Source organism: Enterococcus sp. AZ095b (assembly GCF_051714725.1).
Lineage (GTDB): Bacteria > Bacillota > Bacilli > Lactobacillales > Enterococcaceae > Enterococcus_B > Enterococcus_B pernyi.
In genome coordinates this window covers 2,685,001-2,742,671 of record NZ_JBIOSL010000001.1, presented here as the reverse complement: position 1 = coordinate 2,742,671, position 57,671 = coordinate 2,685,001, and the positions used below count along the sequence as shown (strand labels likewise).

The following is a 57,671-nucleotide window of genomic DNA, read 5'->3' as shown; positions in this document are numbered from 1 at the left end:
GAAACAGCGAAAAAATCAGATCTTAAACGAACAGATCTTGCCAAAGAAAAAACCGGCGTATTTACAGGGGCGTATGCGATCAACCCAGTAAATGGCAAGGAAATCCCTATCTGGATCGCTGATTATGTGTTAGCTTCTTATGGCACAGGTGCGATCATGGCAGTACCGGCACATGATGAACGTGATTACGAGTTTGCACAAACGTTTGATCTAGAAATCTTACCAGTCATCGAAGGTGGCGATACTTCAACAGCTGCCTACACAGAAGATGGTGTGCATATCAATTCTGATTTCTTGAACGGATTGAACAAAGAAGAAGCCATCGAGGCGATGAATCAATGGTTGGAAGAACATGGCGTTGGGAAAAAAGAAGTCAGCTATCGCTTGCGTGATTGGTTATTTTCTCGTCAACGTTATTGGGGAGAACCAATCCCAATCATCCATTGGGAAGACGGCACAGTGACAACAGTAGCAGAAGAAGAATTACCACTACGTTTACCAAAAACAAGCAATATCCAACCAAGTGGCACAGGGGAGTCACCATTAGCAAACATTGACGAGTGGGTCAATGTCGTTGATCCTGAAACAGGTAAAAAAGGCCGTCGTGAAACGAATACGATGCCACAATGGGCAGGAAGCTCATGGTATTACCTACGCTATATCGATCCACATAATAAAAAAGAATTAGCTAACTATGAAAAACTAGAACGATGGTTACCAGTAGATATTTATATCGGTGGGGCAGAACATGCGGTACTTCACCTATTGTATGCTCGCTTCTGGCATAAATTCCTTTACGATATTGGCGTGGTACCAACAAAAGAGCCTTTTGAAAAATTGTTCAATCAAGGAATGATCCTTGGAGAAAACAACGAAAAAATGTCTAAATCTCGTGGCAATGTCGTCAATCCTGACGATGTCGTAGAAGCATATGGTGCGGATACGTTACGTCTCTACGAAATGTTCATGGGCCCATTAGACGCATCGATTGCTTGGAGTGAAAATGGCTTAGAAGGTAGCCGTAAATTCTTAGATCGTGTTTGGCGCTTGATCGTGGACGAAAACAATAAAATGCGTGATCGCATCACGACACTGAATGACGGTAAACTTGACAAAGTATATCACCAAACAGTTAAAAAAGTCACAGAAGATTACGAAAATCTACATTTCAATACAGCGATTTCTCAATTGATGGTCTTTGTCAATGAAGCATATAAAGTCGATGCCTTACCTTATGAATATATCGAAGGATTCGTACAATTACTTGCGCCGATCGCGCCACATATCGGCGAAGAGCTATGGGCGATCCTAGGCAATGAACAAGATCTTTCTTATGCACCATGGCCGACTTATGATGAAACTGCTTTGATTGAAGATGAAGTAGAAGTCGTCTTCCAAATCAATGGAAAAGTTCGTGCAAAAGCCAGTGTCGCACGTGACTTATCAAAAGAAGAACTAGAAAAAACAGCGATGGACGATGAGAGTATCAAAGAACAACTAGAAGGAAAAACAATCAGAAAAGTGATCGTGGTTCCAAATAAATTAGTCAACATCGTCGCAAATTAATAAGTAAGCACCAATAGAAAAAAAGTAAAAACGAGATGCCACATTCTCATGGAAATCATTTGGATTTCATGAGAATGTGGTTTTTTTTATAAATTTCCATCGGAGGGAAATTTTATTATCAGTGATGATTTCATATTTTTACTCTATATAATAGTTATCCCTTTTTGTTCAAGGAATAGTAATTAATCTAGTGTAGACAAGTAAAAGGTAAAGTCGAAAAAAATAGTTATCAACTGGGGTTCACGTCTTGGGTGTTTTTTTACCTTGCTAACGGTAAAAAAAGATTTTATTAGTATTTTGAAATTATAGATAATATCTATAGGATGTGTATATTTTTTTACTTTGTAGAGAGGAGTGGATGATTGATTTCATATAAATGATCTTACTTTTGCTAGCAATATTTTTTGTGAAGGGGCCTGAGCTAACTACATATCTTTTTCTACAGCTGTACTTTGCAGAGAATTTATAATCAAGTAGTTTGTTTTAGACGATTATTTATAACGTTCTTTTTATCCAAAAAGATCGATGATGAAATGTATTGTCAAAAAATAAGAGAGAGGAGAGAAACTTTGAAAGCAAAAAAAATAAGGATTATCGCTGCATCGTTTCTGTTGTTTCAACATGTGTTGATGCCTTCAGTAGTAATGGCTATAGAAAATGAACCGACAGCTAGTGCAGAGATTACACAAGAACAACCAGAAAGCGACTTGTCTGGAGCAACAACCGAAATGGTCGAAGAACAAGAATCAATGATTCACGAAGAGCTACCAGAAGTACCGAAGGAACCTGAACCACAAGCAGAAGTAACAGAGGAGTCCCTAGAGACAGTGGAACCACAAGCAGTGCCTCCACTTGATGAAAGTCTTTTATCTGGCTATTTAGGGCGATTGAATTTGTCTACAGAAAATGTTAGAGAGTTGACTAATCACGGTAGAAGTTCATATCTAGAAAATATCTTACAAAATGCAATTAATCGAACAATCGATTTAAATACAGCTGCAGGTTCATCCACAACATTCGCAGTTACTGTACCGACTCACTCTTTAGTTGAAAGAATCAATGGCAGTAATGGATGGATTTCGTCAATTGCGACTGACAGTCCTGCAGGAATGCCGGACGAATTTTACACACAGATGTACTACGGCAATCATTCGACCCACCAAAATACTTATAATTTGAATAATATAGTATCAAGTAATTCAGCTATTGAGGTTTCTGCAACAGTGACAAAGAATGCTAACTATACTGCAACCATCAATTTCACAGTTACACGAACACAAACAGGGAATACAGCGATATCATTAGATATTCGTGGAAATGTAGTGCTAGGTTCAACGGTTGTCGCAACGCAGTTTCCGAATATTGCTACACCAAGGAAAGTGATGGAGCTCAATTATACAGGGGAAACAATTGCACACTTGACTATCAATCCGGTTGCTTCAGTGGGTGTTTATGAAAATGTGACTGTTCAGGCGACGAGAAGTCAGAGTCTTCCTCAATCAGTCATTCAAGGCTGGTTCCATACATTACCGAGTACAGGTAGTTGGAGTTATTCCACGGTTAGTTTGGGAGACGGCTGGTATCCTGGTTACAGTAATAGAATACCAGTGTATCTTCAGGATAACAATTCGACCGCAGGTCCTACACAATTTTGGACAAACGCAACAGTCGTAGATACCGAAGCTCCTACTGGAACAGCAAAAACGACGTGGACGTCCATTCAAGCGAATCGACATCGCGATTTCACTCAAGAAGAGCTCCGATCCGCAATAAATACACTTAGTGATAATTGGACATATTCAGAAAACATAAAGGTGACTTATGAACGGAACTTATCCGAGTTAAGACCAGGTACATCTTATCAAGATGGCTTTACCATTACGGATGAATCGTTAAATGCTGGCTATGTTTCACCAATAAGAATCGCTATTGTTGATACATTAGCCCCAACAGGAACAGTACAAACAGAGACAATCGATCTTTCTGAAGTGACAACAGAGATTCCTTCGCGAACAGATCTCATGCAGTTTTTAAATGATGATCTTGATGATAACTGGACCTTACCAGAAAATATCATCATTCAACTCGTTGACGAAAATGGTACAGTGATAAACTTACAAAATTTAGAATCATCAGATGCTATCCAGACAGGTTATATTCGTTTAGAAGATGAGCGAGGAAATCAGTCAAACTTACAAGAAGTCAAATTTACACTAGATAACGAAGGACCGACAGGAAATGTCGTAACCCAACCTGTCGATTTCCAAGCACGAAGAAAAGATGAATTGACGAGAGACGATCTATTACAGTTCTTTACTGAAGACCCATTGGATAATACGACGGCCTCAGATCAAATCGATCTTTCTTTGCGGAATGATTTAGGAGAAATTGTGAGTATCGTCAATGTTGCACCTTCGATGACCGTCTATGATGCAAAAGTCCGTTTACAAGATATCCGAGGCAATCAGACAGAATATCCTGTGAACTATCGAGTGATTGATACGCAAGCGCCGACAGGAAGCGTCAAAGGAACTTGGACCGTTTTTGAGGCCGATCGTTATCGAGATTTTACTCAAGAAGAGTTGCGTTCCTTGATCAATGATTTAGCGGATAATTGGTCAGAGTTAGAAAATATTCAGTTAGAAAATCACCGACACTTGTTTGATTTATCTCCTAATTCAACGAATTCATATCATCCGACGGACATCACTGCAACCGATGAAGCGGGGAATAAGTATACCTTTAGTAGAACAATGCCGAAGATAGTCGATACGACCGCTCCAACAGCCAATTTTAAAAATGAAGTCATCGACTTTTCGAGTCATACAGCTAATACTTTTTCACGAACAGACTTGTTGCAGTTCTTAAATGGAGATCCTAGTGATAACTGGACATTGCCACAGAATATTGTCATTGAATTAGTGGATAGTGAAGGCAACGAGTTTGAGTTAGATGATTTAGAATTCAAGGAATATACCGGTTACATCCGGTTGACGGATGGACATGGGAATCAGTCAAGTCCTCACGAAGTTAAATTCAAAGCAGGAGACAACGAAGGACCGACAGGAAATGTCGTAACCCAACCTGTCGATTTCCAAGCACGAAGAAAAGATGAATTGACGAGAGACGATCTATTACAGTTCTTTACTGAAGATCCATTGGATAATACGACGGCCTCAGATCAAATCGATCTTTCTTTGCGGAATGATTTAGGAGAAATTGTGAGTATCGTCAATGTTGCACCTTCGATGACCGTCTATGATGCAAAAGTCCGTTTACAAGATATCCGAGGCAATCAGACAGAATATCCTGTGAACTATCGAGTGATCGATACGCAAGCGCCGACAGGAAGCGTCAAAGGAACTTGGACCGTTTTTGAGGCCGATCGTTATCGAGATTTTACTCAAGAAGAGTTGCGTTCCTTGATCAATGATTTAGCGGATAATTGGTCAGAGTTAGAAAATATTCAGTTAGAAAATCACCGACACTTGTTTGATTTATCTCCTAATTCAACGAATTCATATCATCCGACGGACATCACTGCAACCGATGAAGCTGGGAATGAATATGTCTTTAAAAATACCATGACACGGATAGTAGATACCACAGCACCCGACGGAACATTAAAAGATCCATTGGTGTTCACAAAAGGACAAACAGCACCAGATGCTCGTGAATTTCTAGATGGGGATCCAACGGATAATTGGTCATTGTCACCAGGTATTCAAGTCGAAGTTGCGTATGAAAATAATGCCGCATTTGCAGATTTAGCGGTAGGCGATCATGGTGTAACGATCACCTTAACAGACCAAGCGGGCAATGTTCGGACACTGAACAGTCAAGTCACGATTCTAGAAGATACGTCCGAGTACATTGATGTGACGATTCCTGTGAACGTATCCTTTGCAGAAAGTAAAGAAAGCAATGGTATCGTCTCACCAACATATCAGATCCAAAACAATGCGGAACGTGCGGTCCAAGTGTCAGTGAGTTCGGTCGTTAGTCAATCCGCTACGGAAAAACTAACAGAAATCGATCTTGGGGTAAAAAACAATTTGAATGACAATCAAGTCATGTTGATCTCATCAGGAAAAAACCTCAATAACCGCAGAGAATTAGGAACGATCGAAGGGCATAGTGCTTCTTTCTCCTTCTCATTATTTGGCACAGTTGGTGAAAACTTTGATTTTGAAGGCTTGGATGATCCCTTGAATCCAATCTACAGTATGCGTTTGAATTTCCATGCGCAGTAATTGATAAGAAGAAGTTGCACAACTGTGTGACTTCTTTTTTGTACGTAATCTTATAACTATTTTCCTAAGCGATACGGAAAAATCTATTTTGAAAAGAAAGCGATTTCATTTTATAGTGAATATAAGAAATCCAATTAAAAAATTAGAGGAGTGATCGTAATGAAAAAAGCATTGATTATTTGTGCCGCAGGAATGTCTTCTTCGATGATGGCATCAAAAACAACAGAATATTTTAAAGGAAAAGGGGAAGAAGTATTTGTTGATGCGGTTTCTGCAACTGAAGGGGACAACCAAATCAAGACAAGTGATTTCGATTTGTTCTTGATCAGTCCTCAAACCACAATGTACTTGGATAAATTTGTTAAACTAGGAAAAACAGTAGGGAAACCGGTCGTAAGTATACCATTCCAAGCGTATGTTCCTATCCCTACAGGTATCCAAAAATTAGCGGAGCTGATTGAGGAAAATATATAGACGAATAGGGGAAGATAATAATGAAACAAACAGAAAAAGAGTTATTGCGGCAATTGATTGATCATCAAGGAGAATACCTCACGAGCCAGTACCTCGCTTCTGAATTATTATTATCTGACCGTACGATTCGCAACTATTTAAAAACATTGAATGAAGTGATCGAAAACAATGGCGGAAGACTCATCGCCAAGCAAGGGCAAGGGTATCAACTAGAGATCAACAACAAGCTTGCTTTTGCCCTGTTTTTAAAGCAACGAGAAGTAACTGTCGAATATGGTGATCAGGTGACTGAGTTTTATGATTCAGAAGATCGAAAAAAGTACATTTTAAATAAACTACTTTTGGAAGATCGCGCAATTGTGATCGATGATTTGGCAGAAGAGTTATATATCAGCCGTTCGAGTTTAGTGAATGATATCCAAGAAATCAAAGAGAAGATCGCCGAATATTCGTTGAAAATTGTGTCGAAACATAAGCAGGGAATGTGGATCGAGGGTCAAGAACAGGACAAGCGACATGTGATCATGGATACCTTTTTTGGAAATAAGTATACCAATTCTTTAAAAGAATATCTCGGTAACAGTCAATTTTTCAAGGAAATCAATTTTGAAGAATTAGTGATCGTCATCTTGGACGAGATTCGTGAATCCAAATTGAAGGTGTCCGATTTTGTGATACAAAATTTAGCGTTACATTTAGCATTGGCAATCAAGCGAATGCGAGCTGGTTTTGAGATACAAGTACCTGAAATCACTGGAGAAGAAATCCATGAGACCGAATATCAAGCAGCTAAGAAGATAACCAGACGGATCGAGTCTATAATGAATGTTCGTTTCCCAAAAGATGAAATTGCTTATTTAGCGTTACATTTGATGGCTAAATCGAATCAAAACCATAAAAGGGAGAATCAGAAGTTAGTGACAGAGTTAATGTCAGTTCTTAAAGAGTTAGCTCAGGTTCTGGGGCAGTCCATCGTCGAGGATTATCAATTCAGGAATGGCTTACTCAATCATTTAGAACCGATGCTGGTTCGCTTAGAGCGAGGAATCGCTCTGGAAAATCCTTTAACAAAAGAAATCAAAAAAGAAGATCCGAGAGCATTTGAATTAACCAAATACTATTTTGGTCAAATGCCTTCGCTGAAAGGTTATAAAATCAATGAGGATGAATGGGCGTATTTAGCGCTTCATTTAATGGCAGCAATTGAAAAAAATAAGGTAGATTGTAAACTACAGGCATTGATCATTTGTGCGACTGGCTATGGAAGTGCGCAATTGCTAAAGAATCGAGTATTGAGTGAATTTGGAAAAAATATTGCAGTGAATCAAGTGAAAGGCTATTACGAAATCGATGAACAGTCGTTAAAAAATGTTGATTTGATCATTTCTTCCATTGATTTATCAACGATGTTTTTCAAAGTCCCTGTTCTTCATGTCAGTGTTTTCTTGAATGATCAAGATGTTCAAAAAATCCGTAAAGTGATTGAAGAACATCGCCCAAGTTGTTTCGTGAAGCCCCAAGAAACTGTCTCACTCATGAAAGAAAAGAGGGCATTTTACGAAGAGCAGATTTCAAAAAAATGGTTTAAAGTCTATTCTTCAGCACCAACAAAAGATCAAGTGATCGCTGAATTGTTGGCACTTTTACAAGAAGATGAAACGGAGAATTATACGTCTGAGATGTCTCACCAAATCGAACGTCGTGAGAAAATGGGGCAAATCATTTTCAGTGAACAAGTAGTTGTCCCGCATCCAGCGATCCCAGTGGGGGTTACTGCTAAAATTGCAGTGGGGATCATTCCTGATGGGATGGCATGGGATGAACAAGGGGCGCTCCATTTTGTCTTTCTAGTCTCTCCTTCTTGTATCGAGAATGAAGGAATCACTGTTGTAACGAAGGCAATCGTAAAATTTATTGATCGATTGGATCTACAGCAGCTGATTTTAGCTGAACCAACGTTTGAAAACTTTAATCAACAATTTATGAAAATGATTTACTAAGGAGGCGTCTTGATGACGGAGAAAATGACGAGTGAAGAGCTCCAAGTGACCGCATTTGATATTATTTTTCACAGTGGCAATGCACGAACATTGATCCACGAGGCATTTGCTTTGTTACGAGCAGAAAGCTTCACAGAAGCTGAAGAAAAGCTAAATGAAGCGAATCAGGAGATTTTGGAAGCCCATAGGTCACAAACGCATTTATTGAAAGAATATGCAAGTGGGCAAAAGATCGAAATGGAAATCATCATGGTCCATGCGCAAGATCATCTGATGACGACGATGACTTTGTTGGAAGTGGCAAAAGAGATGAGTTACTTATATCAAAAATAAACAAGAACGGAGGTGGGAAAATGAGTGAAGCTGAGAAAAAACAACGGGAGTTAGAGAAAAAAGCATTTAGTTTGAAAGTCTTATATTTTAATCGCTATTTGATCATTCGCTATTTGACAGCTGGTTTCTTTTTTACCAATCTTTACTGGCTGGTTTCCTTACTCCTTGCGAGTAGCAAGATGTTTTGGTTACCATTAGGGCTATTATTCTTTCTTTTACCAGTCGTCGCAGAACAAGTGGCACTCTATCGTACACATAAAAATAATGCAACGGTTACTCGAACTTATTTCCGATTGCAAGCGGTAACCAATGTATTTCTCCTATTAGCAGTATTTTCACCAGGATATTCTCAATTGTTTCCTTTTATGGCGGATGGTTCAAATGGACAAGCATTGATTCTGTTTGTGATTGCTAGTGGGCTACTGATCTGTCTGTTTTGTCAGCGACGCTTGAATAAAATCCATGCAAATACGGATCGTCACTATCAACGAATCAAAGAGTATGAACGTGTAGTACATTTTGGAAAGGGGAGTAAATAGATGTTTGATTTTCTACAGAAATATTTGATGGGACCGATGGGGAAAGTGGCACAATTCAAGATCGTACGCGCAGTAATGGCTGCTGGGATGGCGTCGATTCCCTTTACGATCGTAGGTTCGATGTTTTTAGTTTTGAATATTTTACCGTTACCATTTCCGTTTTTAGAAGGATTTTTCAATGCAACTTTCTTTAAAGTCAGCGACTTGTATATGATCGTCAATACGATGACGATGGGGATATTATCTATTTATTTTGCTATTGTATTTGCTTATGAATTAACGTCGATCGAAAGAGATGAACAAGCACTGAACGTCAATCCTTTAACTGGCGCGCTATTATCTGTTTTTGCTTTCTTCATGTGTATTCCAGAGTTGATCATTTCAGACGGAAAAATCAGCTTGATCTCTAGTATGACCGATGCAGAAACTGTGGTTAGTGGGGTACGTATGGGCGCATTTGTCGAACGTCTGGGTACGTCAGGCATTTTTACCGCCATCATCATGTCTTACATTGCAGTTGAGTTGTATTGTATGTGTGTGAAACGTAACTGGGTCATCAAGATGCCAGATGTTGTACCACCTGGGGTTTCACGTTCCTTTACCGCATTGATCCCAACGTTTGTGATTGCCTTTGTGGTGATGCTTGTCAACGGCACATTAGTTGCGTTAGGAACAGATATTTTCAAAATGATCGCTATTCCATTTGGATTTGTAACAGAATTGACGAATACGTGGATAGGGATCATGATCATTTATTTCTTGATCCACGCATTATGGATCGTAGGGATTCATGGGGCGAACATTATTACCTCATTCTTGACACCAATCGTTTTAGCGAACATGGCAGCGAATGCCCAAGGTGCAAATTATCCTTTAGCCGGCGAATTTAATAACTCTTATGTAACAGTTGGTGGTTCTGGGGCGACATTAGGATTAATTATCTTTATTGCTTTTATGGCAAAATCCGATCAGTTAAAAGTATTAGGAAAAGCTTCATTAGTACCAGGGATTTTCAATATCAATGAACCAATCATTTTCGGGATGCCGATCGTTTATAATCCTTACCTGGCAGTACCGTTTTTCTTAGCACCGATGGCATCCGCATCATTAGCATACTTTGCCATCAAACTAGAAATTGTTCGACCAATGTTAGCCCAAATGCCTTGGCCTTCACCGGTAGGGATCGGCGCCTTTGTTGGTAGTGGAGGTGACTGGAAAGCCGCTGTCTTAGCCGTCTTATGTGCGATTCTCGGCTTTATCATCTGGTTGCCATTCATCAAGTTTTATGACAATAAATTATTGACTGAAGAACAAGAAAAAGCCGCAGAATTAGCAAGAGAAGGTTCAGTGGCGTAGTGATTCAAAAGAAAACTCAGTTGCCATTCGTTAGAGATGGTAACTGAGTTTTTTAGTGAGTTGTTATGAAAAAAGAAAAGCCTATATATGTTGAATAATGAGAAAATTGGGGGAAGCTTGTAAAAAATAACCTTGTATACAAAAAAATAGATATCTATTAGTCAATAGAACCTACGAAGTTACTTCTAGAGGGAGAACACTATCAAAGTAAGGCAAGGGAATATTAGAAAACAGTTGCTCCCCCTCTTAAAGAAAGCCACGATATTTCAATTGCCAGTAGAGTCAAAAGCGTAACATTATAAAAATAAGGAGAATAGCCTGGTTCATATATGGACAGTCATAAAAAGATGTAAAAATGGTCGATGGCAACTCAATGATGCTTGATATTTATATCAAATAACAGAAAAAAAAGAACAAATATGTGGGAAATCCTCCGTATACTAGACACAAGTATGAAATAAAGAGGTTTAGAAAAAGGAGGACAAGTAAAAGAAATGAAAGAAACAAATCCAATAAACAAAAAAACTTGATTATCTATACAAGCAAAGCCGATGATTCGAAATGACAGTCTCTCGATAATTTAAAAGCAAAGGCTCATACAAAAATATTGAAAGACAAGAATCCACAGAAAAAATCATTCACTTCCCCTCACGTCAAAAATCATGGAACTAACCAACTAAAAAAGCCAACTCATCATAAAAAAGGAAAGCTCATGATGAGTTGGTTTTTTAGTTGTTGTTAAGTGTCTAAATTAGAAAATCTGCTTTTTCTGTAAATCAATCATTGTTCAATCAAGCGTTTTGCTATGTCATAGTCACCTTCATAAGGTTCATCTACGCCACCGACTTTTTGATAGGCATCCACGCCTTTACCAGCAATCACAACAGAGTCTTCTGGCTGGCTTTCTGCTAATGCTAGTTGGATCGCAGTCGGACGGTCCATTTCATAATGAACAGCAAGTGCTGTATTTGTGATCGCTGCATGGATTTCTTCTGCAATTTTTTGTGGATCTTCAAAAGCAGGATCATCTGCGGTCAAGAAAACGACATCGGCTGTTTCTGACAAGACTTCTCCAAAGTCTTGTCTGCGGGAAATCGCTTTGTTTCCTGGACTTCCTAGAACGACGATCACACGGCCATTAGGATGCTCACTCTTAGCAAATGCTAATAATGTTTTTAAACTTAAATAGTTATGGGCATAGTCAACATATATATGGGAGCCGTTTTTATGGGTCAACTGATCCATGCGTCCGGGAACCCTAGCTTCTCTTAGTCCTTGTTGGGCATCTGAAATCGAAGCACCCGCTAATGTCGCTGCAATGATTGCGCTAGCTGCATTTTCTTGATTAAAGCCACCAGCTAATTTGATCGTATATTCTGCTTCAACAGGTAATTCAGAACCATGTGTGATCAATTCGAACGCTTGCGTTTGATTTTCTAAACTTTTCACTTGAACGTCTGTAGTATCTGCTCGTCCGTAAGTGATGGCAGGAATACCGTGGACTTGTCCTGTTTCCACTAATAAATCAAAGTAATCACTTTCACGATTTAAAATCACTTTTTTTGAATTTAAGATCAACTGACGTTTGCAATAAAAGTAATCATCAAACGTCGGGTGTTCGATCGGACTGATATGATCGGGTGAAATATTTAGGAAAATCCCGACATCTAAAGTGAGTCCATAAACACGTTGCGTTTTGTAGGCTTGAGAAGAAACCTCCATGACAAGATGTGTCATACCGTTTTCTACTGCTTCAGCCATCATGCGATACAAGTCGAGTGATTCCGGTGTTGTCAGATTAGATTTGAAAAAAGACTTGCCGTCTAATGTGGTATTCATTGTTGAAAACAGGGCAGTTTTATAGTTAGTCGTATGGTCTAGAATGGCCTTGGTAAAGTATGCAGCGGTGGTTTTACCTTTAGTCCCAGTAAATCCGATGACTAGCATCTTGTTTTGTGGATAATCATAAAAAGCCATGGAAAGAATTGCCATTGCTTTGCGAATATCGGTCACGATTATGCCACAAGCTTCGTTCTCATAAGGTTCTTCAGCCACGTAGTAATTAAGCCCTTGAGCAATTGCGGCAGTTAAATACTCTTCTTTAAAATTTAATCCTTTACAAAAAAATAATGTCTCAGCATCGACCTGACGTGAGTCATAACTTAATTTCTTGAATACTCTATTTTCTGGAGCATACAGATGCCACCCCTGTGGTGATACAAATTCTTTTAACAGATTTTCTTTTAACAATAAGTTGCGGATATCTTCTAAGGAGAAGCTCATTGAATCATCCCTCACTTTGTATTTATTTGGTTTATTATAGCATATTTTTTGTTACGTATTTTCGTGAACAGACGATTTAAGTAAAAATGAAAATTAGTTGACAAGATCAAAAAAATAGGCAGGCCGAAAAATAGGAAAGGACCTAAAAATAGATGGAGATAATTCATTACAGAAATCCCAATATATTAAAAATAATAAAATAAATAGAAAGCAACTGAGAAATTAAGCGATCTTTTTCACATTTTAATTTCGTTCGGTGAATGAAGATGTTAAAACAGAAAATACTCCCTTGGTAAAAAAATAAGCCAGTTTCCAAAGAATGAGGATAGAGAACAAGAGCATTCTGTAATCAAAATAAAACAGTTATTATGTAAAGACTTTAACTGATATAAAATAAAAAAAGCCGATAAAAAGATTGCTACTTTGTGGATTTACACTTAAAATATGAGTAATGTTTTGAAGAAAGTTGGAATCTGATCAATGACTAATCAAAGAAAACCAGCAGTAGAAAATTTGACAGTTCAAGAGAAAATGGCTAGAGGTTCTGCTTGGATGACTGCAAGTAATATGATCTCTCGATTACTGGGCGCAGTCTATATTATTCCTTGGTATGCTTGGATGGGCGAAAATGCAAAGGCTGCCAATGGATTATTCAATATGGGGTACAATATTTATGCGTTATTCTTAATGATTTCAACTGCGGGGATTCCAGCTGCCATTGCGAAACAAACCGCACGTTACAATTCATTGAATGAATACGGGACGTCTCACCGGTTGTTTCTACGAGCAATGCAAATGATGGCTGTTTTAGGGGTGTTTTTTGCAGGATTTATGTATTTTGCTTCGCCTTGGTTAGCTCGTGCCTCTGGTGGTGGGGAAGAATTGATTCCAATCATGCGCTCATTAAGTGCAGCACTATTAGTATTTCCTTGTATGAGTGTTATTCGAGGATACTTCCAAGGGAATCAGGAAATGATGCCTTATGCACTTTCGCAAATCGTTGAGCAGATTGCGCGCGTATTTTATCTGTTGCTTTCTACATTCATCATCATGAAAGTCCTGTCAGGGGACTACGTAACTGCGGTGACCCAATCGACTTTTGCAGCATTTATTGGGATGATCGTCAGCTTGGCTGTCTTATTATATTTTTTGAAGAAACATCAAGCGTATACAGCAGCTCGTGTGCAGTACAGTGAAAACCAAGTGACCATTGCCACGAAAGAATTATTGTTGGATACGATCAAAGAAGCGATTCCTTTTATCATCGTAGGATCAGGGATCACGATTTTTAAATTAGTCGATCAATTTACATTTATTAAAATCATGTCGGATACCACTGAATATTCCAATGCCCAATTATTGGATCTTTTTTCAATTTTCAGTGCGAATCCTGACAAGTTGACAATGGTCGTCATTGCTTTAGCGACGTCGATTGCTGCGACAGGTTTACCTTTGATCACGGAAGCGGTAACGATCAAGGATCGTCGTGGACTAGCAAAATTAACAAGCAGTAATTTACAGTTGTTTTCCTTTATTATGTTTCCTGCAACGTGTGGTGTGATGCTCTTGGCATACCCTTTGAATACTTTATTTTATACACCAGATCAATTAGGAAGCCAAGTATTGATCCAAGCAAGTTTTGTCGGTCTTTTTCTAGGACTTTATATGCTTGTATCGAATATGCTTCAAGGGATGTTTGAAAACAAAGCGGCGATCCAATACTTACTGGTTGGGTTTCTCGTAAAATTAGTCTTGCAGTATCCAGCAATCCGTATTTTTGAAGTATATGGACCATTGCTCGCAACGATGATTGGTTTTATCGTTTCTTGTTCACTGATACTAAAGAAAATCCATCAAGTGGCTCGCTTCAATCGGAAATTTGTATGGCGCCGCACCTTATTGATTTTTATTCTTACTCTGTTGATGCTCCTTGCAGCAGGGCTGACGAAAATGATTTTCGGGATGTTCTTGAGCCAAGACAGTAAGTTCCAATCACTAATATTAATTGTTTTAGTCGCCGGAGTGGGTGGTTTGGTTTATACGTATCTGGCACTGAAGCTTCGTCTCGCAGATAAGTTATTAGGACGTCAAGGGATGATTCGTTTACGCCGACGGTTACGTATCAAATAAGACAGGCATTGCTTGAAAAGGGGACAATCACATGCGTTTAGATAAATTTTTAGCTGACATCGGTCTTGGCAGCCGCAAAGAAGTCAAAGGGCTGATCAAAAAAGGCTTGATCACCGTCAATGGAAACTGTATTAAAAGTGATAAATATCAAGTGAAAGAAACCGAAGACACGGTGATGTATCTAGATGAATCCTTACATTATCAAAAAGATTTTTATTATATCTTGAATAAACCAGCTGGCGTAGTTTCAGCAACTCAAGATAATCATGATCAAACCGTCATCGACTTACTTTCTGATGAAGATTTTCGGGAAGATCTATTTCCAGTCGGTCGGTTAGATAAAGATACAGAAGGATTGTTGATCCTGACCAATGATGGACAGTTTTCACATCAATTACTCTCTCCTAAAAAACACGTAGAAAAAGAATACTTGGCAGAGGTCAAAGGTGTGATGACGAAAGCAGATGTGTCAGCATTTGCAGAAGGATTACTCATTGATGGAGATGAACAGACACTGCCTGCAAAACTGTTCATTGACTCAGTCGATGAAGAAACAATCACTTCTCGTATCCGCTTGATCTTACATGAAGGGAAATTCCATCAAGTCAAACGGATGGTAAAAGCCGTTGGCAAAGAAGTCACTTACTTGAAACGGATACGTATGGGGAATTTTCTTCTGCCAGAAGATTTAGCTTTAGGAGAGTATCGCCAAATGACACCAGATGAATTGGCACAAGTAAGAAGTAAATAGAGCCTGAAAACACAGCTTATAGGATTGGGGTATACTACTCAATCCTGTAAGTTTTTTTGTTTATTTATTGAAATCATGATAGATGGCAACCTAAAACAGCTATTTTTCGTTTTTCTGTCTCACACCTCAGATCAAAATGATTCTTTTACAATCTTCTCTATAATTTGTTTCATTTTCCCTATGATTTGTTCATTTATTATATCTTTTGAAAGCGCTATAATGACAGTGCGAATGAGGTGAAAGGAGTTTTTATATGAGAAAAAGGAAGGGGTTAAAAGGTTTTTTTGGGAATTTATGGCGCTATAAGGCGCTTGTTTTAATGGCGATCCCTGGGATGATCTGGATGATTTTTTTCTTTTACATCCCGGTATTAGCGAATGTCGTTGCGTTTAAAAATTTCCATATTTCTGCGGATGGCTTTCTTGCCAGTTTAAGAGAGAGTCCATGGGTTGGATTGGAGAATTTCAAGTTTTTATTTTCTTCTGATCAAGCGTTTCTGATTACCAAAAATACGATTTTATATAATGTGACATTTATTTTACTGAATCTTTTGATATCTGTCGTGTTTGCAATCATTATGAGTGAATTGCGAAATAAACGATTGGTAAAAGTATACCAGACCATGTCATTGCTTCCCTATTTCCTTTCTTGGGTCATCATTAGTTACTTTGTCTATGCGTTTTTAAGTCCAGATAAAGGGATCTTCAATCAATGGTTGGCAGCAAGTGGGAGAGAAACAATCAATTGGTATAATGATCCTAAATATTGGCCATTTATTCTAGTCTTTATTGGAACATGGAAAGGGATCGGCTATAACAGTATCATTTATTTTGCCTCAGTTATGGGAATCGATCCGACGTATTACGAGGCAGCGATGGTGGATGGCGCAAGCAAGTGGCAACAAATCAAACATGTGACGATTCCACAATTGGTCCCTCTGATGACGATCTTGACGATATTAGCAGTTGGAAATATTTTCCGAGCGGACTTTGGTTTGTTCTATAATATCCCAAGAAATTCCGGAGCGCTTTATGAAGTGACACAAGTTTTAGATACTTATATCTATAATGGGCTGACATCCACTGGCGACTTTGGTATGACGGCCGCAGCTGGGCTGTATCAATCAGTCGTCGGCTTTGTTTTATTAATGATCACCAATACGATTGCTCGTCGTTTTGACAGCGAATCGGCATTGTTCTAAGGAGGAGAAAAATGAATAAAAAGAAAGTTCAACGAGTAGAGATCCGCTCGTTTAGTCAAACCACCAACTTTTTCTCCAATATTTTGATTGCACTTTTTGCTTTTTCTTGTGTGTTACCATTTATTTTTGTAATTGCGATCTCTTTTACAGATGAATCCATTTTGTCCACACAAGGGTATAGTTTCTGGCCTAAAACATTTAGTACATTTGGGTATACTTTTTTGTTTGACCAGATGCAAAACAAAATTTTTCAGGCTCTTTTCGTCACTGTTCTTGTGACAGTAGTAGGAACGTTGATCAATAGTACAGCAACTTCTTTATATGCTTATGCTATTTCTCGATCCAACTTTCCATTTCGTCGTTTCTTTACAGTCTTTTGTTTGATCACGATGTTGTTCTCACCAGGGATGGTTGCGAACTACTTAGTGATGACGAATTTATTACAACTGAAAGATACGATTTGGGCATTGATTTTACCGATGGCAGTCAGTCCGTTCAATATTATCGTGATGCGAACATTCTTTAAACGTTCGGTGTCTGATTCGATCATTGAATCTGCTAGGATAGATGGGGCGAGTGAACTTCGGATTTTTGTACAAATCGTCTTACCTTTAGCGATTCCAGGAATTGCGACAATCAGTTTATTTGCAGCTTTAGGTTATTGGAATGACTGGTTCAATGCGTTACTGTATATTCAAAACGATAATCTCGTTCCATTGCAATATTTATTGATGAAGATTCAAAGCAATATCCAATATCTTACTCAAAATGCTGGAGCAGGTAGTCAGTTAGCCGGCGGTCTTGCTTCTGTTCCTGGAGAGTCTGCTCGTATGGCAATCGTTGTTATCTCAACATTACCGATTGCGATCAGCTATCCATTTTTCCAAAAACATTTTGTTAAAGGGTTAACGATTGGCGGCGTCAAAGAATAAAGCACTAAAATAGGAGGAAAAAGATATGAAGTTATGGAAAAAATTAGCTTTTACAGGATTCTCAGCACTAACAGCAATCAGTTTAGCAGCTTGTGGGGGCGGTTCAGGTGACAAGGACGATGCAGCGGCCAGTGATACGACGACATTACAAATGTACCAGATCGGTGACAAACCAGATAACCTTGATCAGCTGATGGAAGTCGCAAATAAACGTATTGAAGAAAAAATTGGTGTAAAAGTCAATATCAACTATATTGGTTGGGGCGACTATGAGAAGAAAATGAACGTCATCATCTCATCCGGTGAAAATTACGATATCGCTTTTGCCAACAATTACGTATCAAATGCACAAAAAGGCGCGTTTGCAGACTTGACTGAATTAGCGCCTAAATATGGAAAAGAAGCGTATGATTCTTTGGATGAAGCATATATCAAAGGCAATCTGGTCAACGGGAAATTATATGCCTTCCCTGTAAACGCCAATGTCTTTGCACAACAAGTGTTGACTTTCAATAAGCCATTATTAGATAAATACAATTTATCGATTGATGGTATTGAAACGTATGCAGATGCAGAAAAAGTTTTACAAGAATTCCATAAAAAAGAACCGAATACAGCGGCTTTTGCCATTGGGCAAGGATTTAAAGTACAAGGGGATTTCGATTATCCATTAGGAAATACTTTGCCATTTGCGGTTGATTTGAATGGCGACAAAACAAAGATCATTAATCAATATGACAACGAAAATTACATCGAACTGTTACGGACGATGCATAGTTGGTATGATCAAGGATTGATCCCTAGTGATGCAGCGACTAGTAACAAAGATTATCCGTTAGAAGGTAATACATGGTTGATGCGTGGAGAAACACAAGGACCATACGATTACGGCGATACGATTTTAACAAATGCTGCAAATCAAGAATTAGTATCGAAACCAATTACTGTTCCTTTGAAATCAACAGGACAAGCGCAAATGGCAAATTTTGTTGTCTCTAATACATCAAAAAACAAAGAGAAATCAGTAGAGTTCTTAGCGTTATTGAATAGCGATCCTGAATTGCTTAACGGCTTGGTTTGGGGAATCGAAGGAGAGGCATGGGAAAAAGTTGGCGATGACAAAGTAAAATTATTAGACGGCTATCAGCCAAAAACACACATGTCTGCTTGGAATACCGGTAATAATAAAATTCTTTACACACAAGATACGATTACCGATGAAATGATTGCTAAAAGAGATCAATCGATTGCAGAAGCTGAAACTTCTCCAATCTTAGGCTTCAGTTTTAATACAGACAGCGTAAAAACTGAATTGAGTAATATCTCAAATGTCATGAATCAATACCTTGATGGATTGAACACTGGAACTGTCGATCCAGATGAAACCTTACCAAAACTAATGGATGCCTTAGATAAAGCTGGATACGACAAAGTACTGACAGAAATGCAAAAACAATATGATACATTCCGACAAGAGAACAATTAATCAATACTGAAGTTATGATGGAAGTATCTAGCTCCGAGAAATAAGGCGGAATCCACGGAAATTGCTCTTGCATTTTTGTGGATTCCGCCTTATTTACGAAGAAGCTACTTCTGGACTATCGGTTATCTAGCTGATAACCGAAGTATTGCTCCTCGAAGACCATTTATTTGGTTTTAAAGGTTCCAATATGCTCAATGTTACAGTATGTTTTTGTATAATAGGATAAGATCAAGAATAAAGGGGGGAAGTCCTGTGTTAGGTAGAGCATTGGAAACAGTATTCATACGCGTATGGGTCATCATGAAATTGACATTGTATTTTTGGGGCTTAGCTGTGTGTGGCGGCGTCGTTTTAGGAATCGGGCCAGCTTGGAAAGTTGTCAATGAACAGTTTTATCTCCATGGTTTCGAATATAAAGACATCACGATCAGCGAAAGTTGGCAGATGTTCAAACAGTCCTTCGTGCGAGGAAATCAATTGTTTGGTCTTTTTTCGGCTTGTCTTTTTTTGCTTAGTTATAACTTGTATTTATCTGTACAGATTCAAGGGATTCTTTTCTTAGTGGTTGATTTTATTATACTGTTCAGCATGTTGTACGCCTATGCGACGTATCAATATAGTATGATTTTAGATAGTGGCTATCAAATGACTTTAAGAAATCTGCTGAAGTTGAGCTTGATTTCCAGTTTCGCAAGTTTTTCAACTTTCTTAAAAATCATCCTTGGCAGTGGTCTGATTCTTTGGGTGACGTGGAATTATAAAGGGTTGATTTTATTTGGTTTGATTGGGTTACTTACAGTTTGGAACGGAACGATCACCAAACAATGGCGGGAAAATCTGGACTTGCAGTTGGAAACATATGAATAGGTTAGATTTTATCTTTTCAAAAGGAACGTTGTTAAACCGTTTATTGCGTAAATATGCGATCATGATGATTGCTTTGACGATGATTGCAACGATCATCATCAGTGTGCATACATTCATCCAAAGACAAATTCAAGCACAACAAGTAGTGAATGACGCAGTTCAAAGTACGTTGCGAACGCTTAGTGATAAAACAACGTTAAGTAAAGTGATCAAAGATCAATTTGTAGGGGATTCAGATAAAATCGAGAATACCACCACTTATTTAACTAAACCGATCGATCAATATTTGATGTATGCGTACGACCGACAACGACAATCTGCTGATTTTCTTTCATTCCCTAACGTAGTTCGTGATATGTATGTCAATTATGAAGAGGTAAGTAGTGTGTACCTTGTGTTCAACCAATTACCAGAATATTTTGAGTCCACTAGAGAGAACAAAGGCGGGATAGTCAAGAAGGGAACGCCACAATTAAAACAGGCTTTTTATATCAAAATGACGATTACACAAGGTGGCGCAGAAATTGGCAGTATGTTTGTAGGGTTTGATAAAGATGAACTTGATGCAGCGCTGACGAATTTAAATACGTTTAATGGATTATCTCTTTACATGATTTCCGGAACGAGTAATCGGTTGTATACATTTCATGATCGAGCACTGGGCAAAGAACGAATCTTTAAGCAGGAAAAGTTGATCAATCAGACCCTACAAGCGGATTCTACATTACCAGTGGAGAAATTAGAAAAATCGAATTTTATCCAATCGCAAGAGGTGTCCGACGATTATCGTATTTTAGCCACATTAGATAAGCGTACGGTTCGCCAAGTAACAGAAAAAAGCTTAGCACCGTTAATTATTGGCGTCATTTTATTGGATGGTTTATTGCTTTTATATTTATACAAGACGTTCAAACGTTATTCTCAACAAATCGATCGTGTCATGGAAGCCATGGATGAAGTGGCTAGAGGGAATTTAGATACTCGTGTGGATACTAGTATCACTGAATACGAGCTAAAAGACCTATCAGTCGGAATCAATGAGATGCTAGGCAGTATCAATCAATATGTGGAAGATATCTACAAATTAGAAATCAAACAACAAGATGCGCACATGCGCGCATTACAAGCACAAATCAATCCGCATTTTCTATACAATACATTGGAATATATTCGAATGTATGCCATCAGTGAAGGTAGTGAAGAACTAGCAGATGTTGTCTATGCTTTCTCTGCATTATTACGTAATAACACCAACCAGGAAAAGACGATTCATTTAAAAGAAGAATTGGATTTTTGTGAGAAGTATGTGTACCTCTATCAAATGCGTTATCCTAGCCGTATCGCCTATCATTTCACGATTGAATCATCATTGGAAGAGATTGAAGTACCGAAATTTATCATCCAACCATTAGTAGAAAATTATTTTAAACATGGCGTTGATTTTACTCGTTTTGATAACGCATTGAGTGTAAAAGTATTTGAAGAAAATGGACTTGTTCATCTTTTGATTCGTGATAATGGCAAAGGAATCACGGAAGAGCGATTAGCTGAAATCAGCGCACAGTTGGCGCAAAACAAAGTAGAACTCAGTGGATCGATCGGCTTACAAAATGTCAATGAACGGTTGCGTGCTAGTTTTGGACCGAGTTATCAGATGATCCTAGCTAGAAATGCAACTGGTGGATTAACGATCCATATTACTTTTAAAATAAAAAGGGGAGCTGCTGATGACTTATAATGTACTACTAGTTGATGATGAATATATGATCTTAGCTGGCTTACAAAAAATCATCAATTGGCAAAATTTAGGATTTAACGTTGTTGCTACTGCAGAAAATGCTATGCAGGGACTATCGATTTTAGAGACGCAGCCAATTGATCTAGTTGTCACAGACGTAACGATGCCTGAGATGAATGGATTAGAATTTATTGAAGCTGCTCAAAAAGAACATTTTTTTGAATTTATGATCTTATCGGGCTATCAAGAATTTGATTATCTAAAAAGCGGGATGCAGTTAGGCGCCGTTAATTATTTGATGAAACCAGTCAATAAAGCAGAACTGATTACTAGTCTTGAAACCGTCAAGAAACGCTTGGATCATCGAAGACAACAAAAAAATCAACAAGAAGTGTACCAAGAAATTCTATTTAGCCAATGGTTGAATGATGAATTGGATGAACCTAGTGAAGAAGAACTTTTAGAAAAACTAGGCAAGCGTCAGCGACGTGTCTTACTTGCACAAGTACCTAGGCAGGCTGAAACGACAATCAGTCAGTGGCTGACAAAAAGAAAAGAACCTTTTTATTACCAACGGAATTATGGAGAACTTGTTTTATTTGTTTTGTTGCTTCAGGAGGAGGCAGTAGAATTGTTTAGCCATTTTGTTGAACAGTCGCTGATGTGTGAGAATTGGCTGATCAGTATTGGGGATGAATCTTGTGATCCGGAAATGATACCGCAAAGCTTCCAGCATGCTAAAGATAATTTACAACTACATCAATTCTATGGGGATCAAAATCAACGTATTTTCTATGCCGAACAAGCAGAAATTAAACAATCAATTGATTTTGTATCATTTAGTCGTGTGTTGAAAAGTGGTCAATTAGCGTTCGCACAACAAATGATCTCTGACTTTTTCGAGCAATTCCAACAGGCGGTCATGTCGCCTGAAGATATCCGTCATTTCAGTTTTTTATTATTTATGGATATCTATCGTGAGCTGATCCGTTTAGAAGATGATGAATACTTAACAGGCATCCAAATAATCAATCAAGCAAAATCTGTCCAAGAGTTGCATCAACTCCTACTATCTTTATTGGAAAATCAGCATAATCAAAAATATAGTCAAAATGTCGAAAAAGTTCTTCAAATCTTACATGAGAAATATAAAGAACCTTTAACCTTGAAAGAAGTCGCAGAACATTTGCATCTGAATGTCATGTATCTAGGACAACTGTTTAAAAAAGAAACTAAAAAAAGCTTCTCTGCGTACTTGAATCACTTAAGAATGGAACAAGCAAAATGGTTGCTGATCCATAGTAATCAAAATATCAATGAGATCTCTAATGAAATCGGCTATAATAATACGACCTATTTTTCAAAATTATTCAAAAAAATCGTTGGACAGTCGCCTTCAGAATACCGAGAAAATCAAAGTCAAACAGCAGGAAGTTTCATCTGAAAAAAACAGAGATCGTGAGATTTGACATCTCATTATCTCTGTTTTTATATGATTGAATAAGTGAAAACAATCATATAAAAAAACAAAAAATATAAAATATTTGATGGTTTCTATGTTAAAATGGACCATGTAGATTGTTTATGATGGTAGCTACTCAGGGGGTGATGCTTATGAGCATTTTCCTACTTCAACGAAGGGAGTAGCCTTTTGTCTGTTGCGGAAGCACTGGCATTGATGATCCAGTTCGGATCGTTGATGCTTGCGCTTGTTGGCATGATGCTGACAATAAGCAAAAAAGATAAAAAATAAACCCGTCATAAACTTTTAGCAGAAGTTGACGGGTTTATTTTAGCTCAAAACATGCTACCACAAAACGGCTACATTGGAGCGATGTTAGCGCATCGCTTCTTTTCTTTAGTATAGCATCTCAACGAGTCATCTGTAAACAACGAGTCATGAGTGAAATCAATCATTCAATAAAGTCCTAATGGAGTCGCACATTCTCTAAAATTAGTGCTGAAGACGATGGCAAATGGAATTAACTAAAGAGTAAGCTTCCTTAACCACGCTTCTTTTCTAGCTGAACCACTGATATTATTCTTGGCGACTTAAAGAATAAGGCAAACTATCCTCTGAATAAGTTTTAGTATGAGGAACAATGCCTAAATGGTAGTTGATCGTGCCACCGTTTAGTAAATCTTTATGAGTAAAATATAGCTTTTCATAAGTGTAGCCATCTCGACTTACATGGTGAATAAACTGTTGTTGGGGCTGGTTAGGCGTAGCATGGATAGTCAATTGATTGCCGTTTGAAAGTGTTAAGATCACTTGATCAAACAGTGGGATACCAATGACATACTCACCGGTTCCAGGTGTAACTGGGTAAAAACCTAAACTGTTAAAGATATACCAAGCGGCCATACTGCCATTATCCTCGTCGCCAGGATAGCCAGTAGGTGATGCATCGAAAAGTTGCGTAAGCAACTGTTTGATCAAAGGTTGTGCCATTTCGGGTTTCCCAAGGTAATGGAAAAGATAAGGGTAGTGAAAACTTGGTTGATTAGAGATGGCTAATTGTCCAAATTCAGTTGCTGCCATCTCACTCATTTCATGGATTTCAAACCCATAACCACCGACTTCAAACTTAGGCGGTTGATTACATAATTCAACTAATTTGTTCTCAAAAGCTTGTTTTCCACCATGCGCTTCGATCAGACCTGCAAAGTCATGGAAAACAGCAAAACTGCTTTGCCATGCACTTCCTTCTGCGTAATCTGTGCCCCAAGAGATAGAGGAGAAATCAGGACGGAATTTTCCTGAGCAGTCTTTTGAACGCATAAAACCAGTTTCTGTATCAAAAACATTGCGATAGTTCATGGATTGTTGCTGATAGTGATGAGTTGTTTCAACATCAGCTAGTGTTTGAGCAACTTGACTGATACAAAAATCACTGTAGGCATAATCAAGTGTGTGATTGATCGATTCATGGTAATGGTTTGGCACGTAGCCATACTTTAAATAATCGATTGTCCCTTGGCGACCATAATTTTGTTGATCACTTTGAACTGTCGCTCCTTTTTTCATGGCTTCTAAAAATTCCGGCATATTCTGACTGCCGATACCTTTGATGGCAGCATCAGCGATCACTGCATCGATCAATGTTCCAGGCATGAGACCTCGTTCATCTGGAGAAAGCCATTTAGGTAAGAAGCCATTTTCTCGATAACTGTTTAAAAAACCTTCCAACATCTCTTCATATTTTTCGACCGCAATCAATGAAAAGAGTGGGTAAACCGTTTTGTACGTATCCCAAAACCCATTATTTGTATAAAGAATCCCATTTTTTACTGTACAACTAGTGGTATCATAATGGATTTTTTTTCCTTCTGGATCAATTTCGTAAAAAGTTTGTGGGAATAGGAATGTCCGATATAAATTGTGATAGAACGTTTGCATTTGTTTTTGATCATGATGGTTGATTTTGATTCGATCAAAGTAGTTTTGCCATTGCTCCTGACTGTCTAAAAGATAGTCTTTTTCTTGTTTTTCTTGCTCTTGTTTCAAATTGTGGTGAGCTTGTTCATTACTAATGAATGACGTCCCTAGCCGAATCGTCTGTTGCTTGATATGACCAAAATAAAGAGCTACGGTGTCTGCTTGTTCGCTAGAATACTCGAGTTCACTAGTTGTCAGAGGCTGTTCGAAGCCCAAAACAAAATAAAAAGTGAAATTCGGATCTTCTGCGCCCGCAAAATGAGTGACTTGGCCTTCTAGTGTGTAGGCATCTTTTGCAGTAAGACGGAAACGGCCAGGAAACGCTAGTAATAAACCGCTATCATTTTGTTGGTAAGTGATGGAAAGGATGCCACCATACATACTAGGGATCAATGTCGATTGAATACCGTAACGCAATTGGTCAATGGAAAGGTGGGTGGGACAAAAAGTACATTCTTCTGGGCGATACGAACTTTGGGCATGGAACACCGTGGGTTCTTGTAATACTCCACTGAACGGAGTCATCAAAAAGTGGCTGAAATCCCCCATCCAAGGACTAGGTTGATGAGTCAAACGATAACCTTGGAAAATCCGGTCATCGGGGTGAAACCACCAACTACCTCTTTGTTCATTTGTCTGTGGGGCAAAATAGTTCATACCAAAAGGAACGCCTGTATAAGGCAGGCAATTCCCATTAGAAAAGTTGGCTTGATTCGCAGTGCCATGACGTGTATCAATTTGTTGAATGTCCATGTGTATACTCCTTTGTCGATAGTCGTTGGATCAAAGTAACAGGATGTTTGATGTCAGCCGGTTTTTCTTTTGTTTGTAACCACTGGATCATCGCTTTGCCCGCCAATTCGCCTAATTGGAGAAAATCTTGGGCAATCGTTGTTAAAGGCGGATCAACCAAAGCAGCAGCTTGGATATCATCGAACCCGATGACGGAAAAATCATTGGGAATGGTGTAACCCAATTGTTTTAACGTAGTCATTGCTTGAATTGCAACTAAGTCATTCTCACAAACAAATGCTGTAACGTTATGTGTATGAATATAGTTAGCTAATTCATTAGTGGTCGCCATTGGATCATTTAATGCAGTATGGAACGATAACTCTGCTTTATTCAGTGCTTCAAGATAACCGAGATAGCGTTGTCTCACGGATTGTGGATGGGATAAATCACCAAAAAGATAAGCGATTTTTTTGTGACCTTGTTCAATCAATTGATTGGTTGCTAAAGAACCACCTTGAAAGTTATCCGATAAGACAGTTGGAAAAGGTAACTCATATATTTTTTTATCTAGCATGAGTACTGGAAAGTCTTTTAAGGAAAGCTCAAAAAGCAAGTCAAGATGTTGATCTATTTCAAAAGCATAATAAATCAAGCCATCAAATTCTTGCATCAAATCATTGGCTGTCTTTGTTTCTAAAAAATCTAAAGTCGTCATCATGACCTCGAATTGATGTTCTTGCATGATTGGATTCAAGCCCTGAGTAAAGTCACCCACGGATAAATCAGACAAGTAAGGCAAAAGAAATAAGATTCTTTTATGAGTAGAGAGACTACGTGAAGGAACACCTTTTTTGGGAGCTTTAACAAAACTTCCTTTTCCGCGTACACGATAAATCAATCCTAGTTGTTCTAATTCTGTCAATGCCCGTTTGGACGTGATCCGACTAACATTGTATTGTTGGGATAGTTCTTTTTCAGTGGGAACTTGACTGTCGACAGGTAAAGTTCCATCATGTATTGCTTTTTCTAGCGCTAAAAATATTGTTTTATATAATGGTTGCTCCATAATTACACCTCTTAATGATATATCATAATTAAATCATAGCATAATACTTGAAAAAGTAAATAGAAAAAAGTTCATTGAAAGCGTAGACATTTATAGTACGAGCAGGTATAATTCATAATGACATATCAAATAAAAGGGAGTTTATATAATATGGCTTATAAGAATATACCTAATTCAGTGAAGCAATTTATGGATGACATCATACAAAAATGTGGAGAAGAGCATGCAGATTGGGCTAAGAATTTTTCTTCGGCTTTTGCGAATACGTTGTTGACCACAGTCAAACGGCAAGAGGATGGGACAACTTTTCTACTCACAGGAGATATCCCTGCAATGTGGTTACGTGATTCCACCGCGCAGGTTCGTCCTTATTTAGTAATTGCGAAAGAGGATGAAGATTTAGCTGACATGATCAGTGGGTTAGTCAAAAAGCAATTTTACTATATCACGATCGATCCATATGCAAATGCGTTCAATGAACAAGCAAATGGCGCAGGGCATCAAACCGATCACACTCAAATGAACGATTGGATCTGGGAAAGAAAATATGAAATCGATTCTTTATGCTACCCTGTTCAACTAGCTTATTTACTTTACAAGAATACCGGACGTACAGATCAATTTGACCACTCATTTATTGAGGGGATTCAAAAAATCTTAGAAGTTTTTCAAGTAGAACAAGACCATCGACAATCGCCTTACACCTTTACAAGAGACACCACAAGAAAAGAAGATACGTTAGTCAACGAGGGACGTGGATCGGCGATTGCGCCCACGGGTATGTCTTGGTCAGGATTTCGTCCGAGCGATGATGCCTGTCAATATGGCTATCTTGTCCCATCCAATATGTTTGCTGTAGTTATTCTAGGATATGTGGAAGAGATTTTCACCTCAATTCTTGAAGACCAAGAAATCGTTACAAAAGCAAACGACTTAAAAACAGCCATCCAAGAGGGGATTGCCACCTATGGAAAAATCGAAAATCAACAAGGTGAAACGATTTATGCGTATGAAGTAGACGGCTTAGGGAATGCCTCATTAATGGACGATAGCAATGTGCCTAATTTGATTTCAGCACCTTATTTGGGTTATTGCTCCAGTACAGATGAACACTATATAAATACGCGAAACACTTTGTTAAGTAAAGAGAACCCTTACTTTTATGAAGGGAAGTATGCAAAAGGAATTGGTTCTTCGCATACGCCCGAGAATTATATTTGGCCAATCGCCCTAGCGATGGAAGGAATGACGACAGAAGACAAACAAGAAAAAGAACGAATCCTTGATTTACTAGTAGCGACCGATGCAGGGACACACTTGATGCATGAAGGTTTTGATGTGAACAATCCGCAAAAATACACAAGAGAATGGTTTTCTTGGGCAAACATGATGTTTTGTGAATTAGTCATGGATTACTTTGATATCCGAGTGGAAAAATAAGGAGGAGAATAGATATGAAGAAAAAAGTGTATATCATTTCTCATAGCCATTGGGATCGTGAGTGGTACATGGCATATGAGCAACATCACATGCGATTAGTGGAGTTAATGGATGATTTGTTGGAGCTGTTTGAAACCGATCCAGACTTCAACAGCTTTCATTTAGATGGACAGACCATTATTTTAGATGACTATCTACAAGTACGTCCTGAAAAAAGAGAAGCAATCCAACAAGCCATCGATGTAGGAAAATTACGGATTGGACCATTTTATATTTTACAGGATGATTTTTTAATTAGCTCAGAGTCAAATGTTCGGAATACGTTGATCGGTATGGAAGAAAGTCGCAAATGGGGAACGCCGGTCATGCTAGGTTATTTCCCTGATACTTTTGGCAATATGGGACAAACGCCACAAATGATGAAGCAAGTAGGACTAGAAGCTGCTGCGTTTGGTCGTGGGGTGAAACCGATAGGCTTTGATAATCAAGTACTAGAAGCTGAGAACTATTCGTCACAATATTCTGAGATGTGGTGGAAAGGCCCTGATCAAACGGAGATCTTTGGGTTATTGTTTGCCAACTGGTACAGTAACGGGAATGAGATTCCAGCTGAGAAAGAAGCTGCGATTCGTTTTTGGGATCAGAAGTTAGCAGATGCCGAGCAATATGCGTCAACCAACCATTTATTGATGATGAATGGAGTGGATCATCAACCTGTACAAAAAGATATATCAAAGGCAATTCGATTAGCCAATGAATTGTATCCTGACTATGAATTCATTCATTCCAATTTTACTGATTATCTAGAAACGGTACAACAGGATCTTCCTCAGGATCTTGGCTCAGTTGAAGGAGAATTGACGAGTCAAGAAACCGATGGCTGGTATACGTTAGCCAATACAGCTTCTGCGAGAGTTTACCTCAAACAGTGGAACACAAAAGTACAACGTCAACTTGAAAATGTCACAGAACCTTTAGCAACGATGGCATATGAAGTGACAGGAAGGTATCCGCACGATCAATTAGATTACGCTTGGAAAACACTGATGCAAAATCATCCTCATGATAGCATTTGCGGATGCTCAGTTGACTCCGTTCATCGAGAAATGATTCCGCGTTTTGAAAAAGCCAATGAAGTGGGGAGATTTTTAGCACAAGAAGCATTGGATCAACTGGCAACAGCTATTGATACCAGTGGATTTTCGAAGCAAAGCTATCCTTTTGTTATTTTCAATACAGCAGGAATGCCCAAAACAGGGTCAGCCGTAATCACTTTAGAGTTGGAACGAAAACGATTTGCAGAAGGTATTCCAGAGGAGCTATATCAAGAATTGGCGGAACAACCTAAGAAATACTACCATGTTGAAACGTCTGAAAAAAAACAGATCCCAGCTTTGGTTTCTGAAGAAGTTGTATCATTTGGCTATGATTTACCGAAAGATCGCTTTAGAGTGCCATATATGGCAAGATATGTCACGATTGAGCTACCAATTGATGAAATGCCTGCATTTTCATGGGAAACATTCGCTTTAGTTGAAGGAGCAACGGATGAAAAACAAGAGTCGATGATTACTCAAGCAGGACGCTGTATTGAAAATCAATTCGTGCATGTATCCATTGAGCAAAATGGGACATTGACCTTATTGGATAAAACGAGCGGGCAAGAATTTGAAGAGTTATTGACATTTGAAGACGTCGGTGACATCGGTAACGAATATATCTTCAAGCAACCAGAGAATGAACAAGCGATTCTTTCAAAAGACCAACCGAGAAGTACTGTTGAGATCATCAAGGATACATCTAAAATCGCTCAAATCAAACTAACTCAAACCATTGACATCCCTATTTCTGCAGATGATCGGTTAGAAAAAGAGCAACAAATGGTACGAGAGTTCCGCTTTAGGCAAGCCCAACGCTCAAAAGAAACAAAGCCACTGACAATCACAACACTGATTACGTTGCGTGCAGAGAGCAAAAAGATCGATTTTACAACAACCATCGACAATCAGATGAAAGATCATCGCTTACGTGTCTTATTCCCAACGAAGTTACATGTGGAACAACACGAAGCAGATAGTATTTTTGAAGTTGTAGCTCGTCCAAACCAAGTCTCTGCAAGTTGGGAGAACCCGACCAATCCCCAGCATCAACATGCCTTTGTCCAATTAGGCGATGCAACCCAAGGGATAACGATTGGTAATTTTGGTTTGAATGAATATGAAATCTTGGATGGAAAAACCATTGCGGTGACATTACTGCGTTGCGTCGGTGAGATGGGCGACTGGGGTTATTTCCCAACACCGGAAGCACAGTGTTTAGGTGTTCACCAATTCGATTACAGTTTAGAGGTCCATACAGGAGAAGATAAATTCGCCACCTACAAGCATGCTTATGCAGCTCAAATTCCATTTTCGACAAAGCAATTGTCCAATCAAGTAGGCAAACTATCACCGAAAAACCAATATTTATCAATTGAAGGGGAAACGTTTGCAATTACTGCTTTGAAACGAAGCAAACTTAATGATAAACTAGTAGCGAGAGGATTCAATATGTCTAGTCATTTAGAATCGTTGCATTTGACGAAAAATGGCAAAAAAGGCAAACGGTTGAATCTCCTTGAAGAAGAATGTCAAGAGACGATTGACGAAATGCTCCAGCCTTATGAGATTCGGACAGTCGGCTTTGAGGAGGAATAATTGATGTATGGTGGAATAGAAGCAGGTGGAACAAAATTTATTTGTGCAGTATCAGATCAGGGAGAAATCATTGAAAAAATCAGTGTACCGACAACTTTACCGGAGGAAACATTGGCGTTAGTGTTTGATTTCTTTGATCGCTTTGAATTAGAAGCAATTGGAATCGGTTCCTTTGGTCCAATCGGTATTGATCCAACGAATGATCGCTATGGCTATGTCTTAGCTACGCCTAAACAAGGATGGCGAGATTTTGATTTCTTAGGAAGCATCAAACAACGATACGACGTTCCTTTGGCATGGACAACCGACGTCAATGCTGCGGCATATGGTGAATTGTTAAAAGGGGCGGCGCAAGGGAAAAACAGTTGCATCTACTTGACTGTCGGCACAGGTATTGGTGGCGGTGTTGTGTTGAATAGCGATATTCTTTCTGGAAGTGCGCATCCGGAAATGGGGCACATCATGGTCAAACGTCATCCAGAAGACGACTACGAAGGAACTTGTCCTTTCCATAAAGACTGTTTAGAAGGATTAGCGGCTGGACCATCGATCGAAGCACGTACAGGAATCAAGGGACAAAATTTACCTGAGGATCATCCTGTCTGGGATATCCAAGCATATTATCTTGCACAAGCATTAGTCAATTATACATTGACATTAGCGCCAGAAAAAATCATTTTAGGTGGTGGTGTCATGAATCAAGCACACTTACTACAAAAAGTGAGAGAACAATTTATGACATTGATGGCTGGTTACATGGAAACGCCGCCAGTAGAGGAGTATATTGTTCAATGGGGCATGCCAAATGAAAGTGGGATCATCGGCAGTTTATTATTGGCGGAAAAGGCACATCGAGAAGGAAATGAATTTGCATAAATCTAAGAAGAAAATAGCGACTTTTAATTTTTAGATGGAAACTTGAATAAAAATAGGTATAGAGAACGACTGTCATTATTGGTAGCCGTTCTTTTTTATTCTATATATTACGTACTAAAGTTGTATTGACAAAAGAATGTATTTTTTATTACGATGTTGTTACAAATTAGAGCGGAGGGGTAGATTATGGGGCAATCCACAATTACCTTTAGAATTCCAGATGATGAAAACAAACTAGTAGCAGAATATGCTAAAGTACATAACTCATCATTAAAGGAACTTTACAGGACGTCAGTACTTGATAAAATCGAAGATGAGATTGATTTAAAATTATTAAAAGATGCAATGGCACTTTCTAAAAAGAAAAAAGAGAAGGGAATTTCTCAGTCTGGCATGGAGAAGTTCTTAGCTGAAGTATAAAGTTATCTATATGCCTCAAGCGCAGAAACAGTTAAGAAAGATGGATCGAAATCAGGCAAGAATAATCGTTGCTTGGATTAGAAAAAATTTGGAAGGAACCAGCACCCCTCGACAACACGGTAAAGGATTGACTGGAAATCAAGGTGGTGAGTGGCGGTACCGCATTGGGAATTATCGCATACTAACAAATATAATTGACTCTGAAATTATAATTAAACTATTTTCTATTGGTCATAGAAGCATTATGTACAAGAAATAATTGTTGCAAATGAGACTGGTTTGGAGCAACATGAATCCGAACTTAATTGATTGGAAAAACAACTTGTGTCAATAATTGGTTTTCCGGTGTATCAAGCGGATTACTTAGATAGTAATCATAATAAACGCCTGTACTTTCCAAATGATTTTCTTGGAGATAAACCAGCATTGCCTCGTATGTTGCCTCAAGTGTGGCGTAAGAACCTTGATGTGTGGCGATAACGGCTTTTCCACCATACGTTTGACTCATATACACCTCATCACTTGCAGAAATAGCTGTATTGATAGGAATCCCTAACTCAATGTCAAAGATGGTAAAGTCTTCGTTGCTATTCAGATAAGCGCAGTAGGGGGCGCCAATCAGTTGGGCACCTTGTTCAGCAACAGCGTTCATCAATTTTTCATAGCCAGTATCTATTGCAACGGTCATGTTCTCCATAGTAACAGCAGTCGCTTTGGTTGCTACAGCAATTTGTGACGAAAGGTTAGTTATTTCAATATTCATATGAATGATCTCCTTGATATTTTTTATATACATACTAATGTAAGTCTAGCATGTATGCGCTTACTTTCAATTCATATTTTTGATAGAAACAGAAAAAAACTGAGAATTGGGCTCGTATTAAGTTCCCAATTCTCAGTTTTTTGTTTATGACTATTTTCAAGTGTTTACCATAGTCCCGGCAATGCTTGTGCAATGATTTTTTCTTGTGTAAATGGATGGGGCATATGGAGTTCTAACGCATGGAGCATCAAACGTTTCGCTGACTTCGTTTGATAGAGCGGGTCACCAACAATGGGGTGGCCTTGATTTGCTAAATGTACACGGATTTGGTGGGTTCGTCCTGTATCCAAGACACAATAGACCTTTGTTTTATCTGCCGAAAATTCGGCGACTTGGACATGTGTGATGGCTGGTTGCCCATTTCTTGGATCAACCACTCGTTTGCGACGATCATGACGATCTCTGCCGATTTTGTCTGTAATTGTTACATCTTGAGAAAGTTTACCCCAAACAACGGCTTGATAACGGCGGTAGATTTTTTTCTGTTCCAACATTCTACCTAAAATAGGTAAAATAAAAGGATTTTTAGCAAATAGAACAGCTCCACTCGTTTCCTTGTCTAATCGATGAACGACATATGGACGTTGCTTTTTTTGATTTAAGTAAGCAGCCAGATGATTCAATAACGTATTCGTTTCTGTTGGTTCATTCGGATGCGTTTTGATACCGACTGGTTTGTTGACGATGATCAAGTGCTCATCCTCATACAACACGCTGACTTTTGTTGCTTCCCCCAATTGGATCTCTTGGTAACTATAGTCAGTTTCCTCAAAGTGCAAAGTGATTTGATCTCCAGCTTTTGCTTCGTGATGGAATAAAACAGGTTCGCGATTCAATAAGACGTTTTTACGTATACGTAAAAAATGTCGGACTTTTCTTGGTACAAGCCACTCATTTTCTAATAATTCTCGAATCGTCATGGTTGGATGAGATTCAGGTAACGTGATTGTGATGTCCACATGCTCACACCTTTCATTGAAATTCAGATTCATTGTAACATTTTTAACAGATATTTAAGAAAAAAATGGAAAAATTCCTTCACTTCATATGCTAAACTATCCACATTGTGAATAAACAAAGCGTACACCTACATCTCAAGCAGGACGTCACGCATAATTAGTTATGTTAAAATGAGAAGAATGAGATCAATAGACAGGAGAAGAAGTGAATGGATTTTCAGAGCATGTTAAGAAGAATAAAAACTGCGCTCATCAGTTTTTGGCGATGGATTAAGCCTTACCTCGGACAATTCCATCGATGGCGTAAGCGCATTTGGAAAAAATATCATATCAACAAGTTGATTTTACTGATCGGACTGATCTTCGTATTGATCACGAGTATTTATCTATTTGTATTAGCAAAACAAGCGAATGTTGAAACACTGAAATCTGGTTTGAGTCAGTCGACCGTGATTTATGATAAAAACAACGAAGAGGCGGGGACGTTGTATGCACAAAAAGGGTCTTATGTGGAGTTAGATGCGATTTCTCCACTGATCCAAGATGCCGTTATCTCGACCGAAGACCGGAATTTTTATCAACATCCTGGTTTTGATATCAAAGGGATTGCCAGAGCAGCAGTAAGGATGATCACATCTGGTGGTACAGGCGGGGGTGGCGGAAGTACCATTACCCAACAGTTAGCCAAAAATGCGTATCTTACACTAGATCAAACGTTTGACAGAAAAGCGAAAGAACTTTTTCTAGCGATTGAGATCGAGAAGAAGTACAGCAAAGAAGAAATTTTAACGATGTATCTGAACAATGCCTATTTTGGTAATGGGGTTTGGGGTGTACAAGATGCATCAAGACGCTATTTTGGAGTGGATGCTAACAATGTCACGCTGTCTGAAGCTGCTACGTTAGCGGGGATGTTGAAGGGTCCTGGTATCTACAACCCAATCGATCATCCAGAAAATGCCAATAATCGGAAAAATACGGTGTTAAGCGTGATGGCAGACAATGGTAAAATCAGTGAAGAACAAGCAACTGCTGAGTCTCAGACGGACATCACACACTATTTGAATGATACGTATACTGGTTCGGAGTCTGGTTATCGTTATCCTTATTATTTTGATGCAGTGATTGATGAAGCTGTTAGTGAATATGGCTTAGATGAAGCAGATGTCATGAACAAAGGCTATAAAATCTATACGTCATTGAATCAGAATTATCAGCAACAACTAGAAGCGACTTATCAAAATGATGCGTTATTCCCTCCAAATGCGACAGATGGTGCCATGGTCCAATCAGGTTCAGTTGCACTAGATCCGAAAACAGGAGGGGTTGCAGCGCTCGTTGGTCGACGTGGGGAACATGTCTTTAGAGGATTCAACTTTGCAACGCAGATGAAACGCTCACCTGGTTCATCAATCAAACCACTCAGTGTGTTTGCACCTGCGTTAGAAGCTGGCTATACACCGTCAAGTATTCTTGAAGATAAACCACAATCTTATTATGATGCACACAACTTTGATGGGACCTATCAAGGGGAAGTACCGATGTATCAAGCAGTTGCTCAAAGCTTGAATTTACCAGCTGTGTGGCTACTTCATGAGATCGGTCTTCAAAAAGGCTTTGATAAGACAAAAGAATTTGGCTTACCTTTAGCTGATTCAGACAAGTATTATGGGTTAGCGTTAGGTGGTTTGAAAAATGGGGTATCTCCTATGACTATGGCGGGGGCTTATGGTTCATTTGCCAATAATGGGAAGATGTATACACCGCATTTGATCACCAAGATCGTTGACTCTACTGGAGCAGTCATCGTTGATAATACCAATAGTAAACCAAAGCAGGTCATTTCCGAAGAAACGGCGAATCAAATGACCAGCATGTTACTAGGTACGTTCTCTAATGGAACGGGTGTTGCAGCGAATCCATATGGTTATACGGTGGCAGGGAAAACAGGAACGACAGAAACGAATTTTGATGCTACAAAAGCGAATGACCAATGGATCGTTGGATATACACCAGATGTAGTCATATCTACTTGGTTGGGATTTGAAGAAACGAGTGAACTTCACTATTTAGAAGGTACAAGTGGCAATGTGGTGGGGAAAGTCTTCAAATCAGCAGCAGAAGGCATCTTGCCTTACACCGAGCAAACAAGATTCAATGTTGCGGATGCCTATGCTACCGGCGGTCAAGTCGTCCCAGCAGATCAAGTACCAGATAATTCACAAACCAATGAAGAGAATCAGGGGAACTGGCAAGACAATTTAGATCGTTATGGCGAACAAGCAAAAGATGGCCTAAGGAATTTTGGCGATATGCTGAGAGAAGGCGTACAAGGTATCGGTGATGCAACACGAGATCTATGGCGTCGATTCCAAGGAGAGTAGGCACTTTGAAAACAAATCACCTCATGTTACAATAGAGTTTATTAAATAGAAGAAAAGAGGCCGTCGTATGTCAAATATTTATGATAGTGCAAATCAAATCGAACGTGAGATTCGTGAACTAAAAGAATTCAAAGAGCTAGAAGAAGCTTATGCAAAAGTAAAAGCGAATGAAGAAGCACACCAACTGTTCAAAGATTTCCAAGCGATGCAGATCGAATTACAAGAAAAACAAATGAGCGGACAAGAATTCAGCGATGAAGATGCTGCCAGAGCGCAAGAAATGGCAATGAAAATCCAAACAGAAGAAGTCATCAATGACTTGATGCAAAAAGAACAAGGGTTCAGCACGATCATCAACGATTTAAACCGTATCATCATGACACCAGTACGCGACTTGTACAGCGAATAGTCACCAACAAAATAACTTTCTGGCATGAAATCTCTAAAGGATTTCATGCCAGTTTTTTTATGAAAAACAATTTTTTCTTTCAGAAGAAAAAGTGATGGACAGGCAAGGATCATCCTTTGTTATCATTAAGTTGCAGAAAGGCACCGATAAACAAACGAGAGGATGTGAACCTATGCCAAAGAAAATGACGATCGAAATTACCGCACCTATTAAAGAATTGAATGTTACGAAACCTTTTGACTTAGCCCTTTTCAATCAATTTATCCTACATAAACGAACAAAAGAGTTACTACAGACACTAAAAAAATTGAAACATCAGCTTGTCGAAGATTCATGGGCCTATGATAAAAATTTTCGTTGGGTATCCACAAAAACGCATTTCGAGCATTATCAAAACAGTTTGATCTGGGCAGAAAAACTGGATCGAGTCATATATCAGCGGTTAACAGAAAAACAAAAGAATCACACGCCTTTTGCTCTTCTTTCATTTATGGTAACTCATCGCTATATTCACGAATATGCACGTTATACAGTGAAAGACCAACGAATGATCTTCCAAGAAATCCGCCAAAGTCTACAAGTAGAAAACAAAGATCTTTTTATGTTTGAAAAATTAAAAGAGGGCGTCAGCTTGGCAATTACGGCTAGAAGACCTTCATTAGCGGAAAAACAAAAGAATAATGATCGAACACAAAGCCTTTGATCGTATCATTGAGTCCTAATTTAATAGACAAAACAAAAACTTAAAGCATATTGTATGCTTTAAGTTTTTGCTTTGTCTGGGTAAAATTGTAAATCCTTTGAATCAAGTTTTAGATATGAGGAGTATCAAGATAATTTACTAATGGAAGATCAGTTTCTTTTAGTAGTTCAACGACGAGTTGAGCGACTAAAGCAGCGCCTTCTGGACTAAAATGGGTGTTGTCACAAAGTCCTGAGGGATAATTTTCATAAGTATCAACTGGTAAATGCAAGTAGAACTTTTTTGTTTCTTCTTGCGTATACTGTTGAAGAGTTGCTTGTGAACGAGTGAAAACATCCAAAATGGGGTAGTTATTTTTTTCTGCGAATTGCCTCATTGCTTTTGGATATTCTCCTAAGCAGTTCGGATCTAATTGCCCATTTTTCAAGTAAAGGCGTCGTGTGACAGGGGTCAAGAAAATTGGCTGTACATTTGAGGATAAGGCTGTTTGTGCATAGATAGCAAGTGCATCTATATACCCACCATATGGTTCTGTTCCTTTTGCTTCAGTGATTTTTTGGTCGTTGTGGCCAAACTGGATCAGCAAAAAGTCCCCCGCTTGAAATTCTTCTTTCAAGCGAGTGAATCGTCCTTCTTCAATGAATGATTTTGAACTACGGCCATTTTTTGCTTGATTGTTTACCCGAATCTTAGGCTGGAAGTATTTACCAAGAACTTCTCCCCAGCCGGTTTCTGGTCGAGCAGTCATGTTTTTGATCGAAGCAGTGGAGTCGCCTGCGATATGGATCGTTTGCATAGTCATTCTTCTTCCTCAAAAAAACCGAAATAGTTTCGCGCATTTGTATAACAGATATCTTCCACTAAGGTTCCTAAAAGATGGATGTCTTCGGGCGCTTCACCTCGTTCCACGATTTCACCGATCAGCTCACAGAGAACGCGTCGGAAATACTCGTGTCGTGTATAAGAGAGAAAGCTGCGAGAATCCGTCAACATACCGACGAAATTTCCTAAAACACCGCCATCAGCAAGTTGTGTCATCTGTTCACGCATGCCTGCTCGGGTATCGTTATACCACCAACCAGAACCGAGTTGAAGTTTTCCGGCGGTTTCCTTTTGAAAGCAACCCATCAGAGCAAGAAGTAAGGGATAATCATTTGGATTGAGTGAATAAAGGATCGTCTTTGGTAATTGACTGGTTTGATCGGCATGATCCAATAACTGTTGCAGGTGGCTGGTTAGTGGTTGATCGTTGATTCCGTCATAACCAGTATCTGGCCCTAAGCGTGTGAATGCTTGGGTATTGCAGTTACGATAAGCATGGAGATGCAACTGCATCGTCCAACCATGCGCATGATATAAAGTGATCAGCCGGTTGAGTGTTTCCGTTCGATAAGCATCAATTTCTGTTTGTGTCAGTGTTTCTTTCGTCAATGCTTTCTGGAAAATCTGTTCAAGCTCATTTTCCGAAGCTGTATGATAGGACAAGCGATCTAATCCATGATCCGATAGGCGACAGCCATGCTGATGGAAATAGTCGATCCTTTGACTCAATGCGGTGATCAAAGAAGTGTAATCAGCGATTGGTTTGCCAATTACGTGAGACAATTTTGACAACCATTCAGAAAACCCCTCGTGGGTGAGATTTAACGCAGCATCAGGACGGAATGCTGGTAATACTTTGAGATCAGGTTCTTCTTTTGCCAATAATTCGTGATAAACTAATTCGTCGATGGGGTCATCTGTTGTGCAAATGACAGTCACCTTCGCATTTTTCGCCATCTCTCGTCGCCGAAACGCTGGTTCAGCTAAACGTTTATTTGCTTGTTCCCAAATGTTAAGGGCATTTTCTTCATTGATCAGTAAATCGATTTGGAAGAAACGTTTCAATTCAAGATGTGTCCAAGTATACAAAGGATTGCCTATGATTTTCGGCACCGTTTGACACCAAGCATAAAATTTTTCGTAATCTGAGGCGTGACCAGTGATTTTTTCTTCAGGAACCCCGCAAGCTCGCATCAAACGCCATTTGTAATGATCGCCACTCAACCAGGCTTCTGTCAAATTAGTGAAAGGTTTGTTCTCATAAATTTCTTTTGGTGATAGATGACAGTGATAGTCGATGATCGGCATTTTTTCAGCAGATGAATGGTACAGTTTTTTTGACCATTGATTGGTTAATAAAAAATCATCAGATAAAAACATTTACTTCACTTCTTTCAATTTCAGATTAGGTAGTGATAAGAAAAATCAAAGTGTGACACCATTTTTAAAAATAGCTAGTTCTCTTACGTCGTTGGCTTCATTTTTTGTCTCTTCTCCGCTCGCAACACGGATGATCTTATCGATAAATAAAGGTAAGACCTCTGCCATGGATTGAGTCAATAATTCACCAGCATCAAAGTCCATCCAATGTTGTTTTCGTTCGAATAAAGGTGTGTTAGTTGATACTTTCAGCGTGGGAACATAAGAACCAAAAGGTGTTCCTCTACCTGTGGTGAACAAGACGAGTTGACAATCAGCAGAAGCTAACGCAGATGCGGCAACAAGGTCATTACCGGGTGCCTCCAGTAAACTCAGCCCAGTTTTACGTACTTTATCACCATAGGCTAACACATCGACTACCGTTGAATTTCCTGCTTTTTGGGTGCAACCAAGTGACTTGTCTTCTAAGGTAGAGATACCGCCTGCTTTGTTTCCAGGAGAAGGATTTTCATAGACTGGTTCATTATAAGAGAGAAAATATTGTTTGAAATCATTGATCAAACGAACGATCGATTCAAAGACTTCTTGATTTTCTGCTCGTGCCATCAGTACTTGTTCGGCACCAAACATTTCAGGCACTTCCGTCAAGATCGTGCTACCTCCTTGTGAAATCAAATAGTCAGAAAAGGCACTTAGCAATGGATTGGCAGTAATCCCTGACAATCCATCCGAACCACCACATTTCAAACCGATCGTTAGTTTATCCAGAGGAACAGGAACACGGAAATCTCTTCGTGCGATTTCTGCTAATTCTTCAAGTAATGATACGCCATGTGCTATTTCATCAGTGACATCTTGGGCAGTTAAAAATTTTACTCGTTGTTTGTTATATTTATTTAAACTAGCTTTTAATTCTTGTATCGTATTATTTTCACAACCTAATCCAAATACAAGCACACCGCCAGCATTCGGGTGATGGATGGCATCAGCTAAGATCTTTTTCGTATTCTCATGGTCCTTACCTAGTTGAGAACAACCATAAGGATGTTTTAAAATCGTGAGATGATCGAAAGGATTGTCAGCTGCATGCCGTTTTTTAAACTCTTGGATGATCAATTCAGCAATTCCATTGACACAGCCAACGGTTGGAACGATAAAGAGATCATTGCGAATCCCAGCTTGTCCGTCTTCACGAAGATAGCCTTGAAAGGTGCGATTTTCTTGTGGATAGACGATGGGGCGTGATTTTGGTTGGTATTGGTAGCTTTCCTCACCAGAAAGATTTGTTTTGATATTATGCGTATGTATCCATTGCCCCGCTTTGACATCCGTCAAGAGATGACCAATCGGATAGCCATACTTGATCACATCAGTCCCTGCGCTCAAATCAGACAAAGCAATTTTATGGCCTAAGGGGATTTCTTCAAAGGTAGTTAACGTAACATCATCGAAGCGAAGTGTTGTATTCGTTGGAATCGTGGTAGTAGCTACGACAACGCTGTCCTGTGGGTGTAATTGGATGATTCGAGTGGAGAAATCTGGATCAGTCATTTTTTTCATCCTTTCAATTCATGTAATACGTTACGAATGCCTTTTTGATCGATCTCTTTCACGTAAAGTGAAACTGTTTCTGTTAAATCAGGAAGTACGGATAGATCTTCGCCCCAAAGCGTTGGATTTTTCAATAGTTGAAGGACAGCAGTCTCTGGCTCAGCCCAAGCTTCAGCGAAGCTAGCGAGTACCATAGGGTCATCGTTTACCTGGATTTTCGAATGATCGGAACGATAAAGCAAGATCAAGGCAGCAAATGAGACAGTCAGGTAGGAAGGGAGCGCTTCCCTTTTTTCAATGTATTTTTTTAGAATAGGTAGTAATCGTGTTTGAAATTTGGCAACACTGTTCAAAGCAATCGCATGTAATTGATGATGTGCAAAAGGATTTAAGAACCGTTCGTTGATTTGTCTAGCGTACGCCAGCAATTCTTCTTCGGGTAAGCGTAACATTGGGATCAATTCACTAGTCACTAATGTGTTGATGTAATCGGATAGCAGAGGATCTTTCATGACTTCTTCGACTGTTGAGACGTTTGACAGTAGACCAATCGGCACCATTGCAGTATGAGGACCATTGAGTAGATGGACTTTCCGCTCACGATAAGGCGTCAAATCATCAGTCAAAACAACATTCAGACCTGCTTTTTTCAATGGTAAGCGTTCATTCAATTCCTCTGGTGCTTCGATCACCCACAACATAAATGGTTCAGCTTTGACCAACAGTTGATCGTCATATCCCAATCGTTGGTGCAATTCATCGATTTCATCTCTCGGGAATCCAGGAACGATCCGATCCACCAAACTGCAATAAAAATGATTTTCTTGGTGTAGCCAATTGACAAATTTTGTTTCAAGCTGCCAATTTTTTGCATACTGTAAAACGAATTTTTTTAAAAGCTCTGCATTGCGATCAATCAATTCGCATGGGATGATCGTAAGTCCGTTTTTATTCATTTTGAATCGATGATACAAAAAGGCAGTCAATTTTGCGGGGAAGCTTGTTGGAGGGATATCATTTCGAGTATCGGCTTCATGATAACTAATACCAGCTTCTGTCGTATTAGAAAAAACAAAGGCTAATTCATCGATTTCTGCCAATGCGAGGAATTTTTGCCATTGCTCGTAAGGGTTGAGCGTACGGTCGATCACAGTGATCGGCTCTGTCGTATCGATGACTTTGCCATCAATTAACCCTTGAAGTAGAACCGTATAGAGCTGATCTTGTTCAGCCAGCTTGTCACTTAAGCCGTGAGCTAGTGGCTGGACGATTGCAACATTTCCTTGATAGAGTCCTTGATTGTTTAACTGCTGAAGTTGCCAATCAACGAATCCTCTCATAAAATTTCCTTCACCAAACTGTAGACAAGTAATTGTAGCTTGGTTTTTAGGGTATTGCTTTTTAGTTAATCTTTCCATCGAATGATTTCCTTTCTGTGAGACAAAAATTTTATGATAAAAATCTCTGGAACGAAACGAGAATTATCAATGCTTGTTATTTTTATGACGGTTTCATGCTTCTTTTTGACAGATTTTATGTTTTTTTTTATAGCTAAATCTATTTTTGATTTTCATGCTAGGTTCAATTTTTTTGGTAGCGCATTCATCATAATATGAATGGAAGGTTTAGTCAATATAGCTTGCTATCGTTAGGTTTTGCTCTTTCAAAAAAACTTATGTTTTTAAATAGTAGTATGTTAATCTGAAAGAGTGAAGATACTCATTGCTTTAGAAGATAATCAATTTTACATAAAATGTAAGCCTTTTAATTCTGGAGGGGGAGAAAGCTAAATGAGGAACAAAATGTTGTTTTATCAAATGTTTATGCCGCTTTTTATTATCGGTGTGGTACTGGTCGTTGGCTTTAGTTTGTTTATCTATACCAACACCTATGAATCGATTGAAGAGAACTACTTATTAGATAAACAAAATCTATTGAAACAAATCAAAACAAATGTAGAATGGAAGTTTCGGACGATTGAATACTCTTTCGCTACATACGGCTCCACTAAAAACTTCTCCGAAATATTTCAATCTCCTTTGAATCATACCGACTACACTATTTATTCCGAAGTACGAAAAGAACTTAATTTTATTGAAACGATCGCAATGGAGGAAAATGCGTTCAAGTTAGTCAGCCTAGAAGGCGGTTGGGGTGTCGTGAATGGGTCGCTGAATCAACTATCACCACAAGAAGTGACTGATTTAAAAGCCCAGTACGTCCATCAGGATCAACAAGTTTTTTGGACGAAACAACCAGATGGAATTGAAATGGTTGTTGCATTACCTAAAGCAGTCAGTGAAAAGTATGCGCTAGGTTTTGCTTCGATCGACCATCAGGCACTGAAACGAATCATTGAACGAAGCAATGAAGACCGCTTAACGATCTATTATGGAGCAGAGATACTTTTTACTGATGCTGAATCATCAAGAGAAGGGATGATAACAGTCCAAAATATCGAAGCGAATGTACCAACAGTGGTTCAAAGAAATGGTCGGAATTTCATCTTGCTCCAATCTGATTACAATCAATGGCAGTATCAATTAGAGATCGATCCTGCAACTATAGGTACGACTGTCCGAAACTTGCAAATCGGATTAGCTACTGTATCCTTTACTTTGATCATTTTAGTAGGGGGCTTGTCCTATATCTTTTCTGAGCGATATGTTCGTCCTATCAGCCAGATTCAAGACCGATTGAATCTTCATTCGGAAGGCTTATCTGGAAAGAAACTAGAGAACGTTGTTCAGTCAGTGAGCCAAGTAATTGGTGAAAATGAACTATTGAGTGCAAATTTGATTACTCAGAAACCACAACTAGAAACATTATTTGTCTTGAGTCTCTTTAGAAATCGTGTGGAAAAACGGGAGTTGGATCAACGGTTACGGCAGTTCAACTACGACTCGCAAAATGAATGTTACTATACAGCAATCGTGCAGATCGATCTTTTAGAAGACAGCCATGGAGGAGAACGAGATTTATTGCTATTGGCTATCAACCAAATGATTGCTGAGATCGTTCCTAAAGAAGAACGAATGATTCCTATCGTGCTAAACGAAGAAATGCAAGCAACGATTTATCGAATTCCTAAAGAAGAAGCATTCGCGAATAAAAAAGTAATGGATCACTGTCGTCAGATCCAAAAAATGATTCAAGAATATCTCAAATTGACTGTTAGCATTGGGATCAGTGAATGTTTTACTACGCTCAATGACAGTAAGCAATCTGTCGACCAAGCGAAAGAAGCCTTATACCATCGGGTAAACACTGGACCAAATTCAATTGTGTTCTACCATGAAATCATCTCAGAGCAGCAGGAGAAGACATTGATCAAATATCCGATGAAACAACAAAATCGTTTATTTGAAGCCATCCGTTCAGGAGACGAACACGTCAGTCACCTTCTTCACGAATTGATCATTGAGATGTTCACTCAAAATAAAAATCGATTGAATCGAGAAGTTGTAGCTATTCGGTTAGTCAATGAATTTGTTCAGTTGGGACAACTATTGGGTGTGAATATTACGCAGTTTGAAGAATTGAAGCAAATATATGTTAAGGTATTACATACTTATCATTCTCAAGAACTTGAACAATTGCTGTTAGAACAATTTGTTCAACCAATCACAAAAAGTGCTCAAGAAATCACGGAGCAAGAGTTTAAATCGTTATCAGAAAAAATGATCCATATCATCTATAGCGAATACGATCGTGATCTATCACTAGACATGGTGGCAGACCGTCTGCACTATAATCCTAACTATTTGAGTAATGTGTTCAAGAAAGAAACCGGTGAAAACTTTGGAGATTTCATTCAGAACTACCGCTTAGAGATTGCTAAGAAATGGTTGAAAGAAACGACGTTATCCGTGAAAGAAATTGCAGAAAGACTCAAATATCGTAACTCACAAAACTTTATTCGCTTTTTCAAAAAGAAAGAATCCGTCACTCCTGGTGAGTACCGTAAGAAAAACCGTTGAGGACAACTTAGTGAACGTCGATCATTAAAGTCCTACATAAGTTACTTAGGAAAAATAGTTGTTTCGATTGCGAGAAATAGCACGATCTTTGAAAAATGAATTTTTCTTAGATCGTGCTATTTAAATGAATAATTATTTTTACGCGTATCTTTAAGTGTGAAAGGGTCAACCTTTGACAGAGCCGACCAATGCCCCTTTCACAAAGTACTTTTGAACAAACGGATAAGCAACCAACATTGGCACTGTAGCAATTACAATGACGGCCATTTTGATCGTCTGTGCCGGCGGGATGATATCGACAGCACTACTTTCTGCTTGCATTCCACTTGACACGATCACAATTTGACGTAACAAGATTTGGATCGGCCATTTTGAGGAATCGTTAATGTATAAAATCGCCGTCATATAAGTATTCCAATAGGTCACAGCATAAAAAAGTGAAATCGTCGCAATAGAAGGTAAAGCAAGAGGCAACATAATTTTGAAAAAGACCCCAAAATCAGTACAGCCATCCATTTTGGCAGATTCTTCTAAACTATTAGGTAAAGCTTGAAAAAAGTTACGCATGATGATCATGTTCATGGCGTTGACAGTTACAGGTAGGATCATCGACCAGTACGAATTGATCAACCCCAAAGAGCGCACCACTAAGAATGTCGGGATCATTCCACCACTAAAGAGCATGGAGAAGACAACCATAAAGTTAAAAAAGCCTCGCCCAAAAAGATATTTACGTGATAATCCATAGGCCATCAATGAAGTCACGCACATGCTGACGACTGTCCCAAGCCCAGTAACACCAATAGAAACAGCTAAAGCTCGAAAAATCGTTGGTGTAGATAAGATGTAACGATAGGCATCTAAAGAAAACGTAGTCGGGAAAAGGATGAATTTTTTTGCTACGACTTCTTGTGTAGAAGCAAATGAAGTGGCGATGATATTTAAAAACGGTACGATACAGATCAAAGCTAATAATAGTAGAAAAATAGAATTAAAAATCGTAAAGCTTTTTTCTCCAAGCGAAACCTTTTTTTTCATTTAGAGAGAACCCTCCTTTAAACCATAAGTATTTTTGTACCTCCAATCTATCATCTGCTTGAAATTACGTACATAATCATTTTTTAGGGAGGGTAAATCAGGAGGTTTCATATAGATGGAACGGGCATTTCCTAAAAAATCAAACAGATGAAGCAGAAAAGTGATTAATCAAGTGATGATCGCCAGTTACCTACGTCAGTGAAAATGATTATATACGGAATCACTTTTCTTCCTTTATGCTGTGGATAGCGAATAAAGTCACACAATGTTTAACAAGGAGGGCTTATGGAGAGTGTAAAAAGAGAGCTAGGTTCAATTACTTTATCAAAAAAGGAAGAACGAACAAAAAGAAGAAGGAAGACGATTGCTGGAATCAAAACGAATAAATTTTTGTACTTGATGATTCTTCCAGGAATCCTTTATTTCATTGTTTTCAGATATTTACCTATGGGTGGCTTAGTGATTGCGTTCCAAGACTATCAACCCTATCTGGGGATTCTGGGGAGTCCTTGGGTTGGTTTCAAGCACTTTATTCGTTTATTTACTGAGCCAACATTTTTTATGTTGTTGAGGAATACGCTGATTTTGTTTGGACTGAATATTTTTGTCTTTTTCCCAATGCCGATCATTCTGTCGCTTCTATTGAATGAAGTAACCAGCAAGCGATTCAAGAATAGTATCCAAACAATCATTTACATTCCACATTTCATGTCTTGGGTCATCATCGTCTCGATCACCTATGTTTTTTTAAATGTGGACGGTGGAGTCATCAATGAATTTTTGGCCAGTATTGGGTTAGATAAAATAAGTTTTTTGACATCACCTGATTGGACACGAACAGTCTACATTGGACAGGTGATTTGGAAAGAACTCGGTTGGTCAACAATCATTTACCTTTCTGCGATTACCGCAGTAGATACGCAATTATATGAAGCAGCCGAAATGGATGGCGCAGGACGTTTACGTAAGACATGGCATGTGACATTACCTGCGATCCGTCCAGTGATCATTACCTTGTTGATTTTGAAAATAGGTCAAACACTTGACCTAGGATTTGAGCATATGTACTTACTACTCAATTCATTGAATCGCAGTGTGGCAGAGATTTTTGATACATATATCTATACTGCTGGATTGAAAAATGGACAATTAAGTTTTAGTACTTCAATGGGCTTGTTCAAAGGTGTAGTAGGCTTGTTTATGGTCATACTTGCGAACAAGGTAGCAAAAAAACTGGGTGAAGACGGTGTGTACTAGAAAAGGAGCAAACAGATGTTGCAAAAGTTAGAGAGTACAAATAAAAAATTAATCAGACTCCTGCAACTCATTTACTTAAATTTTTTGTGGGGAATATTAGTTGTTTTGGGTCTCGGACTATTCACTTTTGGTCCAGCGTCTTACGCAATGGTCTCAGTAATCCGGAAGTGGTTACGCTCATCTGAGGATTTTCCACTGACACAGACGTACTTTCACTATTTTAAAGAAAACTACAAAGAAACGTTGTTGATCAGTTGGTTGTATTTTTCAGTTGCTTTCGTCTTATACGTAGATCTTGCCTATATCCAAAATTGGTGTTTACGCGTTGTGATTTTGGTCATTAGCTTTTTTTACGTGTTATCTGCACTATATATTTTCCCAATTATGGCCCATTACCAATGGCAAGGGATGTTTTATAAAATCAAAATGGCTTTTTTATTCGGTTTTTCTCAGTTACATTATTCACTCGTTTTACTGTTGATCATTATTGGCAGTTACGCGATAATTATTCGCTTGATGCCGGGTATGTTGACGTTCATGGGGAGTAGCTTCTTCTTTTTTGCCATCACTTGGACAGCGGTGCAACTATTTGATCGTCTTAAAAAGAAAGAAGTAGCAATAGATAAAAATACATTCAGTGAAGGAGAACAATTATGAAGAAAAAAACGTTAGTAACAGCAGGGATCGGTTTACTCAGCATACTTGCTTTGTCAGCTTGTGGCAATGATTCAAGTGACACATCCGCAGATACAGAGGATGGGAAAACGCGAATCACGTGGTTGAACATTTTACATACAGCTTCACCACCTAATGATACGATCGTTGATAAAATCGAGGAGAAAACCAATACAGAATTGACGTTTAACTGGATTCCTGATGCGTCAAAAGAGGAACGGTTGACCACTGCATTAGCTTCAAATGAGCTGGGAGATATCGTGACACTACAAATTGCTATGCTAAAAAATTCCTCTGTACGAAATGCATTGAAGTCCGGTGTTTTCTGGGATGTGTCTGATTATTTAGCTGACTATAAAAATTTAAGTAAAATATCAGAGGATCGAATCGAAGCGGCAAGTATCGATGGTGCATTGTATGGCGTACCTATGCAAAAAGACTATGCTCGTGCAGGTTTAGTTATCCGGAAAGATTGGTTAGATAATCTAGGCTTAGAAGTACCAGATACATTGGATGAACTTTATGGAGTAGCAAAACAATTCACAGAAAATGATCCAGACGGCAATGGTGTCGATGATACGGTTGGTTTTGGCGATCGCGCGCCAAGTGATATCCGTTATACAAGCTTCAAATTATTCACTTCGTATTACGGCGCACCAAATGGTTGGAAAGTAGAGAGCAACGGAAAATTTACTCCCGAATTTGATACAGCTGAATATAAGAAAGCGATGGATTTTTCTAGAGATTTATTTGAAAACGGTTACTTAGCACAAGACTTTGCAGTGACTCAAAAGACAGACCAACAGGAACAATTTGCACAAGGTAAGACAGGGATCTATACCGGGATGATCGATATCAAAAACCTAAAAAATATGGGGAAAGATATTCAACCAGAGATGGAGCTTGTGCCAGTAAATAAAATATCAGATGGTGAAGATGGGGATTATCATGTGTGGTCAGAAGGAAATGGCGTAGGGGGATTATTGGCATTTCCTAAATCCTCGGTCAAAGATGAAGCACAATTGAAGAAATTACTTCAGTTTGTCGATGATTTATTAGAAGAAGATATGTATAAATTGATGACAGGTGGTATTGAAGGAACACATTACCAATTGCAAGACGATGGCGCAATCGAATATATCGACATGGATCTTTGGCAACAGGAAGTGCAACCATTGTCTAGTTCAAGACCAAGTGAAGTCACATTTTCGTTTAAAGATGCTGATCCAGAGAAAGAATTATCCAATCAATTAGTCAAGGAAAATGAACAGTTTGTTGTGTTAGATCCAACGGTTCCATTAGATTCAGAGAAAAACAATGAAGTCGGTTCAGAAATCGAAAAAATCATGATCGATGCAACTGTCCAATATATTATGGGACAAATAGATGAAGATGGATTCAAACAAGCAATCAGCAATTGGCGTGCCCAAGGTGGCGATCAAATTGCTGAAGAATACGAAGAGGCTTATAAAGCTGCACAGCAATAGTAGATATATCAAGAAAGGGCTGTAACCATTCCAACCGCAACCCTTTCTCTCTTAAAATGATTGATTGGAGGAAGAAGATTGAATTGGTCAGAGAAATTAGCAGATAGTATTATGGCGCGTACACCCTATTTGTATCTAGATAAAGGATATAAACAAAAATGGTCTTATGATTATGGCGTTGTTTTGAAAGGATTTCAGTTGTTATGGCTGAAAACAAAGGAGAAGAAGTACTTAGACTTCATCCAAACAAACATTGATTACTTCGTACAAGAAGATGGATCGATCAAAGGCTATGAATTAGAAGAATACAATATCGACCATATCAATACCGGAAAACTGTTCTTTATACTCTATAAAGAAACAGGAGATGAGAAATATCGCAAAGCAGCAGAAACTTGTGCCAAACAATTGTTGAATCACCCACGAACATCTGAAGGTGTATTTTGGCATAAGGCAATCTATCCTTGGCAAATATGGTTAGATGGATTGTACATGGGAGCGCCTTTTTATGCGGAATATATCCAAACCTTTACGTCGAAAAAAGACTATCAAGATGTTTTATGTCAATTCGAGATCAGTTATCAGCGATTGTTCGACTCAAAAACGAATTTATTGTTCCATGCGTGGGATGAAAAAAAGGTCCAACCTTGGGCGGATACAGAAACTGGATTATCTCATCATTTTTGGAGCCGCTCAATTGGTTGGTATTTGATGGCGTGTGTTGATACTTACGAGTTGTTGCATAAAGAAGTGGATTGTCGATTATTGGGGCGGATTCTGACATCCACATTAGAAGCATTGTTACCTTATCAATCAGAAACTGGCACCTGGTACCAAGTAACAACCGAAACGAACCGTAAAGGTAATTATCTAGAAGCTTCAGGAAGCAGCATGTTCGTTTATGCGATGGCAAAGGGGATTCGCATAGGAATATTGGAGAAGGAAGTGTGGTTTCCTCAGTTGAAAAAATCTTATCAAGGCTTATTTGATGAATTTGTTTTGGAAACAAAAGAAGGCTGGTTGAATCTGAATAAAAATTGCCAAGTTGCAGGTCTAGGTGGGGCGGACCAAAGAGATGGTTCTTATGCCTACTATATTAGTGAGCCAATCGTATGTAATGATCAAAAAGGTGTTGGGGCTTTTTTGCAAGCCTTAGTAGAAGTGGAAGGTGTATCTAGGTGATAAATATTTTAAGCTTAGGTGCCTCAGTCGATATACTCAACACGACGGTGATCCAACAAGCCATTGATCAAGTAGCAGAAGCAGGTGGGGGAAGAGTAACCATTCCAAGTGGGCAGTTTTTAACGGGGCCATTGTGCTTGAAAAGTAATGTGGAGTTGTATCTTTCTCCTGGAGCAGTATTGAAATTTACAGATGACCCAGCCCAGTATTCAGCCATTTTATCCAGCTGGGAGGGGGTACCTAAAAAGGTCTATGCTTCATGTATCTATGCGCAACATGCAGAAAATATTGCTGTCACTGGTTTAGGGAAATTAGATGGTAGTGGTCCTAACTGGTGGCGCATTTTTCGAGAGGAGCATGAAACACTTGAGTACCCGCGACCAAAATTGCTTGGTTTTGATCATTGTCGACGAGTAACGATTCGTGATATCCAGTTGGTCGACTCACCAAGTTGGACGATCCATCCGAATCATTGCCAAGATGTGACTATCGATCACGTAGTCATTTGTAATCCTGCTGATTCGCCGAACACAGACGGTATTGATCCAGAGTCTTGTCATAATGTGCATATCAGTAATTGCCATATTGATGTGGGCGATGACTGTATTGCGATCAAAGCAGGGACAGAGGATGCCGTTAATAAAGTGCCTTGTCAAAATATCACGATCACTAATTGTACGATGGTACACGGTCATGGTGGCGTAGTTTTGGGCAGTGAAATGAGTGGCGGGATTCGGAATGTAACGATTTCGAACTGTGTATTCCAACAAACCGATCGTGGAATTCGATTAAAGACACGCCGAGGTCGAGGTGGAATGATCGAAGATGTCCGAGTAACTAATTTGATCATGGACCAAGTACTGTGTCCGTTTGTCATCAATCTTTATTATTTTTGCGGGCCTCGTGGCAAAGATCCTTATGTCTGGGACAAGGAAGTGTATCCAATCGATGAGCGAACGCCACAAGTTCGACGTGTTCATTTTTCATCGATCACTGCTCGAAATGTTCATGCTTCCGCGGGATTTATTTATGGTCTAGTAGAACAAGCGGTTCAAGACATTTCTTTCGATCATGTCGATATATCAATGGCAAAAGATGCAAAAGCGGGCGTACCAGCTATGATGACAGGTTTAGAACCCATGCGCCAACAAGGATTTTATGTGCGGTTTGGTAAGCATATTTCTTTCCAGCAGATCACGATCGATCATCATGAAGGACCAGCAATCATGATTGAAGATTCGGAAGATATCGAAATTAAACGTATGCGATCGACAGAGTTGGATAAAAAGAATGTATCTATTGTAGAAGGAACTTAAATAAAATGGAGTTGATCGAGTACTTAGGGAAAGACGCACGTTGCTTGAGACCGAGTGGTAGCTGTTTATCACAAAAAATCATTGATGATCAAGTAATTGAGTATTATCAATTGATATTAAATGATCTTGAACCTGTTTCTGCCATTTATGTTTATCCAGTAAAAAAGAAGGAACCTTTGCCTGCTGTGATCTATCTGCATTCACATGGGGGTGATTTTTCACTAGGAAAAAGTGAATTACTAGCAGGTGCATCCTATTTTGTAGAACCTTCGTTTGCAAAGGCCTTGATGAGTATGGGGTATGGTATATGGGCGATTGATGCTTGGGGATTTGAAGAACGCGGCGGAATTGCTGAAAGTGAACTTTTTAAGCGATTCTTATTAACAGGACGAACACTTTGGGGAATGCGGATCTTTGATGTGCTAAGCTTGATCGACTACTTGGAAACACGAGAAGATATTGACACACAACGTATCGCAACGATCGGGTTATCTATGGGTGGACTATTAAGTTGGTGGACAAGTGCATTGGGTGAACGTGTGAAAGTATGTATTGACCTAGCTAGCCAAGTAGAGGTTGAAACACTCTTGAAACATCAAATGTTAGACTACCACGGTTACTATTATTATGTTCCTGATTTATTGACGGAGTATACGACCCTAGCTATTCAGCAAAAAATTGCTCCTCGTAAACGCCTCACTATAGTAGGAAAAAACGATCGAATGTGTCCAACAGAAGGCGTCTGTCGCTTGAATAAACAGCTAGATTTGTATTATCAACAATTGGGAGTGCCAACGAATTTTCAAGGATACTCTTTAAATGGTGGACACTTTGAAACACGTGATATGCGAATGAAGTGGCAAGCATTTTTAAAGGAGTACCTATAATGAAGACAGAAATCGTGATCGACCCGATTCCAAGAAAAGCAGACTATCAGACCATTCAAGCAGGAATTGCTCATCTTAGCTCATTGCCGAATTACGTAAAAAAGACCATGATCATTCGAGAAGGGGTCTATCATGAATATATCGAATGTCGGCTGTCAAATTTCCAAATGTTTGGACAAGGAGAAGTAAAGATTGTTGGATGCCGTTTTGCGAAACAAACACTTTCATCTGGTGAAGCAAGAGAAACATTTCGAACCGCGACACTATTTCTTGAAGGAGAAAATATTCGTCTCGAAAATATACAAATCATCAATAACGCTGGTGCAGGAGAACAAGTAGGTCAAGCAGTCGCGCTATTCAATTATGCCCATCAAGTCCAGTTGATCAATTGTCGGTTGTGCGGGCAACAAGATACATTATGCACAGGACCGTTGCCTCCGATTCAAAAAGATGGTCGCCCATTTTTTACCCCAGTGTTAAAGGAGCGTAAGTATTGTCGGCAATCTTATGAACGATGTTGGATCGAAGGGACGGTGGACTTTATTTTCGGTGGGGCAGATGCGTTGTTTTACCGCTGTTTCATCCACAGTTTGGTTAGTTCTTCTAATGGTTATATCACAGCCGCTTCAACGGTAAAAGAACAAGAACGAGGTTTTCTTTTTTTTAGGTGTGCAATCATCGCAGATTACGAGGCACCTTCTGTCTATTTAGGTCGACCTTGGCGTCCGTATGCTCAGGTGACATTTGAAGCGTGTGATGTAGGAGCGCATGTCTACCAAAGTGGCTGGCATGACTGGGATGAGAAACAAAACAGACAAACAGCACGCTTTTATGAAAAAAATAATAGGTATCAAAGGGGAATTTGTCGCGAATCATGGGGTACTGTGGAAACGGAGGTCGATTAGATGACGAAAAAATGGGAAATAACTTTTGGCTTGATCGGTGGGTCTACCGCTTTGTTGTTTTTTGGTGGGATTGCTGTGACCTTCAATCAAATGTCTCTTTCAAATTTCCGAGAAACATACCAAGCTCTCTCATTAGAGGTCTTTGGTAGTGTAAAAGAAACCTTTGAGTCACTACGGAGCATGACGGGGTTGTTTAGCGTTAGCCTATTCCTCTCATTGGTTGGGCTGTGTCTGGCTCTTTATCTATCGTTGAAGGGAAAAGCAAGTCCGATGGCGGCACTCATTTATTTGATTTCAGGAGTCCTGCTGTTGTTCGGTACACAATTCATTGCGTACCCTTTTGTCTTTTTCTATCTATTAGCAGCGGGTTCAAGTATGTATCGCCAAAAAATAGAGCAAAGGTGGAGATCGGATGTTTCAAAGTAAAGTAGTCAATCCAATCATTCGAGGATTTAATCCGGACCCGAATATTTTGAAAGTGGGTAGTTCTTATTATGTGATCGTTTCTTCTTTTGAGTGGTTACCAGGTATTCGTGTATATGAATCGACAGATCTGATTAATTGGGAACATAAAACAGATATTTTAACTGATCAAGTATCGTTAAAGGGTCATCCAATCAATGGAAGTATCTGGCGCTACAAATCAGTTACTCAGCTGGGCGATTTTATCTTATTTATACAGAGGTTAAAAGCGTAACACGTCCTTTTAAAGACACCCACAATTACATGATGATCGCAGAGGATATCAATGGACCTTGGGAAAGTCCAATCTATCTAAATAGTAGTGGTTTTGATCCCTCGCTTTTTCATGATCCACGTACAGGTAGGAAATGGCTTTTGAATGAAATCTGGGATTTTCGACTAACTACACCTAATAAATCAGCAGGGATCGTCATTCAAGAATATGATGCAAAACAAAAACAACTAGTCGGGTCGATTCACACGATCTTTACAGGAACCGAACTCGCAAAGACCGAAGCACCTCATCTTTACTATGTCAATGATTACTATTATTTGCTGACTGCTGAAGGTGGTACTGGTAGTGGACATGCTGTTACCGTGTGTCGTAGTCGTGATTTGTTAGGACCATACAAAGTCGATCCCCAAAATCCAATGTTGACAGCAAGTGGTTATCCAAGCTCAAGTTTACAATGTGCGGGACATGCAAGTTTAGTTCAAACAGAATTCGACAGATGGTATATAGTCCATCTTTGTACTCGCCCTATCGAAGGTGTTGCTATCTTAGGTAGAGAAACAGCTATTCAAGAAGTGTATTGGACGGAAGACTATTGGTTGCGGATAAAAGAAGGAGGAAATGAACCAAGAGAGATCGTCACCATTCCAACACAAGAGAAAGTGATCCAAAAGATCAATTCTTGTTTTTTTGATGATTTTGCAGGTGAAATGAAAAAAAGTTGGAACGCTCGTCGTTGTTTACCAAACATAACTTGGTGGGATTTGACTAGCCGATATGGCTATCTAAGAATGCTCGCAGGAGAATCACTGCAGTCAACGTTTGACCAACACTTATTAGCGATACGGCAAACAACGTTTTCATTTATTGCACAAACTAAGATGGAATATGAGCCAAAGCACTTCAACCAAATGGCTGGGCTGCTTCTTTTTCTAAATGAAGAAAATTATTATTATTGCTGTATGACCTGGGATGAAAAGATAGGGAAGTGTCTCCGATTACTTAGTGCAGTTGACGGTCATGTTACGATTAGGCCTGAAATTTATCCGCTAAGAGGAAGAGAGACAGTGATTAAAGTAGTTGTTGAAAAGACTTTTGGACAATTTTATGTGAAACGTTCGCAAGACTGGAAAAAAATCGGTGCTGAAATTGATGTGCAGACACTAACAGGTGGTTTTACAGGAAACTTTGTTGGTATTGGTGTGCATGATTTAAACGTAAGAGGAGGGAGCTATGCTGATTTTGATTATTTCAACTATCAGGAAATAGAAATGGAATGAAATAAATAAAAAAAAGATTAGGTGCAGTGAAAGTTAAATTTTACCTTGACCAATCTTTTTTTTAATGATAGTATAGTCAACGTTGCTGAAACATGAAAACAATCATGAAATTTGTTTAAAAGTTTTATTGACAATCATAATTCCATGTGATAATATAACGAAGTTGGTTATGAGAGATGAGTTTTTAGATGTTGATTTTATTAAGAAATAAACAAAAAAACATGTTGACAAATAACAAACGGTGAGTTATGATAAGTGAGTTGCTAAAACGATCTCGTGAAAAACGAGTTCAAAAAACTTTTAAAAAATAGTTGACAATCACTCGAGAGTTTGCTAAGATATAAAAGTTGCTAAGGCAATCACAGATGATAAGCTGAGACAGTTGTGTTTCAATTATCACGTAGACCTTTGAAAACTGAACAAAGTAAGACAAACCAAATGTGTAGGGCGTCTTGATTCAATTCAAGACAACAAACATTTTTAACAAGCAAGCAATATGCTAGCAAACAATTGAGCTTAACAAATGAACTATATGATGTTCGAAAGTAAATTTCGAACTACAGTTCCACATCAGCTTTCGCTGTGAGGAACTAGCATATTATGAGAGTTTGATCCTGGCTCAGGACGAACGCTGGCGGCGTGCCTAATACATGCAAGTCGAACGCTTCTTTTCCCACCGGAGCTTGCTCCACCGGGAAGAGAGGAGTGGCGAACGGGTGAGTAACACGTGGGTAACCTGCCCATCAGAAGGGGATAACACTTGGAAACAGGTGCTAATACCGTATAACAATCGAAACCGCATGGTTTCGTTTTGAAAGGCGCTTTACGGTGCCGCTGATGGATGGACCCGCGGTGCATTAGCTAGTTGGTGAGGTAACGGCTCACCAAGGCCACGATGCATAGCCGACCTGAGAGGGTGATCGGCCACATTGGGACTGAGACACGGCCCAAACTCCTACGGGAGGCAGCAGTAGGGAATCTTCGGCAATGGACGGAAGTCTGACCGAGCAACGCCGCGTGAGTGAAGAAGGTTTTCGGATCGTAAAACTCTGTTGTTAGAGAAGAACAAGGGTGAGAGTAACTGTTCACCCCTTGACGGTATCTAACCAGAAAGCCACGGCTAACTACGTGCCAGCAGCCGCGGTAATACGTAGGTGGCAAGCGTTGTCCGGATTTATTGGGCGTAAAGCGAGCGCAGGCGGTTTCTTAAGTCTGATGTGAAAGCCCCCGGCTCAACCGGGGAGGGTCATTGGAAACTGGGAGACTTGAGTGCAGAAGAGGAGAGTGGAATTCCATGTGTAGCGGTGAAATGCGTAGATATATGGAGGAACACCAGTGGCGAAGGCGGCTCTCTGGTC

Annotated in this window: 43 protein-coding genes, 1 rRNA gene and 1 pseudogene (2 of these 45 only partly in view); 35 read left to right on the top strand and 10 right to left on the bottom strand. The window is 39.1% G+C overall.

Annotation, left to right across the window (positions count from 1 at the left end):
• The 7 genes from leuS to celB all read left to right on the top strand — a co-directional run.
• Positions 1-1,566, top strand: partial view of a leucine--tRNA ligase gene (leuS, locus tag IGJ99_RS13065; RefSeq protein ID WP_438770881.1) — the 3' portion only. The gene continues 849 nt to the left of window position 1, outside the view; 1,566 of the gene's 2,415 nt are visible here — the last part of the coding sequence; its start codon lies off the left edge, out of view; the stop codon is at positions 1,564-1,566.
• Positions 1,567-2,135: 569 nt separating this feature from the next.
• Entirely contained in the window at positions 2,136-5,819 is a 3,684-nt protein-coding gene (locus IGJ99_RS13060; protein WP_438770880.1) for a hypothetical protein, read from the top strand.
• A gap of 159 nt (positions 5,820-5,978) precedes the next feature.
• Positions 5,979-6,293, top strand: coding sequence for a PTS cellobiose transporter subunit IIB (locus IGJ99_RS13055; RefSeq protein WP_010734143.1), 315 nt, complete (start codon positions 5,979-5,981; stop codon positions 6,291-6,293).
• A gap of 20 nt (positions 6,294-6,313) precedes the next feature.
• Positions 6,314-8,293, top strand: a complete 1,980-nt coding sequence (locus IGJ99_RS13050) for a BglG family transcription antiterminator (protein WP_438770879.1) — start codon at positions 6,314-6,316, stop codon at positions 8,291-8,293.
• 12 nt (positions 8,294-8,305) lie between these two features.
• Positions 8,306-8,626, top strand: coding sequence for a PTS cellobiose transporter subunit IIA (locus IGJ99_RS13045; RefSeq protein ID WP_137072931.1), 321 nt, complete (start codon positions 8,306-8,308; stop codon positions 8,624-8,626).
• A 20-nt stretch (positions 8,627-8,646) separates the two neighbouring features.
• Positions 8,647-9,165 carry a hypothetical protein gene (locus IGJ99_RS13040; protein ID WP_409173642.1) on the top strand — a complete coding sequence of 173 codons (519 nt, stop codon included), beginning with the start codon at positions 8,647-8,649 and terminating at the stop codon, positions 9,163-9,165.
• Entirely contained in the window at positions 9,166-10,521 is a 1,356-nt protein-coding gene (gene celB, locus IGJ99_RS13035; protein WP_023520478.1) for a PTS cellobiose transporter subunit IIC, read from the top strand. It abuts the gene before it with no gap.
• A gap of 780 nt (positions 10,522-11,301) precedes the next feature.
• Here the strand turns inward: celB and IGJ99_RS13030 are convergent.
• Positions 11,302-12,804, bottom strand: a complete 1,503-nt coding sequence (locus IGJ99_RS13030; RefSeq protein WP_010734148.1) for a UDP-N-acetylmuramoyl-L-alanyl-D-glutamate--L-lysine ligase — start codon at positions 12,802-12,804, stop codon at positions 11,302-11,304.
• 480 nt (positions 12,805-13,284) lie between these two features.
• Here IGJ99_RS13030 and IGJ99_RS13025 point away from each other — a divergent pair, with 480 nt between their 5' ends.
• From IGJ99_RS13025 to IGJ99_RS12985, 9 genes are all read left to right on the top strand, one after another.
• Positions 13,285-14,934: a putative polysaccharide biosynthesis protein gene (locus IGJ99_RS13025; RefSeq protein WP_010734149.1), complete on the top strand. Its 1,650-nt coding sequence runs from the start codon at positions 13,285-13,287 to the stop codon at positions 14,932-14,934.
• 31 nt (positions 14,935-14,965) lie between these two features.
• Positions 14,966-15,685, top strand: a complete 720-nt coding sequence (locus IGJ99_RS13020; protein ID WP_023520477.1) for a pseudouridine synthase — start codon at positions 14,966-14,968, stop codon at positions 15,683-15,685.
• Between the two features lie 253 nt (positions 15,686-15,938).
• Positions 15,939-16,886 carry an ABC transporter permease gene (locus IGJ99_RS13015; protein WP_010734151.1) on the top strand — a complete coding sequence of 316 codons (948 nt, stop codon included), beginning with the start codon at positions 15,939-15,941 and terminating at the stop codon, positions 16,884-16,886.
• 11 nt (positions 16,887-16,897) lie between these two features.
• The gene (locus IGJ99_RS13010; protein WP_023520476.1) at positions 16,898-17,818 is read left to right on the top strand and encodes a carbohydrate ABC transporter permease; all 921 of its coding nucleotides are present in this window, start codon (positions 16,898-16,900) and stop codon (positions 17,816-17,818) included.
• A gap of 25 nt (positions 17,819-17,843) precedes the next feature.
• Entirely contained in the window at positions 17,844-19,304 is a 1,461-nt protein-coding gene (locus IGJ99_RS13005; RefSeq protein ID WP_010734153.1) for an ABC transporter substrate-binding protein, read from the top strand.
• 252 nt (positions 19,305-19,556) lie between these two features.
• Positions 19,557-20,171: a YesL family protein gene (locus tag IGJ99_RS13000; protein ID WP_023520474.1), complete on the top strand. Its 615-nt coding sequence runs from the start codon at positions 19,557-19,559 to the stop codon at positions 20,169-20,171.
• Complete coding sequence (locus tag IGJ99_RS12995; RefSeq protein WP_023520473.1) at positions 20,164-21,909, top strand: sensor histidine kinase; 1,746 nt, start codon at positions 20,164-20,166, stop codon at positions 21,907-21,909. Before IGJ99_RS13000 ends, IGJ99_RS12995 begins: the two co-directional genes overlap by 8 nt.
• Positions 21,899-23,353 carry a response regulator gene (locus tag IGJ99_RS12990; RefSeq protein ID WP_409173640.1) on the top strand — a complete coding sequence of 485 codons (1,455 nt, stop codon included), beginning with the start codon at positions 21,899-21,901 and terminating at the stop codon, positions 23,351-23,353. The genes IGJ99_RS12995 and IGJ99_RS12990 overlap by 11 nt, the downstream gene beginning before the upstream one ends.
• Positions 23,354-23,560: 207 nt before the next feature.
• A complete protein-coding gene (locus IGJ99_RS12985; protein ID WP_409173639.1) occupies positions 23,561-23,662 on the top strand; it encodes a putative holin-like toxin in 102 nt (33 codons plus the stop codon).
• A 285-nt stretch (positions 23,663-23,947) separates the two neighbouring features.
• Here the strand turns inward: IGJ99_RS12985 and IGJ99_RS12980 are convergent, their stop codons facing one another.
• Both IGJ99_RS12980 and IGJ99_RS12975 read right to left on the bottom strand, forming a co-directional pair.
• Positions 23,948-26,101 carry a GH92 family glycosyl hydrolase gene (locus IGJ99_RS12980; RefSeq protein WP_409173638.1) on the bottom strand — a complete coding sequence of 718 codons (2,154 nt, stop codon included), beginning with the start codon at positions 26,099-26,101 and terminating at the stop codon, positions 23,948-23,950.
• Positions 26,082-27,149, bottom strand: a complete 1,068-nt coding sequence (locus IGJ99_RS12975) for a GntR family transcriptional regulator (RefSeq protein WP_010734158.1) — start codon at positions 27,147-27,149, stop codon at positions 26,082-26,084. The genes IGJ99_RS12980 and IGJ99_RS12975 overlap by 20 nt, the downstream gene beginning before the upstream one ends.
• Before the next feature lie 150 nt (positions 27,150-27,299).
• Between IGJ99_RS12975 and IGJ99_RS12970 the strand changes: the two genes are divergently transcribed.
• The 5 genes from IGJ99_RS12970 (at position 27,300) to IGJ99_RS12950 (ending at position 32,840) form a co-directional block, all read left to right on the top strand.
• Positions 27,300-28,589, top strand: a complete 1,290-nt coding sequence (locus IGJ99_RS12970; RefSeq protein WP_438770878.1) for a glycoside hydrolase family 125 protein — start codon at positions 27,300-27,302, stop codon at positions 28,587-28,589.
• Between the two features lie 14 nt (positions 28,590-28,603).
• Complete coding sequence (locus tag IGJ99_RS12965) at positions 28,604-31,285, top strand: alpha-mannosidase (RefSeq protein WP_438770877.1); 2,682 nt, start codon at positions 28,604-28,606, stop codon at positions 31,283-31,285.
• A gap of 3 nt (positions 31,286-31,288) precedes the next feature.
• Positions 31,289-32,161, top strand: coding sequence for an ROK family protein (locus IGJ99_RS12960; protein ID WP_023520469.1), 873 nt, complete (start codon positions 31,289-31,291; stop codon positions 32,159-32,161).
• Between the two features lie 186 nt (positions 32,162-32,347).
• Positions 32,348-32,581 carry a type II toxin-antitoxin system RelB family antitoxin gene (gene relB, locus IGJ99_RS12955; protein ID WP_010734162.1) on the top strand — a complete coding sequence of 78 codons (234 nt, stop codon included), beginning with the start codon at positions 32,348-32,350 and terminating at the stop codon, positions 32,579-32,581.
• Positions 32,571-32,840 (top strand): type II toxin-antitoxin system RelE family toxin, encoded by a 270-nt coding sequence (locus tag IGJ99_RS12950; protein WP_438770926.1) that lies wholly within the window; start codon positions 32,571-32,573, stop codon positions 32,838-32,840. Before relB ends, IGJ99_RS12950 begins: the two co-directional genes overlap by 11 nt.
• 42 nt (positions 32,841-32,882) lie before the next feature.
• Here IGJ99_RS12950 and IGJ99_RS12945 read toward each other — a convergent pair whose 3' ends face one another.
• Together IGJ99_RS12945 and IGJ99_RS12940 are read right to left on the bottom strand one after the other, a co-directional pair.
• Positions 32,883-33,344 (bottom strand): GyrI-like domain-containing protein, encoded by a 462-nt coding sequence (locus tag IGJ99_RS12945; protein WP_023520468.1) that lies wholly within the window; start codon positions 33,342-33,344, stop codon positions 32,883-32,885.
• 164 nt (positions 33,345-33,508) lie between these two features.
• Positions 33,509-34,363 (bottom strand): RluA family pseudouridine synthase, encoded by an 855-nt coding sequence (locus IGJ99_RS12940; protein WP_023520467.1) that lies wholly within the window; start codon positions 34,361-34,363, stop codon positions 33,509-33,511.
• A gap of 209 nt (positions 34,364-34,572) precedes the next feature.
• Between IGJ99_RS12940 and IGJ99_RS12935 the strand changes: the two genes are divergently transcribed.
• From IGJ99_RS12935 to IGJ99_RS12925, 3 genes are all read left to right on the top strand, one after another.
• A complete protein-coding gene (locus IGJ99_RS12935; RefSeq protein WP_023520466.1) occupies positions 34,573-36,747 on the top strand; it encodes a PBP1A family penicillin-binding protein in 2,175 nt (724 codons plus the stop codon).
• 67 nt (positions 36,748-36,814) lie between these two features.
• Entirely contained in the window at positions 36,815-37,156 is a 342-nt protein-coding gene (locus IGJ99_RS12930; protein ID WP_010734167.1) for a YlbF family regulator, read from the top strand.
• A 172-nt stretch (positions 37,157-37,328) separates the two neighbouring features.
• Positions 37,329-37,859, top strand: a complete 531-nt coding sequence (locus IGJ99_RS12925; protein WP_023520465.1) for a hypothetical protein — start codon at positions 37,329-37,331, stop codon at positions 37,857-37,859.
• A 109-nt stretch (positions 37,860-37,968) separates the two neighbouring features.
• Here the strand turns inward: IGJ99_RS12925 and IGJ99_RS12920 are convergent, their stop codons facing one another.
• Genes IGJ99_RS12920 through IGJ99_RS12905 form a run of 4 tightly spaced genes read right to left on the bottom strand, consistent with a single transcriptional unit; the run spans position 37,969 to position 43,030 of the window.
• Positions 37,969-38,655, bottom strand: coding sequence for a rhamnogalacturonan acetylesterase (locus IGJ99_RS12920; RefSeq protein WP_196228137.1), 687 nt, complete (start codon positions 38,653-38,655; stop codon positions 37,969-37,971).
• A gap of 2 nt (positions 38,656-38,657) precedes the next feature.
• Positions 38,658-40,061 carry a glucuronate isomerase gene (uxaC, locus tag IGJ99_RS12915; RefSeq protein ID WP_010734170.1) on the bottom strand — a complete coding sequence of 468 codons (1,404 nt, stop codon included), beginning with the start codon at positions 40,059-40,061 and terminating at the stop codon, positions 38,658-38,660.
• 45 nt (positions 40,062-40,106) lie between these two features.
• Positions 40,107-41,612 (bottom strand): UxaA family hydrolase, encoded by a 1,506-nt coding sequence (locus IGJ99_RS12910; protein ID WP_438770876.1) that lies wholly within the window; start codon positions 41,610-41,612, stop codon positions 40,107-40,109.
• A gap of 5 nt (positions 41,613-41,617) precedes the next feature.
• Entirely contained in the window at positions 41,618-43,030 is a 1,413-nt protein-coding gene (locus IGJ99_RS12905; protein WP_438770875.1) for a tagaturonate reductase, read from the bottom strand.
• Between the two features lie 372 nt (positions 43,031-43,402).
• Between IGJ99_RS12905 and IGJ99_RS12900 the strand changes: the two genes are divergently transcribed.
• On the top strand, positions 43,403-45,592 hold the full coding sequence (locus IGJ99_RS12900; protein ID WP_010734173.1) for a helix-turn-helix domain-containing protein: 2,190 nt from the start codon (positions 43,403-43,405) through the stop codon (positions 45,590-45,592).
• Positions 45,593-45,757: 165 nt separating this feature from the next.
• On the opposite strand, the gene IGJ99_RS12895 is transcribed toward IGJ99_RS12900, so the two are convergent.
• Positions 45,758-46,630, bottom strand: a complete 873-nt coding sequence (locus tag IGJ99_RS12895; protein ID WP_023520460.1) for a carbohydrate ABC transporter permease — start codon at positions 46,628-46,630, stop codon at positions 45,758-45,760.
• A gap of 285 nt (positions 46,631-46,915) precedes the next feature.
• Between IGJ99_RS12895 and IGJ99_RS12890 the strand changes: the two genes are divergently transcribed.
• From IGJ99_RS12890 to IGJ99_RS12845, 10 genes and pseudogenes are all read left to right on the top strand, one after another.
• Positions 46,916-47,887, top strand: a complete 972-nt coding sequence (locus IGJ99_RS12890; RefSeq protein ID WP_062806086.1) for an ABC transporter permease — start codon at positions 46,916-46,918, stop codon at positions 47,885-47,887.
• Between the two features lie 15 nt (positions 47,888-47,902).
• Positions 47,903-48,544: a YesL family protein gene (locus IGJ99_RS12885; RefSeq protein WP_438748735.1), complete on the top strand. Its 642-nt coding sequence runs from the start codon at positions 47,903-47,905 to the stop codon at positions 48,542-48,544.
• The gene (locus tag IGJ99_RS12880; RefSeq protein WP_023520458.1) at positions 48,541-50,049 is read left to right on the top strand and encodes an extracellular solute-binding protein; all 1,509 of its coding nucleotides are present in this window, start codon (positions 48,541-48,543) and stop codon (positions 50,047-50,049) included. Before IGJ99_RS12885 ends, IGJ99_RS12880 begins: the two co-directional genes overlap by 4 nt.
• 78 nt (positions 50,050-50,127) lie before the next feature.
• Positions 50,128-51,231: a glycoside hydrolase family 88/105 protein gene (locus IGJ99_RS12875; protein WP_010734178.1), complete on the top strand. Its 1,104-nt coding sequence runs from the start codon at positions 50,128-50,130 to the stop codon at positions 51,229-51,231.
• Positions 51,228-52,547, top strand: a complete 1,320-nt coding sequence (locus IGJ99_RS12870) for a glycoside hydrolase family 28 protein (RefSeq protein ID WP_438770874.1) — start codon at positions 51,228-51,230, stop codon at positions 52,545-52,547. The genes IGJ99_RS12875 and IGJ99_RS12870 overlap by 4 nt, the downstream gene beginning before the upstream one ends.
• A gap of 5 nt (positions 52,548-52,552) precedes the next feature.
• The gene (locus IGJ99_RS12865; RefSeq protein WP_438770873.1) at positions 52,553-53,434 is read left to right on the top strand and encodes an alpha/beta hydrolase family protein; all 882 of its coding nucleotides are present in this window, start codon (positions 52,553-52,555) and stop codon (positions 53,432-53,434) included.
• Entirely contained in the window at positions 53,434-54,339 is a 906-nt protein-coding gene (locus IGJ99_RS12860; RefSeq protein ID WP_438748731.1) for a pectinesterase family protein, read from the top strand. The genes IGJ99_RS12865 and IGJ99_RS12860 overlap by 1 nt, the downstream gene beginning before the upstream one ends.
• Entirely contained in the window at positions 54,340-54,765 is a 426-nt protein-coding gene (locus tag IGJ99_RS12855) for a DUF4064 domain-containing protein (RefSeq protein ID WP_438748729.1), read from the top strand.
• A pseudogene (locus tag IGJ99_RS12850) lies at positions 54,752-56,313 on the top strand (glycoside hydrolase family 43 protein). The gene IGJ99_RS12855 and the pseudogene IGJ99_RS12850 overlap by 14 nt, the downstream one beginning before the upstream one ends.
• Before the next feature lie 596 nt (positions 56,314-56,909).
• Positions 56,910-57,671 (top strand): 16S ribosomal RNA (locus IGJ99_RS12845); it runs 799 nt beyond the window's last position.

What these genes read in the sequence shown, in the direction of transcription:
- IGJ99_RS12920 (WP_196228137.1), bottom strand. Translation starts at nt 38,655, where the DNA reads ATGCAAACGATCCATATCGCAGGCGACTCCACTGCTTCGATCAAAAAC.
- IGJ99_RS12880 (WP_023520458.1), top strand. Translation starts at nt 48,541, where the DNA reads ATGAAGAAAAAAACGTTAGTAACAGCAGGGATCGGTTTACTCAGCATA.
- IGJ99_RS12905 (WP_438770875.1), bottom strand. Translation starts at nt 43,030, where the DNA reads ATGGAAAGATTAACTAAAAAGCAATACCCTAAAAACCAAGCTACAATT.
- IGJ99_RS12855 (WP_438748729.1), top strand. Translation starts at nt 54,340, where the DNA reads ATGACGAAAAAATGGGAAATAACTTTTGGCTTGATCGGTGGGTCTACC.
- IGJ99_RS12945 (WP_023520468.1), bottom strand. Translation starts at nt 33,344, where the DNA reads ATGAATATTGAAATAACTAACCTTTCGTCACAAATTGCTGTAGCAACC.
- IGJ99_RS13015 (WP_010734151.1), top strand. Translation starts at nt 15,939, where the DNA reads ATGAGAAAAAGGAAGGGGTTAAAAGGTTTTTTTGGGAATTTATGGCGC.
- IGJ99_RS12925 (WP_023520465.1), top strand. Translation starts at nt 37,329, where the DNA reads ATGCCAAAGAAAATGACGATCGAAATTACCGCACCTATTAAAGAATTG.
- IGJ99_RS12995 (WP_023520473.1), top strand. Translation starts at nt 20,164, where the DNA reads ATGAATAGGTTAGATTTTATCTTTTCAAAAGGAACGTTGTTAAACCGT.
- IGJ99_RS12860 (WP_438748731.1), top strand. Translation starts at nt 53,434, where the DNA reads ATGAAGACAGAAATCGTGATCGACCCGATTCCAAGAAAAGCAGACTAT.
- IGJ99_RS12890 (WP_062806086.1), top strand. Translation starts at nt 46,916, where the DNA reads ATGGAGAGTGTAAAAAGAGAGCTAGGTTCAATTACTTTATCAAAAAAG.
- IGJ99_RS12990 (WP_409173640.1), top strand. Translation starts at nt 21,899, where the DNA reads ATGACTTATAATGTACTACTAGTTGATGATGAATATATGATCTTAGCT.
- IGJ99_RS12965 (WP_438770877.1), top strand. Translation starts at nt 28,604, where the DNA reads ATGAAGAAAAAAGTGTATATCATTTCTCATAGCCATTGGGATCGTGAG.
- uxaC (WP_010734170.1), bottom strand. Translation starts at nt 40,061, where the DNA reads ATGTTTTTATCTGATGATTTTTTATTAACCAATCAATGGTCAAAAAAA.
- IGJ99_RS13055 (WP_010734143.1), top strand. Translation starts at nt 5,979, where the DNA reads ATGAAAAAAGCATTGATTATTTGTGCCGCAGGAATGTCTTCTTCGATG.
- IGJ99_RS12895 (WP_023520460.1), bottom strand. Translation starts at nt 46,630, where the DNA reads ATGAAAAAAAAGGTTTCGCTTGGAGAAAAAAGCTTTACGATTTTTAAT.
- IGJ99_RS12900 (WP_010734173.1), top strand. Translation starts at nt 43,403, where the DNA reads ATGAGGAACAAAATGTTGTTTTATCAAATGTTTATGCCGCTTTTTATT.
- IGJ99_RS13050 (WP_438770879.1), top strand. Translation starts at nt 6,314, where the DNA reads ATGAAACAAACAGAAAAAGAGTTATTGCGGCAATTGATTGATCATCAA.
- IGJ99_RS13010 (WP_023520476.1), top strand. Translation starts at nt 16,898, where the DNA reads ATGAATAAAAAGAAAGTTCAACGAGTAGAGATCCGCTCGTTTAGTCAA.
- IGJ99_RS12910 (WP_438770876.1), bottom strand. Translation starts at nt 41,612, where the DNA reads ATGACTGATCCAGATTTCTCCACTCGAATCATCCAATTACACCCACAG.
- IGJ99_RS13045 (WP_137072931.1), top strand. Translation starts at nt 8,306, where the DNA reads ATGACGGAGAAAATGACGAGTGAAGAGCTCCAAGTGACCGCATTTGAT.
- IGJ99_RS13040 (WP_409173642.1), top strand. Translation starts at nt 8,647, where the DNA reads ATGAGTGAAGCTGAGAAAAAACAACGGGAGTTAGAGAAAAAAGCATTT.
- IGJ99_RS12970 (WP_438770878.1), top strand. Translation starts at nt 27,300, where the DNA reads ATGGCTTATAAGAATATACCTAATTCAGTGAAGCAATTTATGGATGAC.
- celB (WP_023520478.1), top strand. Translation starts at nt 9,166, where the DNA reads ATGTTTGATTTTCTACAGAAATATTTGATGGGACCGATGGGGAAAGTG.
- IGJ99_RS13020 (WP_023520477.1), top strand. Translation starts at nt 14,966, where the DNA reads ATGCGTTTAGATAAATTTTTAGCTGACATCGGTCTTGGCAGCCGCAAA.
- IGJ99_RS12935 (WP_023520466.1), top strand. Translation starts at nt 34,573, where the DNA reads ATGGATTTTCAGAGCATGTTAAGAAGAATAAAAACTGCGCTCATCAGT.
- IGJ99_RS13005 (WP_010734153.1), top strand. Translation starts at nt 17,844, where the DNA reads ATGAAGTTATGGAAAAAATTAGCTTTTACAGGATTCTCAGCACTAACA.
- IGJ99_RS12980 (WP_409173638.1), bottom strand. Translation starts at nt 26,101, where the DNA reads ATGGACATTCAACAAATTGATACACGTCATGGCACTGCGAATCAAGCC.
- IGJ99_RS12975 (WP_010734158.1), bottom strand. Translation starts at nt 27,149, where the DNA reads ATGGAGCAACCATTATATAAAACAATATTTTTAGCGCTAGAAAAAGCA.
- IGJ99_RS12885 (WP_438748735.1), top strand. Translation starts at nt 47,903, where the DNA reads ATGTTGCAAAAGTTAGAGAGTACAAATAAAAAATTAATCAGACTCCTG.
- relB (WP_010734162.1), top strand. Translation starts at nt 32,348, where the DNA reads ATGGGGCAATCCACAATTACCTTTAGAATTCCAGATGATGAAAACAAA.
- IGJ99_RS13030 (WP_010734148.1), bottom strand. Translation starts at nt 12,804, where the DNA reads ATGAGCTTCTCCTTAGAAGATATCCGCAACTTATTGTTAAAAGAAAAT.
- IGJ99_RS12865 (WP_438770873.1), top strand. Translation starts at nt 52,553, where the DNA reads ATGGAGTTGATCGAGTACTTAGGGAAAGACGCACGTTGCTTGAGACCG.
- IGJ99_RS12960 (WP_023520469.1), top strand. Translation starts at nt 31,289, where the DNA reads ATGTATGGTGGAATAGAAGCAGGTGGAACAAAATTTATTTGTGCAGTA.
- IGJ99_RS13025 (WP_010734149.1), top strand. Translation starts at nt 13,285, where the DNA reads ATGACTAATCAAAGAAAACCAGCAGTAGAAAATTTGACAGTTCAAGAG.
- IGJ99_RS12930 (WP_010734167.1), top strand. Translation starts at nt 36,815, where the DNA reads ATGTCAAATATTTATGATAGTGCAAATCAAATCGAACGTGAGATTCGT.